We start from the raw sequence: 56,947 nt of genomic DNA on the forward strand, positions 1-56,947 counted from the left end.
CCAAAGTACGCCTGCGCGCGAGGTCGAATGCTACTTTTTCAGTAGCATCACGTGCCCGCTGGCCGGGCGTTTCAAGCGGTCTTGTCTCGAAAACTTGCACGGCGGACAGTGTAAGCGGGCACTGTCCGCGGGCCAACGCGGGAGGAACCCTCAGACCTTCGAGAAATCGGGCTTGCGCTTCTCCATGAAGGCGCCGAAAGCCTCCTTGGCAGCGGGTTCGCGCAGCATGCGGCCGAAGCTCGCGCCCTCTTCGCCCATGCGCTCGAGCACGGCGGGCAGTTGCGCCTTTTTCAGCAGGCGCTTGGTCTCGACCAGCGCGGTCAGCGGCTTGGCCGCGAGCTTGCGGGCCTGCGTCTGCGCGATCCCGTTGGCTTCGGTTGGCGGCACCACGCGGTTGACCAGGCCCACTTCGAGCGCGGCCTCGGCCATGAAAGGTTCGCCCAGCAGCAGCGCCTCGGCCGCGCGGTGGTAGCCCAGCATCTGCGGCACCAGGAGGCTCGACGCCGCTTCGGGGCACAGGCCCAGGTTCACGAAGGGCATCGAGAAGGCCGCGTTGTCGCCCGCATAGACAAGGTCGCAATGGAACAGCATCGTGGTGCCGATGCCCACGGCCGGGCCGCAGACGGCCGCAACGATGGGCTTGGGGAAGGTCGCGATGCCGCGCAGGAACCGGAACACCGGCGAGTCCTGGGTGGCGGGCGGCGCGTTGAGGAAATCGCCGATGTCGTTGCCGGCGCTGAAGATCGTCGGGTCGCCCTGGATCAGCACGCAGCGCACGGCCGCTTCGCTCTCGGCCGTGGCCAGCGCATCGGCCAGCGCGGCGTACATGCTGCCGGTGATCGAGTTCTTCTTGTCGACGCGGTTGAAGGTGATGGTCATCACACCGGCTTCGGTGTGGACGAGGATGTCGCTCATGGGAATGGTCCTTGGATAAAAAGCGTGCCCGCGCTCAGGCGGCCACCAGTGCTTCGCGCACGAAATCGAGACGGTCCTGGCCCCAGAACATCTGGTCGCCGACGAACATGGTGGGCGCGCCGAACACGCCGCGCTCCACCGCTTCCTGCGTGACGGCCTTGAGGCGGTCCTTCGTCTCCTGCGCGCCGGCCAGCGCGAGCAAGGCGCCGGCGTCGAAGCCCGCATTCTGCAAGACGGCGCCGACCGTCGCCGGGTCGTTCAGGTTCTGCGGCTCGACCCACATCGCGTGGTAGATCGCATCGACGTACGCGCCGAAGCGTTCGGGCTCCTTCACCTGCATGCCGGTGGCGCCGCGCATCAGCAGCAGCGTGTTGATCGGGAAGTGCGGGTTGTGCACGAACGGCACGCCGTAGCGTTTGGCGAAGCGCTTCAGGTCGACGTTCATGTACGGGCCCTTGGGCTTGATCTCCGCGGGCGAATGGTTGCCGGTGGCCTGGAACACGCCGCCCAGCAGCATGGGTTTCCACACCAGCTCGGCGCCCGTATCGGCGCATACGTGCGGCAACTGCGTTGCGGCCAGGTAGGCGGCGGGGCTGCCGAAATCGAAATAGAACTCGACGGTCTTTGTCATGGGTGTCTCCACATCTTCGAATTCTTCAGAATTTTTCGGACCACGGGCGCAGGTCGAGCTCGTGCGTCCATGCGTCGCGCGGCTGCGCATGCAGCATCCAGTAGCTGTCGGCGATGTGGTCCGGATTCAGGATGCCGTCGCTCTCTTTCAGCGCATAGCGCTCGGGGAAGTTGCTGCGGATGAATTCGGTGTCGATCGCCCCGTCGACCACCACGTGCGCGACATGAATGCCTTGCGGCCCCAGCTCGCGTGCCATCGATTGGGCCAGCGCGCGCAGCGCCATCTTCGCGCCCGAGAACGCACCGAAGTTCGCGGCGCCGCGCAGCGAGGCCGTGGCACCGGTGAAGATGATCGTGCCGCGATGCCCGCCCTTGGGCACCTCGCGCGCCACCATGCGCCTGGCCACTTCGCGCCCGTTCAGGAAGCCCGAGAAGCAGGCCATCTCCCACACCTTGAAGTATTTGCGCGCGGTCTCCGTGAGGATGCTCTCGGGCACGTTGGCGCCGATGTTGAACACCATCACCTCGATCGGGCCGACCGTCGATTCGATCTCTTCGATGAGCGCAACCACTTCTTCTTCCTTGCGTGCATCGCAAGCGAACGCATGGGCGCGGCCGCCATCGGCCTCGATCTGCGCGACCAGCGGTTGCAGCTTGTCCAGGCTGCGTCGCGTGACGCAGGCGGCGTAGCCTTCGCGCGCGAAACGGCGGGCGATGGCGCCGCCGGTGGCATCGCCTGCGCCGACGATGAGAGCAGCTTTCTGCAGAGCGGCCATTTCTATTCCTTGTAGTAAACGATCTGGTTGGAGGTGGCGAGGAGCACGCCCTTCTCGCTCCACAGATGCGCCGTCTGGTCGAAGAAGCCGTTGAAGAACTGCTGCCCCGCCGCGCGGCCCAGCAGGTAGCCGGTGCCGACCTCGGCCAGTTGCTCCGGTCCGGCGTGGAAGTAGGTGGTGATCGACACCGTGCCCGCCGGCACATGCTTCGCGCGGCGTAGCCAGACGCGCGGATAGAACATGTCGCTCATCGCGGCAAGCGAGGGAAAGTCCAGTGGCCGCGGCTGGGCGTCGCGCAGCCAGATGCGGGTCTCGCTGTGCTGCAGGTTGCCGTCCCACTTCGCGGGGATGCCGCCGCTGAACGGGCGCATCTCGTACTGGTCGACCCAGGCCACGCCGGATGGGCCGATGCTCATGCGCTCGACCGTCCCGGGCGCAGGCGCCTCGGGCATCGGCATGTCGCTCTCGCCCCAGGTGTCGCGGCGCGCGGCCGTCACCACGGTGGCGGTGGTGGTCATGTTCGGTGCGCCGCTCGCGCCGGCCTGGGTGATCTGCACGGTCCAGTGCTGCGTCGACCGGTTGGTGCGCACGGCCGTGGCCTGGATGTCGAACGCGCCCGCCTCGAGCGCCGCCGCGTAGTTGACGGTCAGCGCGATCGGCGTGCCGAGCAGGTCGGGATGCCGCAGCACCGCCTGCAGCACGAGGGCCGCGGTGGTGCCGCCGAAGGGACCGACCATGTTCCAGTAGTCGGGGCTGGTCATGCCCGTGAAGTGGCCCACGCGGATGTCGCTGTGGTGCAGGGCCAGGGCTTTGTCGAAGGGGTGTTGCGTGCTGCTCATGGTGCTTGCAGTGTGCCTCCGGAGGATGGCGTCACGCAGTCGTGTGCGGGACGTTGGCGTGCTGCACTGCAGTAGGTGCGGTAAGTGCAGCGAGCCGGTGCAGCTTGTCGACCATGCTCGGCCAGAGGCTCTGGCTGAACTGCTCGCGAAAGAAGCCGAAGTGGCCGATGCGCCGCGCCTGCACATCGGCCGGCGCGATGCGCTCGACCGCGCTCGGCGCGCCCGCGTAGAAGCTCAGCAGGCTCTCGGTACCCGCGAGCGTCATGAGTTCATCGTCGGTGATCGACAGCGCAAGCACCGGGAATCGCACGCGGCCGTAGCTCTGCAGGGCGGTCTCGCCCTCGGCGCCGACGCTGTAGCGCGGGTTCAGGCACCAGCGCCGCCATTGCAGGATCACGCCACGCGGCAGGTCGCCCACCTTCTTCAACTTGCGTCCGGGGAAGTAGCCGCAGAGCCGCGTGACCAGCGGCACGAGCACGAACCAGAAATACAGGATGCTGCGCCGCAGCTTCGGCGCGTTCTCGCGCCAGTAGCCGCTGCCGGCCGCGATGCTCACGAGGCCCGCGACCTGCTCGGGTCGCTGCAGGAAGCCCGGCAGCTGCGCGCCGAGGCTGTGGCCCAGCAGGTAGAGCGGTTCATCCGGCAGCGCGGCCTTGGCGGTGTCGATCACCGCTTCGTAGTCGCGTGCCCAGTCGAACAGGTCGGCCTTGAAGCCGCGCAGCGGCGCACCGCCGCGCGAGTCGCCCGAACCGCGGTAGTCGAAGGTCCAGACGCGCAGGCCCTGCTGTGCGAGCCATTGCGCGAAGGGTTCGTAGAACGACTGGCGCACGCCCATGGCGCCGCCGATCACGATGCTGGCGCGCGGCGCACCGGCGGGCTCGTAGCGGCGCACCGCCACCGCCATACCGCCATCGACCGCAAGCTGCTGCGTCTGCATGAAGTTGTCTCCTTCGTTGCGCCGACACGCGTTGCGGTGTCTTGCGCGTTGCCGATCAGACGCGTTCGAAGATCCCGGCAGCGCCCTGCCCCATGCCCACGCACATCGTGACCATGCCGTACTTCAGGTTCTCGCGGCGCAGCGCATGCACCACGGTCGCCGCGCGGATCGCGCCGGTCGCGCCGAGCGGATGGCCCAGCGCGATCGCGCCGCCCATCGGGTTGACCTTCGACGGATCGAGCCCCAGCGTGTTGATCACCGCGAGCGATTGCGCGGCGAAGGCTTCGTTGAGCTCGAACCAGTCGATGTCCTCGTGCTTCAGGCCCGCATAGCGCAGCGCCGCCGGGATCGCCTCGATCGGGCCGATGCCCATGATGTGCGGCGGCACGCCCTTGCTCGCGAAGCTCACGAAGCGCGCGAGCGGCGTGAGGCCGTATTGCTTGACGGCCTTCTCGCTCGCCAGGATCAGCGCGCCCGCGCCGTCCGAGGTCTGCGAGCTGTTGCCGGCCGTCACGGTGCCGCGCGCGGCGAACACGGTGCGCAGCTTGGCCAGACCTTCGATGCTGGTGTCGGGGCGCGCGCCTTCGTCGAGGTTCACCGTGCGGGTCTTGGCGATCGACTCGCCGGTGGCGAGGTCCGGCGTGCGGTCGGTCACTTCGATGGGCGTGATCTCGTCGGCGAACTTGCCGGCCTTCTGCGCGGCCAATGCCTTCTGGTGCGAGGCGAGCGCAAACTCGTCCTGCGCCTCGCGGCTCACCTTCCACTGCTGCGCGACCTTCTCGGCCGTGAGGCCCATGCCGTAGGCAATGCCGACATCTCCTTCGCGCTCGAAGATCGAAGGCGACAGCGACGGCGAATTGCCCATCATCGGCACCATGCTCATGCTCTCCACGCCGGCCGCGATCATCACGTCGGCCTCGCCGACGCGGATGCGGTCGGCGGCCATCTGCACGGCAGAAAGACCCGAGGCGCAGAAGCGGTTGACGGTGATGCCGCCGATGCTGGTCGGAAGACCCGCCAGCACCGCGCCGATACGTGCGACGTTCAGGCCCTGTTGCGATTCGGGAATCGCGCAGCCGCAGATGATGTCTTCGATGGCCTTGGGGTCCAGGCCGGGCACCGCGGCGAGCGCCGCCTTCAGCGTGGTCGCGAGCAGGTCGTCGGGGCGGTAGTTGCGAAAGTAGCCGCGGTGCGACTTGCCGATGGGGGTGCGGGTGGCGGAGACGATGTAGGCGTCTTGTACTTGCTTGCTCATGAAATCTGTCCTTAGTTGCGCACGGGCTTGCCGGTGCTGAGCATCCCCATGATCCGCTCCTGCGTCTTGGGGTGCACGATGAGCGAGCAGAACGCCTTGCGCTCCAGCGTCATCAGGTATTCCTCGGTCACGAGCGAGCCGGCGTCCACGTCGCCGCCGGTCACCACGTTCGCGATCAGGCTGGCGATGTGGAAGTCGTGCGCGCTGATGAAGCCGCCGTCGCGCATGTTCACCAGTTGCCCCTTGATCGTCGCGGCGCCGCTGCGGCCCGCCACGCGGAAGGTGCGGCGCAGCGGTGCGCGGTAGCTGGCGTCGGCCATCGCCCTGGCCTGCTGCAGCGCGACGTAGAGCAGCTCGTCCTTGTTCGGCACGATGACGTCGCTGTCGAGCAGGTAGCCCAGCTTCTTCGAATCGAGCGCGCCGGTGCCGACCTTGGCCATCGCCGCGGCGGTGAAGCCTTCGGTGAGGAACGGCAACAGGTCGGTGCCCGTCGAGGCCGATGCATTCTCTGCGGCGCGACGCGCGATGTAGGTCAGGCCGCCCGCGCCAGGGATCAGCCCCACGCCGACTTCGACCAGGCCGATGTAGCTTTCCATCGCCACAACGCGCTTGGACGAATACACAGCCAGTTCGCAGCCGCCACCCAGCGCCAGGCCGCGCACGGCCGACACGACCGGAACGCTCGCATAGCGGATCTTGAGCATCACGTTCTGCAGCTCTTCTTCCGCACCTTCGACCGCGCCGATGCCTGCGACCACGAAGGCCGGCAGCATCGCCTGCAGGTCGGCGCCGACCGAGAACATCTCGTCGGGCGACCAGATCACCAGGCCCTTGTATTCGGCCTCGGCCAGATCGACCGCAGCGCCCAGTGCTTCGGCCACGTCGGGGCTGATGGCGTGCATCTTCGAGTGGATGCTCGCGATCAGCACTTCGCCGTCCAGCGTCCAGACGCGCACATCGCCTTCGTCGCTGATCGTCGTGCCGGCGGTGTTGGCATCGGCCGCGTTCGCGCCGAGCACGCTTTCGGGGAACAGCTGGCGGTCGTGCACCGGGAGCTTGCGCTGCGGCACGAACTGGCCCTGCGATGCGCTCCACGAGCCTTCGGGCGTGTGCACGCCGCCGGCCTTGGCCACTGCGCCTTCGAACACCCACCTCGGCAGCGGCACCGTGCTCAGTGCCTTGCCGGCGTCGATGTCTTCCTGCACCCACTTGGCGACCTGCGCCCAGCCAGCTTCCTGCCAGAGCTCGAACGGGCCCTGCTTCATGCCGAAGCCCCAGCGCATCGCGAAGTCGATGTCGCGTGCGCTCTCGGCGATGTCGGCCAGGTGCACGGCGGCGTAGTGGAAACCGTCGCGCAGGATCGCCCAGAGGAACTGCCCCTGCGGTCCTTCGCTTTCACGCAAGAGCTTCAGGCGCTCGCCCGCGGGCTTCTTGAGCATGCGGCCGTACACCTCGTCGGCCTTTGCGCCGGCGGGCACGTACTCGCCGCTCTTCAGGTCGAAGCGCAGGATGTCGCGGCCGACCTTCTTGAAGAAACCGGCCTTGGTCTTCTGGCCCAGGTTGCCCAGCTCCAGCAGCTTGGCGAGCACCGGCGGCGTCGAGAAGTTGGCGTAGAACGGATCGCTCTCGGCGTTCAGGTTGTCCTGCAGCGTCTTCACGACGTGGGCCATCGTGTCCAGGCCCACCACGTCGGCGGTGCGGAAGGTGCCCGAGCTCGCGCGGCCCAGCTTCTTGCCGGTGAGGTCGTCCACCACGTCGGGCGTCAAGCCGAACTTCTCGACTTCCTTCAGCGTGGCCAGCATGCCGGCGATGCCGACGCGGTTGGCGATGAAGTTGGGCGTGTCGTGCGCGCGCACCACGCCCTTGCCGAGCGTGCTGGTGACGAAGGCCTCCAGGTCGTCGAGCACCTGGGGTTGCGTGGTGGGCGTGTTGATCAGCTCCACCAGGAACATGTAGCGCGGCGGGTTGAAGAAGTGAATGCCGCAGAAGCGCGGCTTCAGCGCTTCGGGCAATGCCTCGCTCAGCTTGGTGATCGACAGGCCTGAGGTGTTCGACGCCAGGATCGAATGCCTGGCCACGTGCGGCGCGATCTTCTTGTACAGATCGAGCTTCCAGTCCATGCGCTCGGCAATCGCTTCGATGATGAGGTCGCACTCGCCCAGCTTGGCGAGGTCGTCGTCGTAGTTGGCCTGCTCGATCAGCACCGCATCGGCCACGTCGCCGAGCGGCGCGGGCTTGAGCTTCTTGAGGTTGTCGATGGCGCGCGAGACGATGCCGTTCTTCGCTGCACCTTGAGCGACAGCGCCGCTCGCGTCCTTGGCGGCCAGGTCGAACAGCACGACGGGCACGCGCACGTTGACGAGGTGGGCGGCAATCTGCGCGCCCATCACGCCGGCGCCGAGCACGGCGACCTTCTTCACTTGAAATCGGGGATTTGTCATTGAGTTACTCGTTGTCTAACAGCCGACCGTTCGGGCTGAGCTTGTCGAAGCCTTTCACGCTCTGCCCGGCCCTTCGACAAGCTCAGGGCGAACGGGTCGGGGCTCAAGGCGAACGGGTTGTGGTTACTGCACACGGTTCCAGGTTTGAGTGCGCCAGAAGGGGCCCAGGTAGCCGCGCACTTCGAGCTTCTTGCCGCCGTCGATCGGCGTGAAGCTCGCACGGTATTCCTTGCCGTTCTCGGGGTCCAGGATCTTGCCGCCGTCCCAGACGTCCTTGCCCTCGGCCTTCTTGCCGCCGCGGATGATCTCCAGGCCCGTGATGGGCTTGCCCTTGCGGTCGTCGCTGCACTCGTCGCAGGTCGCGTCGGGCTTGGTGTCTTTCTTCAGCGACTTCTCGATGCGGCCGCTCAGCGCGCCGTTGGTCTCGGCGATGCGGATCTCGGCCTTGACCTCGCCGGTCTTGTCGTCGGCGTTGCGCCACAGCCCCACCGGGGTGCTCTGGGCCATGGCCGTGAAAGAAGTGGCGGCAAGGACGATGGCTGCAAGCGTCGATTTCATGAGCGGCTCCCGGTGTGAACGATGAAGAAAGACAGTGGGCTTTTTTCAAGCCAGCGCTGCGTCGGTGTCCATCAGCACCTTGCTGCCGGCGCGCGCGGTGCGCATCAGCGTCGCGGTCTCGGGGAACAGCTTGGCGAAGTAGAAGCGCGCGGTCTGCAGCTTGGCGACATAGAACGGGTCGGTGTTGCCCGCCGCGATTTCGCGCAGCGCGACCTGCGCCATGCGGGCGAAGAGGTAGCCGAACACGAAGTGGCCGGCCACGCGCAGGTAGTCCACTGCGGCGGCGCCCACTTCGTCGGGGTTCTGGAAGCCCTTGAAGCCGATCTCGGTCGTGAACTTGGTGAGCTGGTCGCCCAGCATCGCGATCGGGTTGATGAATTCGGCCATCTTCTCGTTCACGCCTTCTTCTTCCACCAGCTTGGCCACGAGCTTGCCGAACTTCTTGAGCGAGGCGCCGTTGTTGCCCAGGATCTTGCGGCCCAGCAGGTCCAGCGACTGGATCGTGTTGGTGCCTTCATAGATCATGTTGATGCGGTTGTCGCGCACGAACTGCTCCATGCCCCATTCCTTGATGAAGCCATGGCCGCCGAACACCTGCATGCACGCGTTGGTCGCGATGTGGCCGTTGTCGGTGATGAAGGCCTTGACGATGGGCGTGAGCAGCGCGACCAGTTCGCCCGAGTCCTTGCGCACCTTTTCATCAGGGTGGTTGTGTTCCTTGTCCAGCAGCAGCGTGCAGAAGATCTGCAGCGCGCGGCCGCCTTCTGCATACGCCTTGGCCGTGAGCAGCATCTTGCGCACGTCGGGGTGCACGATGATCGGGTCGGCTTCCTTGTCCTTGGCCTTCACGCCCGAGAGCGAGCGCATCTGGATGCGGTCCTTGGCGTAGGCCAGCGCATTCTGATAAGCCACTTCAGTGAGGCCCAGCGACTGGTTGCCCACGCCCAGGCGCGCGGCATTCATCATCACGAACATCGCGGCCAGCCCCTTGTTGGGCTCGCCCACCAGCGTGCCGGTGGCGCCTTCGATCACGATCTGCGCGGTGGCGTTGCCGTGGATGCCCATCTTGTGCTCCAGGCCCGCGCAGAAGATCGGGTTGCGCTCGCCCAGCGATCCGTCGGCCTTCACCTTGAACTTCGGCACCACGAACAGGCTGATGCCCTTGCTGCCCTTGGGCGCGTCCGGCAGGCGGGCCAGCACCAGGTGAATGATGTTGTCCGTCATGTCGTGCTCGCCGGCCGAGATGAAGATCTTGCTGCCGGTGATGCGGTAGGTGCCGTCGGCCTGGGGCTCGGCCTTGGTGCGCAAGAGGCCCAGGTCGGTGCCGCAGTGCGGCTCGGTCAGGCACATGGTGCCGGTCCACTCGCCGCTGGTGAGCTTGGGCAGGTAGGTCTTCTGCTGTTCCTCGGTGCCGTGGGCCTTGAGTGCTTCGTAGGCGCCGTGCGAGAGGCCCGGGTACATGGTCCAGGCCTGGTTGGCGCTGTTGAGCATTTCGAACAGGCACTGGTTCACCACGAACGGCAGGCCCTGGCCGCCGAAGGCCGGGTCGCACGAGAGCGCGGGCCAGCCGCCTTCCACGTACTTGGCGTAGGCGTCCTTGAAGCCCGTGGGCGTCTTGACTTCGTGCGTGGCCTTGTCGAGCACGCAGCCTTCTTCGTCGCCGCTGATGTTCAGCGGAAAGGTCACTTCGGCGGCGAACTTGCCGGCCTCCTCGATCACCGCGTTGATGGTGTCGGCATCGGTTTCGGCATGGGCCGGGAGCGCCTTGAGTTCGTCTGCGACGTGGAGCACTTCGTGCAGCACGAACTGCATGTCGCGCACGGGCGGGTTGTAGGTAGGCATCCGGGACTCTCCTGGTCGAAGCTAGATAGATGAAAAGAAAAAGGGAGGAAATCGAAAAAACGAAAACGGTGCCGCGCGCTCAGCGCACGGGCTTCAGGCGCCGGCCGGCGGGCGCCGGTGCGGCAGCGGCCGGGTCCACCGGCGCATCGGGCGTGGCGCTGCGCGCCAGGATGTTGTTGAAGCCGACGGTCGCGCGGCCGATGGAGCCGGGTACCTGCAGGAAGCGGGCTTCGTAGTGCAGCGCAAGGATGAGGCCGTGGATCTCGAACGCGACCTGGCGTTCGTCGGCATCCGCGCGCAGATGGCCTTCGGTCTGCGACTGCACGATGGCACGCAGCACCGCCGCCTGCCAGATGCTGACCGACTCGACCAGCGCATCGCGCACGGGGCCGGGGCGGTCGTCGAATTCGGAAGCGCCGCTGATGTAGATGCAGCCCGAGTCGATCTCGGTCGAGGTGCGCTTCATCCAGTTGGCGAACATGGCGCGAAGGCGCGGGAGACCGCGCGGCGCCGAGAGCGCAGGAAAGAACACTTCCTGCTCGAAACGTGCGTGATACTCGCGCACCACCGAGATCTGCAGTTCCTCGCGCGAACCGAAGTGGGCGAAGACGCCCGACTTGCTCATCTTGGTGATCTCGGCCACGGCGCCGATCGACAGGCCTTCCAGGCCGATCTGCGCGGCCAGCGCCAGCGCGGCGTCGACGATCACGGCCTTGGTCTGCTGGCCTTTCTGGGCGGCGCGGGCCGGCTTGGCGGGAACGGCGTTGACAGACATCGTGGAAGCTCCGAATAAAACGAACGGTCGTTCTATTTTGCGGGAGCTTTGCACTTTTGGCCGCCAATGCCCTTCAGATTACAAAGGTTAATTGGTGCGGAGCGGGGCCGCCAGGGGCCCCTCCCCGATCAGAAGTCCTGCGACACGGGCCGCACGACCACTTCGTTGATGTCCACGTTCGCCGGTTGCTCGACCGCGTAGACCACGGCGCGGGCTATCGAATCGGCGGGAATCTGGTTGGCGTCGTAGAACGCCTTCACGCCCGCCGCCGCATCGGCGTCGGTGCTGCCGAACTTCAGTTCCGACTCGACCGCCCCCGGCGACACGACAGTCACGCGAATGCCGCTGTTGCCCATTTCCACGCGCAGCCCTTCGGAGATGGCGCGCACCGCATGCTTGGTGGCGCTGTAGACCGTGCCGATCGGCGTGAACACCTTGATCCCCGCGATGGACGCGACGTTCAGGATGTGCCCGCTGCCCTGCGCCTGCATGCGCGGCAGCACCGCGGCAATGCCATAGAGCACGCCCTTGATGTTGACGTCGATGGTGCGGTCCCACTCCTCGACCTTCAGCTTCTCGATGGGCGACAGCGGCATCACGCCCGCGTTGTTGACCAGCACGTCGATGCGGCCGAAGGCTTCGACGGTGGCAGCTGCGAGCTTGTCGAGGTCCGCGCGCTTCGAAACGTCCGTGGCCACCGCGATGGCTTCGCCTCCGGCTTCGCGGATCTCGGCGACCACCGTGTCGAGCCGGTCGGTGCGGCGTGCCGCGAGCACGACCTTGGCGCCGCGTGCGGCCAGGTGGCGCGCCATGGATTCGCCGATGCCGCTGCTCGCGCCGGTGACGATGGCGACCTTGCCCTTGATGTTGTCTTGAACGGATGTCATGGAGAAATTCCTTTCGGGGTGTGTTGAAGAAGTGCATGCAGTGTGGAAAATCCGGGCGTTCCAGTAAATGAAACTCTGGCGACTTCAGAATTCCGCATCCAGGAACAAAGGAACACTCCATGTCCAACCGCCTCGAAGCCCTGCGCGTGTTCTTCACCGCCGCCGATGCCGCCAACTTCCGTGAAGCGGCCGTGCGCCTGTCGGTCTCGCCGCAGGTCGTGACGCGCGCCGTGCGCGAGCTCGAAGAAGAACTGGGCGAGCCGCTGTTTCACCGCAGCACGCGCGGCGTGCAACTCACCGATTTCGGCCGCCAGCTCGCGCAGCGCGCGCGCACTGCGGTCGGCGGCGTCGATGCGCTGTTCCACCGCACCGACCGGCGCGCGCTGTCGCAGCACGCTGGCACGGTGCGCGTCACCGCGCCCAACGTGTACGGCCGGCGGCTGATTCCCGAGGCGCTGGCGCCGATGCTGGCCGAACATCCAGGCCTGGTGCTCGACCTGCGGCTGTCGGAAGAACATGCCGACGTGGTCGACGAGCAGATCGACATCGGCGTGCGCGCGGGCCCGATCCGCGACGCGCGCTTTGTCGCGCGCACGGTCGGCCGGATGCAACTGCGCGTGGTGGCGGCGCCGGCGCTCGTCGCGCGCACCGGCATCCCGAAGAACCTCGAGGCGCTGCCCGGCTTCCCGCTCACCGCACTGATCGACCGCAGCGCGGGCCGCCCCTGGTCCTGGTTTTTCAGCAAGGGGCGGCAGATGCCGATCGTCGCGCCGGCCTTCGTCACCGACGACGTCGATGCCGAATGCGCCGCGGTGCGCGCGGGCCTGGGCTTCGGCCAGCTCGCGGGGCCGCTGGCCGAGCCGCTGATCGCGTCGGGCGAACTGGTGGAGATGCTCGAGGGCGAGGCGCCCGAGCCCTGGCCGATCCACGTCTACCGCTCGCAGCGCGCGCCGGTCCCGGCGCGGGTGCGGCTGGTCTACGACGAGCTGGTGCGCGTGCTGCGCTGAGGCGCGCCGTCAGTCGTACTTCTGCCCGGTGCGCATCAGCTCGGGCGTGCCGATCACTTCGTTGAGCGCATCGAAGTCCAGCATCTGCGGTCGCCACGGCTGCGTGGTGCGGTGCTGGTGCAGGCTCGCGTAGTAGCCCTGCAGCGTGTGCGCCACCGCACGCGCCGTGCCGCCCGGAAAGATCGCGATGCGAAAGCCGTGCTTCTGCAGCGCATCGGCATCCTGGATCGGCGTCTTGCCGCCTTCGACCATGTTGGCCAGCAGCGGCACGCGGTCGCCGAAGCGCTGGCAGGCCGCGTCCATCTGCTCGGGCGAGCGCAGCGCCTCGATGAAGAGCGCGTCCACGCCGCAGGCCAGGTACGCCTCGGCGCGGTCGAGCGCGGCTTCGAGCCCTTCGACCGCCACCGCATCGGTGCGCGCGAGGATCAGCGTGTCGCTCGATGCGCGCGCGTCCAGCGCAGCCTTGAGCTTGCCGACCATCTCGCGCTGGGGCACCACGGCCTTGCCGTCCAGGTGGCCGCAGCGCTTGGGAAAGGTCTGGTCCTCGATCTGCACCATCGCCGCCCCCGCGCGCTCGAAGCCGCGCACGGTGCGCTGCGTGTTGAGCGCGTTGCCGAAGCCGGTGTCGGCATCGACGATCACCGGCAGGCTCACGCGCTCGGTGATGCGCGCGAGCGTGTCGGCAACCTCGGTGAAAGTGGTGAGGCCGACGTCGGAGCGGCCCAGGCGCGTGTAGGCGATCGATGCGCCCGAGAGGTACAGCGCCTCGAAGCCGGCCTGCTCGGCCACCAGCGCGCTGAGCGCGTCGTACACCCCCGGGGCGAGCACGATGTCGTTGCGCGCGAGCCGGGTCTTGAAGGAGGGATTCGTCATGCGGACGCTTTCGTCGAATGGATCAATGCAGCGGCGGTGCGCGCCGCGATGTAGCCGCCGGCCACTGCGCTCAGCAGGCCGTTGCCGGAGAGATAGCCCCACACGGCATCGCCCGACACGCCGCCCGCCGCGCCACCGGCGGCGAGCAGGTTGGCGAAGGGCGTGCCGTCTTCTCGCAGCACGCGCATGTCGGGCGCAGTGTCGAGGCCGCCTTGGGTGTGGAACAGCGCGCCCGTCACTTTCACTGCGAAGTACGGCGCTTCGAGCGCGCGTGCGAACACGCGCCCATCGGACGGCGGCGTGCTGGCGCGCATCGCGTCGAGCGTGCCTTGCAGCACGGCGGGCTCGCAGCCGATGCAGTCCGCCAGCGCATCCACCGAGTCGCAGCGGCGCAAGGCGCCGGCTGCTTCGGCATCGCAGAAGTCGGGAAAGCCGCGTGCCAATGCGAGCAGCGGCGTGTCGAACACGTTCCACGCGATGCCGCCCGGCTGCGCGAGCACATGCACCGCGGCCTCCGAGTAGCCCTGCGTCTCGTCATGAAAACGCCGGCCCTCGCAGTTGATCTGCACGCCGCCTTCCATCATCACGGCCCACGACATCAGCGCCCCTTGCGGCGTCACCCACGAGCCGTGGCCCTGGTAACCGCCCAGGTCGCGCAGGCGTGCACCCAGCGATTCACCCCAGAGGATCGCGCTGCCGTCGTTGCCGGTGTGACCGCCGAAGGTGGCCTCGGCCATTTCGGGCAGCAGCATGCGGACCATTTCCGCGCTGCCGCCGAAGCCGTTGCAGGCGAGCAGCAGTGCGTCGCAGGCCAGCGTCTCCCGGGTGCCATCGGGCCGTGAATAGTCGACGCCGATCACGCGGTCTTCAGCATCGAGCACCAGCGTGTCGACCAATGCCTGCGTCAGCACGGGAATGCCCGCGGCCTCGACGGCTGCCTGCAAGGCGGCCATCAGCGACGCACCGGTCTTCTGCGGCAGCGAATGCATGCGATGCACGCTGTGCCCCGGATAGAGAAAGCCGTCGAGCAGCACCCACTGCAGCCCATGCCGTTCCTGCAGCGCATCGAGCGCCGGGCCGATGGACGCCGCGTAGGCCTCGACCAGCGCAGGCGCCGCACGGCCGTGGGCCTTGGCCTGGATGTCGGCGGCGAAGCGTTCGGCGCTGTCGTCACGCACGCCATGCTCTCGCTGCGCGCGAGTGCCGGGCGCAGGGATGAAGCCGGACGACAGTGCGGTCGATCCGCTCGGCAGCGCGTCGCGCTCCAGCACCACGGAGGCCACGCCCGCATCCGCCAACATCAAGGCAGCCGTGAGCCCGCAGGCGCCGCCGCCGACGATGGCCACCGGCACATGCACTTCGGCCTCGACCTGCCCGGCGCGACGGATGTGACGCGAAGGCTTTGTTGTCATGCCAGCGATGCCGTGAAGGCCGCGCAGTCCGTCACCTCGGCCACGTTGCGCATGTCGGCCAGCGAGGTCTGGTGGCGCTCTTCGCCGAAGGCCGCGCAGCCGTCGGCGAGCACCAGCGTGCGGTAGTCGCGCATGTGCGCATCGCGCACCGTGCTCGCCACGCCGCCGTTGGTGACGATGCCGCAGACCGCCACCGTGTCGATGCCCGCGCGGCGCAGCACCCAGTCGAGCTGCGTGTTGAAGAAGGCCGAGTACGCGACCTTGCTGACCGTCACGTCGACGAGGCCCGTCAACGCATCGACGTTCGCCTGCCCCCAGCTGCCGGGCGCGAAGTCGCCCTTCTTCAGGTACGGACGCAGCGCCTTGAGATGCGGCGACACCATCGGCTCGCCGGCGGCATCGGGCCACAGCGTGAACTGGCTCGCGACCACGAGGCCGCCCGCGGCCTTGAGCGCGCGCGCCACTTCGGCCACGCGCGCGGGCAGCAACAGCGCCGGCGGGTTGGTGTCGCCGCCGCGCGCATAGGCGCCGTTGGCATCGAGAAAGTCGTTCTGCAGGTCGATGACGACCAGTGCCGTCTTCGCCGCAACGGGTTTCGTCGTTGCGCTCATGACAGCCTCACCAGCAGGTTGCCGTGCGCATCGACCTCGGCGTGGAAGCCGGGTTCGAGCCACACGGTGGTATCGGCCTGCTCCAGGATCGCAGGGCCTTCGATGCGCGCGGCCACCGGCAGTTCGAGCCGCGCATAGCGCACGGCCTCGTGCCACTGGCCGTGGTGGAACACGCGCTGCGTGCCCAGCGGCGCGGTGCTGCCCTCGCCTTCGGGCGCGAGCACCTTCAGGTCGAACTTGGGCCGCACGCCGATGCGTGCGTAGCGCAGGTTCATCACGCGGACGGGGATGCCGTCGAGCACGCGGCCGAAAGCTGCCGTGTAGCTGGCTTCGAACGCGGCGCGGATCGATACCGCCGTGATCGGGGTCTTGCCCGCATCGGCGAGCACCACGGGCAGCGTGTGGGTCTGGCCCGCGTAGAGCATGTCGAGCGCGATGACCTCGCGCACTTCGTCGAAGCGCACGCCCGATGAATCCAGGCGCTGCTGGCAGCTCGCGGCCAGCTCGTCGATGCGGCGCTGCACGTCGCCCACGTCGAGTTCGGTCAGCGGCTTGTTCAGGGTCTGCACCGCGTCGTGCCGCATGTCGGCGATCACGCAGCCCAGGGCCGAGGTCACGCCGGGGTAGCGCGGCACGATGCCCGTCGCCACGCCCACCTCGCGCATCATCGCGCACACATGCAGCGCGCCGCCACCGCCGAAAGGCATGTAGGCGAAGCGGCGCGGATCGTGCCCGCGCTCGATCGACACGAGGCGAATCGCACCCGCCATGCGCGCATTCGCGACCGTGAGGATGGCTTCCGCCGCCGCATGCACGTCCAGGCCCAGCGGGCGCGCGACGTGTTCCTCGATGGCCTGGCGCGACTTCTCCGCATCCAGCGCCGCGAGCAAGCCGCCACCCAGCGGACGGTCCGCCGCGATGCGCCCCAGCAGCACGTTCGCATCCGTCACGGTCGGCCGCATGTTGCCGCGCCCGTAGCAGGCCGGGCCGGGCACGCTGCCGGCCGACTCGGGGCCCACCTGCAGCATGCCGCTCGCGTCCACCGACGCGATGGAGCCGCCGCCCGCACCGATGGTCTCGATCTGGATCATCGGCGAGCGGATCACCATGCCGAACTCGATGGCGGTCTGCGCGGCCAGCGCGGCCTCGCCGTTCGCCACCAGCGACACGTCGAACGACGTGCCGCCCATGTCGCCGGTGATCGCATTCGGAAAACCCGCCGCGCGCGCGATGGCCGCGCAGGCGATCACGCCGGCCGCCGGGCCCGAGAGCGCGGTGCGCACCGGCAGGTCGCTCGCGGTCTGGCGCGACATCACGCCGCCGTTGCTCTGCACCACCAGCAGTTCGCCGGCAAAGCCCTGGCCGCGCAGGTCGGATTCGAGCCGTGCGAGGTAGCTGCCCACCACGGGCTGCAGCGCCGCATTGAGCGTGGCGGTCGAGCAGCGCTCGAACTCGCGGATCTCGGGCAGCACTTCACTGGCCGAAGTGACGTGCGGGTTGGGCCACAGCGCGCGCACCGCCGCGACGGCCAGGCGCTCGTTCTCGGGGTTCGCGTAGGTGTTGATGAAGAAGACGCACACGGCCTCGCAGCCGGCTTCGAGCAGCGAGCGTGCTTCGGCGCGCACCTGCTCCAGGTCGACCGCCGTGTGCAGCGTGCCGTCGGCCAGCACGCGCTCGTCCACCTCGCGGCGCAGGTCGCGCGGCACCACGGGCGTGAAGCTGCCGCGCAGGCCCCAGGTCTCGGGCCGGTCGCGGCGGCGCATCTCCAGCACGTCGCGGAAACCGCGCGTGGTGATGATGCCGGTGCGCGCCACCTTGCGTTCGAGCAGCGCGTTGGTGCCGACCGTGGTGCCGTGCACGATGGTGGCGATGGCCGCGGCCGAATCGGCCACGCGCGCCACGCCGTTCATGAAGCCGCGTGCTTCCTCGCCGCGCGTGGAGGGCACCTTGACGATGCGCGCCGTGCCGTTGGCTTCGTCGAGCACGAAGAGGTCGGTGAAGGTGCCGCCGACATCGACGCCGACGACAAGGGATTTACCAGTGGAAGTCATTCGGAGGCTTTCTTGTCGCTGCTGTCGGTCGTCACATAGCCCATCGCGCCGTCGGCTTCGCGCTGCGGCGCAGGCCGCTCGGCCGCATGGCCCCAGCCACCGCCGCCGGGCGTTTCGAGCCGCACGCGTTCGCCGCGCGCAAGCTGGATGCCGCGCATCTTCGACACCATGGGCGGCGTGTGCCACGTGCCGTCGTTCTCGTAGCTGAACCTGTTGACCGCGCCTTCGCCGCCGCCCGCGATGCCCTTGGGCGGCGAGGTGCCGCGCTCGCCGAACACGAACACCTCGGCATCCTTTTCGAGCAGCTCGATTTCGTAGACGGCGCCCAGGCCACCGCGATGCTGGCCGTCGCCGCCCGAGTCGGCGCGCAGCGACCACTCGGTGAAGCGCACCGGGTACGCGGCTTCCAGAATTTCCAGCGGCGGAATCGTCGCGGTCGAGATCGGCGCGTTGCCGTGCGAGAGCCCGTCGCCGCCCGAGTGGCCGCCATGCCCGCCGCCGAAGAAGCTGAACATCACCCAGCGCTGGCCTTCGCGGCCCTTGTCGCTGCGATGGCCCGCGATCGACAGTGCGTTGATGGTGCCGTAGGCCTGCGCCACGGCACGCGTCGGGTCGGCCTGCGCGGCCGCGCTGAAGATCACGTCGATCATGCGCAGGATCGTTTCGGTGTAGCCACCGACCGGGCGCGGGCGCTCGCAGCTGATCACCAGCTTGTCGGGGATGTCGAAGTCCACCGCATCGAGCACGCCGGCATTGGCGGGCACGTCGGGGAACAGGTGCTTGAGCGCGACGTAGCAGGCGGCCACCGCGGTGGCGCGCGAGATGTTCACCGGCCCCGCGCATTGCGGCGAGGTGCGCGAGAAGTCGAGCAGCAGCCGGTCGCCGGCTACCGTCATGTCCAGCGCGATGGTGAGCGGCTCGTTGACGATGCCGTCGTTGTCGAGCACGTCCTCGAAGCTGTAGCGGCCGTCGGGCAGCGAAGCGATGTGCGAGCGCATGAGGCGAAGCGCGCGGCTGCGCAACTCGCCCAGTGCGTTCAGCACCAGGTCGTCGCCATATTCGTCGAGCAGGCCGTTCAGCCGCTTCTCGCCGAGCTCCAGCGCCGCGAGCTGGCCGTTCAGGTCGCCCCAGAGGCTGTCGGGCAGGCGGGTGTTGGCCTGCAGGATGGCGAGCACGTCGGCATCGAGCACACCGTCGCGCACGATGCGCACCGGCGGAATCTGCACCGCCTCCTGCCAGCACTCGGTGGCAGCGGGGTTGTAGTTGCCGGGCACCGCGCCGCCCACGTCGTGCCAGTGCGCGGCCGAGGCCATGTAGCAATACAGCTTGCCGTTGCGAAAGAACGGCTTCACCAGCTTGAAGTCGTTGGCGTGTGTGCCGCCGTCGTAGGCGTCGTTGCTGATCCAGATGTCGCCGTCCTTCATGCCGCCGCGCGGCTCCGCCGCCTTCGCGGTGGCACGCACGGCGAAGGCCATGGCGCCGACGAACACCGGCAGGCCCGACTTGCCTTGCACCAGCGTGTCGCCGCTCACCGCGTCGTAGAGGCCGTGGCAGGCGTCGTGCGCCTCGGCAATGATGGGATTGAACGCGCTGCGGTAGAGCGTGGCGTCCATCTCGTCGGCCACCTGTTCGAGGCGGCCGCGCAGCACGGCGAGCGTGACGGGGTCCAGGGTGTTGTTCATGTTCAGTCCACCTTTGCGCCGCTGGTCTTGACGACCTTGGCCCATTTGTCGATTTCCTTCTTCACGTGCGCGGCGAATTCCGCTTGCGTGGAGCCCACCGGCTCGGCGCCGAGTGCCGCCAGCTTCTCGCGCACATCGGGCAACTTCAGGATGCGCTGCACCTCTGCCGAGAGCTTGTCCACCACAGGCTGCGGCGTGCCCTTGGGTGCGAACAGGCCCGACCAGGCATCGGCATAGAAACCCGGATAGGTTTCCGAGATGGTCGGCAGGTCGGGCAGCGACGGCGAGCGGCGCAGGCTGGTGAGCGCAATCGCGCGCAGCTTGCCGGCCTTGACGTGCGGCAATGCGGAAGGCAGCCCGTCGACCATCATCTGGACCTGGCCCCCGAGCAGGTCGGACACGGCCGGCGCACTGCCCTTGTAGGGCACGTGCGTGATGTCCACGCCGGCTTCGGACTTGAGCATTTCCATGCCCAGGTGCGCGGCCGTGCCGTTGCCGAGCGATGCGTAGTTGAGCTTGCCGGGCTCCTTCTTCGCGAGCGCCATGAGCTCGGCCAGGTTCTTCGCCGGCACCGACGGATGCACCACCAGCACGTTGGGCACCACGGCCACCTGGCTGATGGCGACGAAGTCGGCCACCGGGTCGTAGGGCATCCTGCTGTAGAGCGAGGTGTTGATGGCATGCGAGCCGGTCACGCCCATCACCAGCGTGTAGCCGTCGGCCGTCGACTTGGCCACCAGGTCGGAGCCCACGTTGCCACCGGCGCCCGCGCGGTTGTCGACGAGGACGGGTTGGCCCCAGTGCTCGCTCATCTTCACCGCGACGAGGCGTGCCGCCGCATCGGTGGCGCCGCCTGGCGGGAACGGCACGACGAGGCGGATCGCCTTGTTCGGGAAGTCGCTCGCCTGGGCGGCCGCGGCGAGCGGCAGGCAGACGAGGAGCGTGCTCGCGAGATAGCGCAGGAGTTTCATGAGGGAGTGGGCTGTGAGGGTGAGGAGTGGGTCAGGCTGCGAGCGCTTGCCACAGCGTGCGAAGGCCGGTGTCGGCGGGCGCATCGAGCACGGCGTCGCAGAAGTGCGCGGCCTTCGGGCCCGCGACGCTGTGCGCGGCGTAGTGCGTGAACTTGGCGGCGAGCGCCGCGCGGTCGAGCGGACTGGCCGCATCGCCGGCGATGGTGCCCACCGCTTTCTCGATCGTGCCGCCGGCTCCGGTCACGGTGAGCGTGGCGCCGCGTTGCCTGCGTGCCGTCAGGTCCGCATCGGTCTCGAGCACGACCAGCGCTTCGAGTCGTCGCAGTTCGGCGTCGTCGAAGCGCGGTGCGGCGTAGACCGAGGGGTCGACATCGCCGAAGCGCAGCATCGCCGCGATGCCGAACGACAGGCTGAACTGCGCCTGGATCGGCGTGCGTGGCGCGCGGTTGCCGCAGTAGACGATGGCCTCGTCGTACACCTTGAGCACGATGGCTTCGATGCCGGCGGTGTCACCGCGCAACTGCTCGCGAATCTCGCGCGCGGCGGTCGCGCCGTAGTGCACATGGCGCACAGCCGCGAAGGGCTTGAGGTAGGCGTCCTGCAGCAGCAGCGTTGCCGCATCGGGCAACGGCTGCGCGGTCGCGGCCGAATGGGTTTGCGCGTAGTGGGCCAGCGCGCCTTCGGGGGCGTCGATGCCGGCCGCGCTCGCGAAGGCCGCCTGCAGCCCCAGCGATGCGCTGTGGCCGAGGTAGGTGTTGCGCGCGGTGCGACCCTCGCGCACCGGCAGATAGAGGCTGGTTGCGAGCTGGCACGCGGCAATGTCGATGGCCTGCACGATGCCCGCCGGCGAAAGCCCGAGCAGGCGCGCCACACCCGCCGCCACGCCCAGCGCGGGCCAGTTCGCATCGACATGCATGCCGGGCTGGATGCGCAGCCACGCGCCGCAGCGCGCGCCGACCTCGTAGCCGAGCACGAAGGCATCGACGAACTCGCCGAGGGTGGCGCCGCGGCGCAGCGCCAGCGGCAGCAGCGCCGCCACCAACGGCACGCCGGGGCGGCCGTGCGCTAGCGCGTGGCCTTCGCAGGCCTCGTCCCAGGTCGCGGCCATGGCCAGCACCTGCGCGGCGGCCTGCACGCCCATTGCGGTGCCGCCGGGCAAAGAGAAGTCACCGGGCTCGCAGGCACCGAGCGCCGCTTCGAGCCGCCGCACTTCGTCCGCATGCCGGCCCGCGAGCGCGCAGCCGACCGTATCGATCAGCAGTCGCCGCGCCTGCAAAGCAGCGTCGGCAGACGCAGGCTGTGCCGCGTGCAGCGCGACCGTGGCCTGCAGCACCACGCGTTGTGCGTCGGCTTCAAGCTGCATCGGCTTCTTTCTTCGCGGCCATGCGCTGGCGCAAGAGACACAGCAGCCCGCCCGCATCGACCATGTCCATGAGGAATCCCGGCACGGGCTCGCACGCAAGCGTGCGCCCTTCGGCGTTGCGCACGGCGGGCGTGCGGATGTCGAGCGCGATGCGCTCGCCATCGCCCAGCGATTCGGCTTCGGCGCAGGTCAGCAGCAGCAGGCCGACGTTGAAGGCGTTGCGGAAATAGAGCCCGCTGTACGAAGGCGCGATCACCGCCGCCACGCCCAGCTGCACCAGCACGGCCGCGGCCTGCTCGCGCGAGGAGCCGATGCCGAAGTTCGGGCCGGCCACGATCACATCGCCAGCGCGCACTTCGCGTGCGAACTCGGGGCGCACGGCTTCCAGGCAGTGCTTCGCAATGATGTCGATGCCGTGCTTCATCGCATGACCGGGCGCGAGTGCGTCGGTGTCGATGTCGGCGCCCAGGCGCCACACCCGGTGCAGGCGGTGCAATGCTTCGGCGGTCATGCGAGCACCTCGCGCGGATCGGTCACGCAGCCGCGCAATGCCGCTGCGGCCACCGTGTAGGGCGAGCCCAGGTACACCTGCGCGGTCGGCGAGCCCATGCGGCCCTTGAAGTTGCGCGCCGTGGTCGAGATGACGGTGATGTCGTCGCCCATCGGGTCGCCATAGCCGGAGCAGGCGCCGCAGGCGGTGGGGAAGAGCTCGGCGCCTGCGTCCAGCAGCACCTGCAGCACGCCCTCTTCGCGCGCGGCTTCCTGGTCGCGGATGCTGGCGGGCGCCACGATCAGGCGGATGCCGCTCGCGACCTTGTGGCCGCGCAGCACCTGCGCTGCGGCGCGCAGGTCGTCGAGCTTGGCGCCGGTACAGGCGCCGATGTAGGCCACGTCCACGTGCGTGCCCACGTAGCGGCTCACGCCGTGCGCGTTGGCCGGGCTGTGCGGCGCGGCAACGTAAGGCTCCAGCGTGGACGCATCGAAGCGGTGGTCCGTGAGCGCCGCCTCGTCGTCGGTGAACCATGGCGCCATGTCGACAACCGGTGCGCCGGCGCCGGACAGGAACTCGGCCGTGGTCGCATCGGGCGCGATCAGCCCGGCCTGCGCGCCGAGCTCTGCGCTCATGTTGGAAAGCGTCATGCGCTCCTGCATCGACAGCGCGGTGACGGCGGGCCCGGCGAACTCGACCGCCTGGTAGCGCCCGCCGTTCATGCCGAAGCGGCCGATCATGTGCAGCATCATGTCCTTCGCGGTCACGCCCGCGGGCAGCGCGCCGTCCCACCACATGCGGATGGTTTCGGGCACGCGCAGCCAGATCTCGCCGGTGACCATCACGCCCAGCATCTCGGTGCTGCCGATCCCGAACATGTACGCGCCGAACGCGCCGCCCGTGGGCGAGTGCGAGTCGCCGCCCACGCACAGCATGCCGGGGCGGATGTGGCCGTGCTGCGGCACCACCACGTGGCAGATGCCCTGGCTGTCGTAGACGTGCGGCAGCTTCTGGTCGCGCGCCCAGTCGCGCGCGATGCGCACGATGCGGCGCGAATCGTCGTCGCGCTCGGGCACGTAGTGGTCCATGACGAGCACCACGCGCGAGCGGTCCCAGATCTGCGCGCCGAGTTCCTCGAGCATGGGCTGCAGCCGGCGCGGGCCGGAAGAGTCGTGGAACATCGCCATGTCCACGCAGCAGGTCACGATCTCGCCCACCGACACCCGCTCGCGTCCGCTGGCGCGCGCGATGAGCTTTTGCGCCAGCGTCTGGGCCGGCGCGCGGGTTGGAGCCATCGATGTCATTCCGGCTTGGCTCCCGAGAACTTGACGACCTTGGCCCAGCGCGTGATCTCGCTCTGCACGAAGGCCGAGAACTGTTCGGACGAATTGCCGACCGGGATCGCGCCCTCGGTGTCCAGGCGCTGGCGCATGTCGGGCTGCTGCAGCGCATGGCGCGCCGCATCGCCGATCTGCTTCACTCGGTCCGCCGGCATGTGGGCCGGGCCGAAGAGGCCGAACCAAGCACTCGACTCGTAGCCCGGCAGCGCCTCGGCAATGGCCGGCACGTTCGGAAAAGCGGGCAGCCGCTTGGCCGTGGTCACGCCCAGCGCCTTGAGCTTGCCGGCCTGGATGTGCGCCTTGACGTTGCCCACGGCCGCGAACATCAGCTGCACCTGGCCGGCGAGCACGTCCTGCACGGCGGGCGAGGTGCCCTTGTAGGGGATGTTCACGATGTCCACGCCCGACTGCATCTTGAAGGCCTCGCCGGCCATGTGCAGCGAGGAGCCCACGGCGCCGATCGCGAAATTCAGTTGCCCCGGCTTCGCCTTGGCGAGCGCGATGAGTTCGCGCACGTCCTTCGCGGGCAGCGACGGATGCGCCACGAGGATCGACGGCGAGGTCGCCACGCAGGTGAGCGCGGTGAAGTCCTTCACCGGATCGAAGGGCAGCGTCGGGTAGAGCGTGGCGTTGATCGCATGGCTGGTGAAGCTCATCAAGAGCGTGTTGCCGTCGGGCGCCGCCTTGGCCACCGCATCGGCGGCGATGTTGCCGCCCGCGCCGGGCCGGTTCTCGACGATCACCGTGCGGCCGAGCGCCGGGCCCATGCTCACCGCGAGCGAGCGCGCCAGCGTGTCGGTCGAGCCGCCCGCGGGGGCGCCGACGAGGATGCGCACCGGCGCATTGCCGATCTGCGCGAAGGCGCCGCCGGCCCATGCCGCGGCCAGCGACGAGAGGAGGATGTCGCGTCTTTTCATGTGTCTTGTCTCCGGGGGATCGGGGGGGAAATCGGGGGTAGTTCGGAGGGCTCAGAGCCCCAGGTAGGCGCGCCGCAGTTCGTCGCTGCCGAGCAGCTCGCCGGGCAGTCCCGAGAAGCGCACGCTGCCGTTCTCCAGCACGTAGGCGCGGTCGGCGATTTCGAGCGACTGGCCGACGTTCTGCTCGACCAGCATCACCGCGAGGCCACCGTCGCGCAGGTCGCGGATCAGCGAGAACATCTCCTCGACCAGCAGCGGCGAGAGGCCGAGCGAGGGTTCGTCCAGGATCAGCAGCACCGGCTCGGCCATGAGGCCGCGCGCGATGGCCAGCATCTGCTGTTCGCCGCCGCTCATGGTGCCGGCGTGCTGGTCCATGCGCTCGCGCAGGCGCGGGAAGATGTGGAACGACTTCTCCAGGTTGGCAGCGCGCCGTTCCCGTGCGCGAGTGAAGGAGCCGAGCTCCAGGTTCTCGCGCACGCTCAGGTTGGGAAACACCTTGCGGCCTTCGGGCACCTGGATGAGGCCGGCCTTGACGACATCGCGGTAGTGCGCGCCGCTCAGGTCCTTGCCATCGAAGCGCACGGTGCCGCCCCAGGCCGGGCAGAGGCCGCAGACCATCTTGTTGAGCGTGGACTTGCCCGCCCCGTTGCTGCCGAGCAGCGCGACCATTTCGCCCGCGTTCACCTGCAGGTCGACGCCGCGCAGCACCTCGACGCGGCCGTAGCCGCCGCGCAGGCCTTGAATCTCCAGCAACGCGCTCATGCCGTGGCTCCCGATGCGGCCTTGCGCAGCCGCGCCGCGGTGCCATGGCCCAGGTAGGCTTCGACGACCTTGTCGTCGGAGGTCACTTGCGCGGGGGTGCCCTCTGCGATGAGCTGACCCTGCGCCAGCACCCACACATGCTCGGCCAGGTGCATCACGGCCTGCATGACGTGCTCGATCATCAGCACGGTCACGCCGCTGTCGGCGATGCCGCGCACCACCGGCATCATCTCGGCGATCTCCTGCGGATTGAGGCCCGCGAGCACTTCGTCGAGCAGCAAGAGGCGCGGCTTTGTCGCGAGCGCGCGGGTCAGTTCGAGGCGCTTGCGGCCGGCCACGGTGAGGTCCGACGCGGGCTTGTCCAGCTGCGGTGCGAGGCCGACGCGCAGCGCGACGGCTTCGGCGTTCTGCAGCGCCTCGGCGCGGCCGCGCACATGCAGGTGCGCGCCGACGGCGATGTTCTCGCGCACGGTCTGCGCGGCGAAGGGCTTCACGATCTGGAAGGTGCGGGTCATGCCGAGCGCGGCATTGCGGTGCGGTTCACGGCCGGTGATGTCCTCGCCCGCGAAGCGCACGGTGCCGGTGTCGGGCTTCAAGAAGCCGGACATCAGCGCGAACAGCGTGGTCTTGCCCGCGCCGTTCGGGCCGATCAGCGCGCTGAGGCTGCCCTCGCGCACCGAGAGGCTCACGTTCTGCACGGCCTTCAAGCCGCCGAACGAGCGCGAGAGGCCGTCGATGGCCAGCAGGGCCTCAGTCATTGCGGCCTCCCTTCGCGTTCCACAGCTGCCGCACCGACAGCCCGATGCCCGCGATGCCGCGCGGCACGAAGATGACGATGAGCACCAGCACCGTGCCGTAGATCACCATGTTGATGCCGGGCAGTTCGCCGAAGAGGTTGCGCGTGAAATCCGACAGCAGGTGCAGCACGACCGCGCCGAGCACCGGGCCCCACATCGTGCCCATGCCGCCGACGATGGCCGCCACCAGCGCCTCGATCGACACGGCCGAGCCGTAGGCGATGCCGGCGTCGATGTACTGGAACACCTGCACGTAGAAGGCGCCGGCCGCGCCCATGAAGGCGGCCGACAGGCCGATGGCCGCGAGCTTGACGCGGAACGGGTTGACGCCGACGGCGCGCGCCGCGTCTTCGTTGTCGCGCACGGCCTGCAGGTAGGCGCCGAAGCGGCCGTTGCGCAGCCACCAGGTCACCAGCAGCGCCGCGACGACCATCGCGAGCACCACCCAGAGGTAGCCGGCGCGCGTCGCGAACTGCATGTTGGCGACCGATTCGCGCAGCGGCACCATGAGCCCGACGCCGCCGCCGGTGAAGTCGACCGAGAGCACCAGGATGCGGAACACCTCGGCAAAGGCCAGCGTGACGAGCGCGAAGTACGAGCCCTTGAGGCCGTAGCGGAAGGTGAGCGCGCCCATGAAGAGCCCGACCAGCGCCGCGCCGATCACCGCGAGCGGCAGCGCGACCCAGGCGTTGATGCCTCCCTGCAGCTGCGCGATCGCCTGGATGTAGGCGCCGGTGCCGAAGAACAGCGCATGCCCGAACGAGAACTGCCCGCCGAAGCCGCCCAGGATGTTCCAGGCCTGCGCGATGAGCGTGGCGTAGAGCGCCATCATCACGAAGTTCAGCGTGACGCCCGACTTGGTGAAGAACGGCACGCAGCCGACCAGCACGGCGAAGAGCGCGATGCCCGCGAGTTGCCTGCGTCCCGCGTTCATGCCTTGGCTCCGAACATGCCCTGGGGCCTGAAGAGCACCACGCCGATGAAGATCGCGAAGATGCCGATCTGGCCCAGCGATTCGCCGAGGTACAGGCCGCCCAGCGACTCGACCACGCCGACGAGAAAGCCGCCGATCAGCGCACCGACGAAGCTGCCCATGCCGCCGAGCACGACGATGGTGAAGGCCACGAGCACGAAGCCGCCGCCGACCTGCGGATTGACGTAGTAGGCGGGCAGCAGAAAGCACGCGGCCGCGCCCAGGCAGGCCAGGCCGATGCCGAAGCTCATGGCGTAGACGTGGTCGACGTCGATGCCCATGAGCTTGGCGCCCTCTTTTTCCTTGGCGACCGCGCGGATGGCGCGGCCGAGGTCGGTGCGGCCCATGATCCAGAACAGGATGGCCGAGACGGCGAGCGCGCCGACAAAGGCCACGAGCTTGGGCACCGCGATCATCGCGGGGCCGATGGCGACGGTGCTCAGCGAATAGGCGGTGTCGATGTTGCGCGTGTCGGACTTGAAGAACAGCAGCGCGAGGTTCTCCATGACGATGGCGATGCCCAGGGTGGCGAGCAGGATGTTCTCGTCCTTGCCGTGGCCCGCGCGGTTGATGACCACGCGCTGCAGCACGTAGCCCAGCGCGAACATGCCGAGCACGACAATGGGCAATGCCAGGTACGGGTCGATGCCCAGGCGCTCCTTGAGGAAGTACACCGCGTACAGCGCCAGCATCAAGCTCGCGCCGTGCGCGAAGTTGATGATGTGCAGCACGCCGTAGATCAGCGTGAGCCCCAGCGCGATGAGCGCATACACCGCGCCCGTCGTCAGCCCGTTCAGAACCGACGGGAAAAGAATGCCGAAATCGAACATCCCGCCTTCCGATCAGGCCGCGCGCAGCGGGAACACCGGATCGACCTCGCGATAGTCGCGCGGGATGATGACCTTGATGTCGTTCTTCACCACCTGCGTCATGAGCGGCTGCGCGCCCTCGTTCTGGCCGTTGACGAACTTGGTGGGGCCATACGGCATGAAGTGGTTGGAGAAGGTGCTCTTCTCCAGCGCATCGATGATGGCGGCGCGCTCCGCGGACTTGGCGCGCTCCAGCGCATCGGCCAGCAGCCACATCGAGGCATAGGTCATGAAGACCTCGTAGCTGAAGAACTGGCCCTTGGCCTCCACGCGCTTGCGCAGGTCCTGCGCGCGCTTGTCCTTGGGGTTGAACCAGTGGTTGCAGTCGATGATGCCGTTGGCCGCGTCCGGAAATTCCTTCACGAACTTGTAGCTCGATGCGGCGCCGCCGAGCACCGAGAAGATCGCCTTGGGCACCACCTTCTGCTGCTGCATGGTGCGCACGAGCAGCGCGTACTCGTTGTAGTAGTTCGCCGGGATCACGATGTCGGGGTTGATCGACTTCATGCGCAGCACGATGTTGTTGAAGTCGCGCGTGGGGTTGGCGTGCTTCACCACTTCCTTCACCTCGAAGCCGTAGCCCGGCAGTTCGCGCGAGAGCAGTTGCGCGGTGCCGGCGCCGAAGAGCGATTCCTCGTGAATGATCATCACGGTCTTGGCGGGGTTGCCCGCGGCCTTGTTGAGCACCAGCAGGTTGGCCATGGCCACCTCGGTGGACTTCTTGTAGCCGGGGCCGAAGCGGAAGGTGTTCTTCAGGCCGCGCTCGACGATCTGGTCGGCCACGCCCACGTCGACCACGTGCGGCAGGTTGTACTTGGCCGCCGCCTGCGTGGTCGCGAGACAGATGGCCGAGGCGTAGGCGCCCACGATGGCGGAGACGCCGGCCTCGTTCATCTTCTCGACCTCGGCCGAGCCGGCCTGCGGCTGCGATTGCGCATCGCCCAGCAGGGCCTCGAGCTTCGCGCCGCCGAGCGACTTGATGCCGCCCGCGGCATTGATGTCCTCGATGGCCATGAGCGCACCGAGGCGACATTGCTGCCCCGAATAAGCCAGCGCACCGGTGACCGGATGCAGCACGCCGACCTTGACGGTCTTGGGCTGCGCGCCGGCCACGAGCGGGAAGGCGACGGCGGTCGCCAGGGCGGCGGACTGCGACACGAAACTGCGGCGGTTCTGCATGGTGGGCTTTCCTTTTCTTCTCTTCAGTTGAACTGGGCTGACACGTCGTTGCTGACCCACACCTTGGCGTCGATGCTGCCCACGCGGGAGAGCTGCATTTCGTAGGTGTAGCGGTCGGGTCGGTAAAGGCCGTGCAGCCACTGCACGGGCCGCTCGTCTTCGTCGTAGATGAGGCGGCGCACCGCAAGCAGCGCGGAGCCGACGGAGACATGGAGGTGCTGGGCGAGCACGTTGTCGGCCAGGCGCGCGGAGATGGTCTGGTGCGCCCGGCCCACCTTGACGCCCGACTCCTCGAGCAGCACGAGGATGGGTTTCTTAGACAGCTCGCGGCGGCCGAAGCGGCGTGCGATCGTGTCGGGCACGTAGGTGGTGATGTGCGAGAGCGGGCCCTCTTTGGTGGAGCGCACGCGCACCGCCTTCTGCACCGGGTCGCCCAGCTGCAGCTGCAACGCCTCGGCCACCTGGGTCGACGCCGTGATGGTCGCGACCTCGATCACCTTCACCGAAGTGTGCAGGCCCATGGTGACCAGGTTCTCGAGCAGGCCGCGCAGGTTGGCGCGCTCCACGCTCTTTCCGCCCGGCGACTCGCCGGCCGCCACTTGCGGCAGCGCGCGCGTGCGGCGGCCGGGGTTGCGCGCGATCAGGCCTTCGGACGAGAGCTGTTCGAGCGCACGCCGCACCGTGACGCGCGCCACGCCGAACTGCGCCATGAGCGCGAGTTCGCCGGGCAGGCCCTCTGCGAAACGCCCTTCGTGCAACTGCTCACGCAGGACCAGGTAGATCTGGTGGTATTTCGGCAAAGGCATTTGCGACATGCCTTTGATGTTTTTGCAGTTTCAATGTTCTGTCAATGGGACATTTAAAACCGAAGACCGCGCTGCCAGGCGCCGGGGGTGAAGCCGAACTGGCGCGTGAAGATGCGCGTCATGTGGCTCTGGTCGGAGAAGCCGCTCGCGGCTGCGGCCTCCGCGAGGGCGGCGCCGTGGCGGATCAAATGGCGCGCGCGTTCGCTGCGCTGCAGCACGAGCCACGCATGCGGCGGCACGCCGTAGGCTTTCTCGAAACGGCGCAGCACCTGGTAGGTGCTGAGGCCAGTCATCGCCGCGAGTTCGGCGAGCGTGGGCGGGGCGAGCAGCTCGTCGGCGAGGCGTTCGCGCACCTGCTTCACATCGGCAGTGGCTTCGCGCGATGGCGCGGCGGTGGAATGGTTGTCGCGCAGCAGGCCGCAGACTTCGGCCAGCGATTCTTCGCAGGCGAGCGTTTCGACACGGCGAGCATCGGGTGTATCGCGTGTGAGGACGCGCCAATCGTCGAGTCGGCTGAACAGGCGGCGCAGCGTGTCGCCCAGCCGCGCGTCCTGGATGACGGGGCGCGTCAACGCCACATCGGTGGCGGCATCGCCATTCATGGCGGCCATCACTCCGGGATCGAAATACACCATGCGCCAGCGGCGCGAAGGCCCGCCGAGCGGCATGCCGTCATGCACTTCACCGGGGTTGGTGGCGATCAGGTCGCCGGCATAGGCGTCGACCTTGCCGCGCCCGCTGGCCGAGCGCTGCGCGCCGTGCTCCAGGAGGCCAAGTCCATAGGTGGAGTGCCAGTGCCGGCCGTAGTGGCGGGCACTGTCGATCGCGGTGCCGTGCACGCCCTCCCAGGGCGTGCCGAACACCTGCGATCGATGGTCCGGCGGCGCTTTCATCTCCGGATGATCTCAAAACCAGTGCCCTTCACGAGAAACACCGCGGAACCGGCTTTGCCGGGCCGCAGGTGTTGCCCCCGGTAGGGGGTTGGCGAAGCGACACGAAGTGCGCGAAGCCTGGGGGCGAGTCAAGCCAATCAGAGCTTGAAGGGAATCACTTCCTGGCGTTGTTCGCCCAAGCCTTCGATGCCCAGCGTCATCACGTCGCCCTTCTTCAGGAACAGCGGCGGCTTCATGCCCATGCCGACGCCGGGGGGCGTGCCGGTGGTGATCACGTCGCCGGGCATCAGCGTCATGAACTGGCTCACGTAGCTCACGATCTTGGCGACCGTGAAGATCATGGTCTTGGTGCTGCCGGTCTGCACGCGCTGGCCGTTCAGGTCGAGCCACATCGAGAGCTTCTGCGGGTTCTCGATTTCGTCGCGCGTCACCAGCCACGGGCCGAGCGGGCCGAAGGTGTCGCAGCCCTTGCCCTTGTCCCAGGTGCCGCCGCGTTCGATCTGGAATTCGCGTTCGCTCACGTCGTTGATGGTGCAGTAGCCGGCCACGTAGTCGAGCGCGCTCTTTTGCGAGACATAGCGCGCCTGGGTGCCGATGACCACGCCGAGCTCGACTTCCCAGTCGGTCTTGACCGAGCCCTTGGGCAGCATCACCGGGTCGTTCGGGCCCTGGATGCAGCTGTTGGCCTTCATGAAGACCACGGGCTCCTTGGGCACCGGCAGGCCCGACTCGGCCGCGTGGTCCGCGTAGTTCAGGCCGATGGCGATGAACTTGCCGACGTTGGCCACGGGGCTGCCCAGGCGCGGCTTGCCCTTCACGAGCGGCAGCTTGTCCAGCTTGGTCTTGCGCAGCTTGGCGATGGCGGCATCGCCGAGCTGGTCGGGACCGATGTCCTTGACGACGGCGCTCAGGTCGCGCAGCTTGCCGTCTGCGTCGATGAGACCGGGTTTTTCCTTACCGGGGTTGCCATAACGGACGAGTTTCATGCTTTCCTTTCAGTGCATTGAATGATCAATAAGTGGAGCGTCCACCGGAGAGGTCGAAGACCGCGCCGGTGGAGAACGAACAATCTTCGGTGCAGAGCCAGCCGACCATCGCGGCCACCTCGTCCACCGTGCCGAATCGGCCCATGGGGATTTTCGACAGCATGAACGCGATGTGCTCGGGCGTCATCTGGTCGAAGATCGCGGTCTTCACCGCCGCGGGCGTCACGCAGTTCACGCGGATGCCGGTGTCGGCCAGTTCCTTGCCCAGCGACTTGGTGATGCCGATGACGGCCGCCTTGCTCGCACTGTAGGCGCTGGCGTTGGGGTTGCCCTCCTTGCCGGCCACCGAGGCGATGTTGACGATGCGCCCGTAGCCCTGTTTGCGCATCTGCCCCACCACTTCGCGGCAGCACAGGAACACGCCGTTGATGTTGACCTCCATCACCTGGCGCCAGTCGTCCACCGGGTAGTCCCACAGCTTGACGTTGGGGCCGGTGATGCCGGCGCTGTTGACCAGCGCGTCGATGCGCGGCGAATGCGCCAGCGTGGCGGCCACGGCCTTGGCGACCGAAGGCTGCTGCGACACGTCGACCTTCAGCGCGAACGCCTTGTCGCCGAGCGATTGCGCGGCCTGGTTCGCGGCCGCCTCGTCGCGGTCCCACAGCGTGACGCTGCCGCCCGACGCAATCAACCGCTGCGCGATGCCGAAGCCCAGGCCCGTGGCACCGCCGGTGACGACCGCGTGCCGGCCGGTGAAGTCGAGCTGGTTCATATCGTGATGCCGCCGTCGACGGTGAAGAACTGGCCGGTGGCGAAGATCGACTCGTCGCTCGCGAGGAACACGACCACGGGCGCGATTTCTTCCGCCTGCGCGAGCCGGCCCATCGGCTGGCGCGCGATGAAGGCCTTGCGGGCTTCCTCGGGGTCGGCGTTGGCGTTGATGCGGTCGCCCAGCGAAGGCGTATCGACCGTGCCCGGGCACACCGCATTGCAGCGGATGCCCTTGGTCACGTAGTCGGCCGCCACGCTCTTGGTGAGGCCGAGCACTGCCGCCTTGGTGGTGCCGTAGACGAAGCGGTTGGGCAGGCCTTTCATGCTGGAGCACACGCTGGCCATGTTGATGATGCTGCCGCGCCCCGCCTTCAGCATGCCGGGCAGCACGGCCTGGATGGTCCACATCTGCGCGCGCACGTTGAGCGCGAAGGCGAAGGCCAGGTCGTCGTCGCTCGCCTGCTCGATGGCGCCGTTGTGCACCACGCCCGCGCAGTTGAAGAGCACGTCGAGCGTGGGCAGCTTCGCGAACAGCGCGCCGATGGCGGCCTTGTCGAGCACGTCCAGCTTCACGGCCGTCACGTTCGCGACGCCGGCGTAGCGTTCGAGCAGCTTTTCGTTGACGTCGGTGGCCCAGACCTGGGCGCCCTCGGCGGCGAGCGCCAGCACGCTCGCGTGGCCGATGCCCTGGCCGGCTGCGGTGACGAGCGCGGTCTTTCCCTTCAATCTCATGGTGTCTCCTGTGGCGGGTGCGTCGCCAGCGATTCGGGTTTGGCCCGATGGGGGATCCGGGCAACGCATCGTATTCTGAATTGGCCTTACCACTTGTCCAATTCTGGACAACCCTTAAACCCTGTTCGTTCATCCGCCTCGTGCCCCTCCAGACCGTCGAACCCCAGCGCCTCTATCGCCAGATCGCCGACCAGCTGCGTGCGCTGATCGCCAAGGGCGAATTCGCCGTGGGCGCGCGCCTGTCCGCCGAGCGAGACCTCGCCAAGCAGCTGGGCGTGAGCCGCCCCTCGGTGCGCGAGGCGCTGATCGCGCTGGAGGTCGAGGGCTGGGTCGAGGTGCGCACGGGCTCCGGCGTGTACGTGCTGGACCGCTCGCACCGGGCCGCCGCGCCGGTCGCGCCCACCGAATGGGGACCGCTGGAGCTGATCCGCGCGCGCCGCGTGATCGAGGGCGAGACGGCCGCCATTGCCGCCACCGCGGGCAAGCGCAAGGATGTCGACGCGATGACGCGCGCCATCGAGGTCATGCGCGAGATGGCCGATCGCAAGGTGATGCCGCTCGAAGGCGACCGCGCGTTCCACCTGGCCATCGTGAGTGCCAGCGGCAACGTCGTGCTGGTCGAGACGGTGCAGAACTTCTGGGACTCGCGCAAGGGCCCGATCTTCACGCGCCTGGGCGGCTACTTCGAGAACGTTTCTTCCTGGCGCTCGGCCATCGCCGAGCACGAGGCCATCCGCGATGCGGTGGCCGCCCGCGACGCCGAGGGCGCGCGTGCCGCGATGCACGCGCACATGGACAAGTCGCACCAGCGATTCAGCGCGAGCTGGCGACGCGCGAAGCCTTCCTGATTTCTCGCCAGCATCCCTGCCATTACTACAACGGAGACAAGCCACATGATCAGCAACAGCAGCAAGAACAGCAAACGCACCGCCCTCAAGGCTCTGGCCGCCTGCGCCCTCGCGGCCGGCGTCGTGGGCATCCCGGGCATCGCCTCGGCGCAGACCAAGCTCAAGTGGGCGCACGTCTACGAGACCTCGGAGCCCTTCCACAAGTACTCGGTGTGGGCGGCCGAAGAAATCAAGAAGCGCACCAACGGCAAGTACGACATCCAGGTGTTCCCCGCCTCCACGCTCGGCAAGGAGGCCGACATCAACCAGGGCCTGACGCTGGGCACGGTCGACATCATCCTGTCGGGCGCGAGCTTCGCGGGGCGCACCTACACGCCGCTGGCGATCTCGTACTTTCCCTTCATCTTCCGCGACGCCGAGCACCAGCTGAAGTACGCCAAGAGCGACGTGTTCAACGAGCTCGCCAAGGGCTACGACGACAAGAGCGGCAACCACATCACCGCGCTCAGCTACTACGGTGCGCGCCACGTCACTTCCAGCGCCGCGCGGCCGGTGTCCAAGCCCGAGGACATGAAGGGCCTGAAGATCCGCGTGCCCGACGCACCGGCCTACCTCGCATTCCCGAAGGCGCTGGGCGCCAACCCCACGCCCATCGCCTTCGCCGAGGTGTACCTGGCCCTGCAGAACAACACGGTCGATGCGCAGGAGAACCCGCTGCCCACCATCGAGGCCAAGAAATTCTTCGAGGTGCAGAAGAACATTTCGCTCACTGGCCACATCGTCGATTCGCTGCTCACGATCTGCTCGGGCCAGCTGTGGGCCAAGCTCTCGGCGGATGAAAAGAAGATCTTCACCGACGTGATGCAGGAGGCGGCCGAGAAGACCGGCCGCGAGATCATCGCCTCCGAGGCGCGCCTCGTGGAGGAGTTCAAGAAGAAGGGCAACAACGTGATCACGGTCGACAAGAACGCGTTCCGCGAAGCGGTGCTGAAAGCGACCAAGCCCACCGACCAGGGCTACCGCCAGCAGGACTACGACCGCATCCTCGCCATCAAGTGAGCTGGCCCCCAGGCGGCGCGCACTGCGTGCCGCTTGGCCAACTCCCTTGCAGGGGGCGATACCCGAGGCCCGGCAAAGCCGGTTCCCCGGTATCCCCATGAAAGACCCATCGCACCATCTGGAGCCGTATGACTGAGCAAAAGATCATCGACGACGAAGGCCACTTCCACGCGGAGGACGAGGCGGTCGACCTGTCGGACACCATCGCCGAGGGCTGGATCTCGCTGGCCATCTTCTGGCTCCTAGGCCTCACGGTCTTCTACCAGTTCGTCACGCGCTACGTGATGAACGACTCGGCCGCCTGGACCGAGGAGGTGGCGCGCTACATGCTGATCGGCGTGGTCTTCATCGGCGCGGCGGTGGGGGTGGCGAAGAACAACCAGATCCAGGTCGACTTCTTCTACCGCCACATGCCGCGCGCCATGGGCCGCGTGCTCTCGATGGTGGTCGACGTGCTGCGCACGGCCTTCTTCGTGGCGGCCGTGGTGATGACCATCCAGATGATGATGAAGATCGGCAACCAGACGCGCATGACCATCGTGGACCTGCCGATGAACGTGGTGTATGCGCTTTGCGTGTTCGGCTTCGCCGCCATGGCGTGGCGCTCGCTGCAGGTGCTGCGCCTCCACTGGAAGCGCGGCTACAGCGTGCTGGAGCGCCCCGAGTCGACGCTCTCCGACCGCTGACCGCGGACCGCAACGCCAAGAAAAAGACCCATGCTGAAAATCATCTTCCTGTTCTTCATGTCCGGCGGCATCCCCGTGGCCATCGCCATGGCCGGCGCCTCGCTGGTCTACATCCTGGTGAGCGACAGCACGCTGCCGCCCTTCGTGGTGATCCACCGGATGGTGAGCGGCATCGACAGCTTTCCGCTGCTCGCGGTGCCCTTCTTCATCCTGGCCGGCAACCTGATGAACAACGCCGGCATCACCACCCGCATCTACAACTTCGCGCTCGCGCTGGTGGGCTGGCTCAAGGGTGGCCTCGGCCACGTGAACGTGCTGGGCTCGGTGATCTTCGCGGGCATGAGCGGCACCGCCATCGCGGACGCCGCGGGCCTGGGGACCATCGAGATCAAGGCGATGAAGGAGCACGGCTACTCGACCGAGTTCGCCGTGGGCGTGACGGCCGCATCGGCCACGCTGGGCCCGATCATTCCGCCGAGCCTGCCCTTCGTGATCTACGGGATGATGGCCAACGTGTCGGTCGGCGCGCTGTTCCTGGCGGGGATCCTGCCCGGCGCGCTGATGGCCATCCTGATGATGCTCACGGTGGCCTACTACGCGCACAAGAACAAGTGGGGCGCGGACGTGAAGTTCTCGCGCACGCGTCTCTTCAAGGCGCTGATGGAGCTGGCCGTGGTGATCGGCTGGCCGATGCTGATGTGGCTGCTGGTGGTCAAGCTGGGCACGCCGCCGCAGCTCACGGCGTTCGCGGGGCTGGCCTCGCTCTTCGTGCTGGACAAGATCTTCAGCTTCGAGGCGCTGCTGCCCATCATGACGCCGGTGCTGCTGATCGGCGGCATGACGACCGGGCTCTTCACGCCCACCGAGGGCGCCATCGCTGCCTGCGTGTGGGCCATGATCCTGGGCTTCGCGTGGTACCGCACGCTCTCGTGGAAGATGTTCATCAAGGTCTGCCTGGACACCATCGAGACCACCAGCACGGTGCTCTTCATCGTGGCCGCCGCATCGATCTTCGGCTGGATGCTGACGGCCACGGGCGTGACCACCGACATCGCCGCGTGGGTGCTGGGCTTCACCAAGGAAGCCTGGGTGTTCCTGCTGCTGGCCAACTTGCTGATGCTCTTCGTGGGTTGCTTCCTGGAGCCGACCGCGGCCATCACGATCCTCGTGCCGATCCTGCTGCCGATTGCCACGCAGCTGGGCGTGGACCCGATCCACTTCGGCCTGGTGATGGTGCTCAACCTCATGATCGGCCTCTTGCACCCGCCCATGGGCATGGTGCTGTTCGTGCTGGCGCGCGTGGCGGGCCTGAGCTTCGAGCGCACGACGATGGCAATTCTTCCGTGGCTCGTCCCGCTCTTGCTGAGCCTGGGCGTGATCACCTACATGCCCAAGCTCGTGCTGTGGGTGCCCAGGATGTTCTATTGACCATGACCCCCTATATCCGACTCCATCCCGCCGACGACGTCGTCATCGCGCGCGCGCAACTGCTGGGCGGCACGCTCGTCGAGAACGTGGCCGTGCGCGGCCTGATCCCGCCGGGGCACAAGGTCGCGATGCGCGCTATCGCGCAGGGCGAGCCGGTGCGGCGCTACAACCAGATCATCGGTTTCGCGAGCAAGCCCATCGCGCCCGGCGAGCATGTGCACACGCAGAACCTGGACATGGGCCCGGACAAGGGCGACTTCGCACGCGACTACGCCTTCGGCGCCGACGTGAAGCCCGCGCCCGCGAAACGCGAGGCCACGTTCATGGGCATCAAGCGCGCCGACGGCCGCGTGGCCACGCGCAACTACATCGGCGTGCTGACCAGCGTGAACTGTTCGGCCACGGCCGCGCGCGCCATTGCCGATCATTTCTCGCGCCGGACCAACCCTTCCGCGCTCGCAGCATTCCCCAACGTGGACGGCATCGTCGCGCTGACGCATGGCACAGGCTGCGGCATGGACACCGAGGGCATGGGCATGCAAGTGCTGTCGCGCACGCTCACGGGCTACGCCACGCACCCCAACTTCGCGGGCGTGCTGGTCGTCGGGCTGGGCTGCGAGGCCAACCAGATCAACGCCTGGCTCGCGACCGGCCACCTGGCCGAAGGCGAGAACTTCCGCACCTTCAACATCCAGGACACGGGCGGCACGCGCAAGACGGTCGAGAAAGGCCTGGCGCTCATCAACGAGATGCTGCCGCGCGCCAACGCGGTGAAGCGAGAGCCGTGCAGCGCGGCGCACATCACCATCGGGCTGCAGTGCGGCGGCTCGGACGGCTACTCGGGCATCAGCGCCAACCCGGCGCTCGGCGCGGCGGTGGATCTGCTGGTGGCGCACGGCGGCACGGCCATCCTCAGCGAAACGCCAGAGGTCTACGGTGCCGAACACCTGCTCACGCGCCGCGCGGTGAAGCGCGAGGTGGGCCAGAAGCTGGTGGACCGCATCAAGTGGTGGGAGCACTACACCGAGATCAACGAGGGCGAGATGAACAACAACCCGTCGCCCGGCAACAAGGCGGGCGGGCTCACCACCATCCTGGAGAAATCGCTGGGCGCGGTCGCCAAGGGCGGCACCAGCAACCTGGAGGCGGTGTACGAATACGCGGAACCGGTGTCGGCGCACGGCTTCGTCTACATGGACACGCCCGGCTACGACCCGGTGAGCGCCACGGGCCAGGTGGCCGGCGGCGCGAACCTGATCTGCTTCACCACCGGGCGCGGCTCGGCGTATGGCTGCGCGCCCTCCCCTTCGCTCAAGCTCGCGACCAACTCGGCGCTGTGGCAGCGGCAGGAAGAAGACATGGACATCAACTGCGGCGAGATCGTCGACGGCACGGCCTCGATCCAGGAGATGGGGCAGCGCATCTTCGAGCTGGTGCTGGCCACAGCGTCCGGCGCGCAGTCCAAGAGCGAGCAGCACGGCTATGGGCAGAACGAATTCGTGCCCTGGCAGGTCGGCGCCGTGATGTAACCCGACACCGCCCCGATGCCGCGCGCTGGCCAGCGCGGCACGCATCACGGGCATCCGCAGGAGACAACTGGATCCGGGACAGCGGCTTCAGGCATCAAGGACATCCGACATGAAGAAGATCCGACTCTCGTCCACCGCATTGGCCGCCGCGCTCGTCCTGGGCGCCGGCGCACTGCACCTTCCCGCGAGCGCGGCCGACACCAAGGCCAAGAAGATCGCGCTGTCGAACAACTTCGCGGGCAACTCGTGGCGACAGGCCATGCTCAAGAGCTGGGACAAGGTCACCAAGGACGCGGTCGCCAAGGGCGTGGTGGCGCAGGCGCCCAGCTTCACCACCTCGGAGAACCAGGCCACCGAGCAGGCCGCGCAGATCCAGAACATGATCCTGCAGGGCTTCGATGCCATCGTGATCAACGCGGCCTCGCCCACGGCGCTCAACGGCGCGGTGAAGCAGGCCTGCGATGCGGGCATCGTGGTGGTGTCGTTCGACGGCATCGTGAACGAGCCCTGTGCATACCGCATCGCGGTGGACTTCAAGCAGTTGGGCGCGATGCAGATCGACTACTTCGCCAGCCGCGGCATCAAGGGCAACCTGCTCGAAGTGCGCGGCATCGCGGGCGTGTTCGTCGACGACGAGATCCACCAGGGCATCACCGCGGCGGTGGCCAAGCGGCCCGAATACAAGATCGTCGGTTCGGTGCACGGCAACTGGACGCAGACCGTGGCGCAAAAGGAAGTGTCGGCCATCCTCTCGACGCTGCCGCAGGTGACGGCCGTCGCCACGCAAGGCGGCGACGGCTACGGCGTGGCGCAGGCCTTCAAGGCGGCGGGCCGTCCGACGCCCGTGATCTTCATGGGCAACCGGCAGGACGAGCTCGCGTGGTGGAAGGAACAGCGCGACGCCAACAAATACCAGACCATGTCGGCCAGCATCGCGCCGGGCGCCTCGACCTTCGCGTTCTGGGTGGCGCAGCAGATCCTCTCGGGCGCCAAGGTGCCCAAGGAGATGAAGCTGCCGATCAGCGTGGTGACGCAGGAGACGCTGGACGACGCGGTGAAGAAGACCGAGGTCGGCAGCGTGGTGAACGTGGAGTATTCGCAGAAAGAAGTGATCGACTTCCTCGCCAAGGCCAAGTAAGCGGCGATGCAAGTCTCATCGCAAGCTCTGGCGGGCGAAGTGCTGGTCGAGGCCCGCGGCGCGGCGCGCGCCTTCGGGGCCGTGAAGGCGCTGCGCGGCGTCGACCTGCAACTGCGCCGCGGCGAATGCGTGGGCCTGGTCGGGCACAACGGCGCGGGCAAGTCGACGCTGGTCAACGTGCTGTGCGGCGCGCTCGCGCCCGACAGCGGCGAGCTGCGCTTTGCCGGCCGGCCTGCGGACGCATCTGCGTGGAGCCTGCGCGAGGCGCGGCGCTGGGGGCTGCGCTGCGTGTTCCAGGAGCTGTCGTTGTGCGACAACCTCACGCTCGCGGAGAACATGCGCATCGCGCAGCCGCAGTCGGCCGAGTGGGCATGGCGCAAGCGCGCGGGCGCGCAGTTGATGGCCACGCTGGACCGCATCTTTCCGGGCCACGGCCTGCGAGCGGACGACGTGGTGGGCGAGCTGCCGATCGGCAAGCGCCAGATCGTCGAGGTGGCGCGCGCGTTCACACCGGGCGCGCAGCCGCTGGAACTGATGATCCTCGACGAGCCGACCTCCTCGCTCGACGGGCAGGCCGCCGCGCAACTGCTGGCCTACATCCGCAGCTTCGTGGCCGAGGGCAAGACCTGCGTGCTGATCACGCACAAGCTGCGCGAAATTTTCGCGGTGACCGACCGGCTGGTCGTGATGCGCGACGGGCAGGTGGTGCAGGCCACGCCGACCGCGGAGACCGATCGCGAACGGCTGGTCATGGCGATGGGGCAGGCGATCGTCAACGACGCGCCGAAGGCCGACGCCGCAGCGGCCCGCCCGCGCGGGACCGAGGGCGGCGCGCAGGCTGTCGTGCAGGTACAGGCCTCCACGCAACGCGGCATCGCCATGCAAGCCAAGCGCGGCGAAGTGATCGGCCTAGCGGGCCTGGCCGGGCACGGGCAGACCGCGATGCTGCTCGCGCTGCAGGAAGCCTCGCAGCACAAGGGAACGGATGCGATGCGGGTCGATGGCGGCACCGCCTTCGTGGCCGGCGACCGGCAGACCGACGGCGTGTTCGCCCTCTGGTCCATCGCGCGCAACATGACGGTGGGCTGGCTCGCGCAACTGCGCGCGCGCAGCCCGCTGATCGATTTGAAGCGGGAACGACAACAGGCCCAGCAATGGCGCGAGCGCCTGGGCCTGGTCACGCCCGACATGGACCTGCCCATCGGCTCGCTCTCGGGCGGCAACCAGCAGAAGGTGCTGTTCGCGCGGGCGCTGGGCTCGACGGCGCCGGTGATCCTCATGGACGACCCGATGCGCGGCGTCGATGTCGGCACCAAGCGCGACGTGTACGCGCTCATCCGCGAAGAGGCGCGCGGCGGCCGCACCTTCGTCTGGTACACGACCGAGTTCGACGAGTTGCACCACTGCGACCGCGTCTATGTGTTCAGCAACGGGCGCGTGGTCGGCGAACTGGCCGGCGACGACATCAGCGAGGAGCGCGTGGTGGCACTTTCATTCGAGGAGGCCGTGGCATGAGCGCCGCGCCGGGCCGTCCCAAGCAAGCTCGCTCCCGCTTGGCGGGAAGGCACGCAGCGCCAAGGGTGCACCAGTGACCGGCGCCGTTCTGTCGAACAACCGCAGTCCCGCGCGCCGCGTGGCGATGCTGCATGCGCTGCTGCCGGCCGTGGCGCTCGCGCTGCTGCTCGCGGCGGTGTTCCTGAAGCAGCCGCGCGCGATGTCCTACTTCGGCATCAACCTGCTGCTGAACCTGGCGATTCCGGTGATGTTCGCGACGCTCGCGCAGATGATGATCCTGGCGGTGAGCGACCTGGACCTGTCCATCGGCCCCTTCGTGTCGCTGGTCGCGTGCATCGGCGCCACGCTGATGCCGGAGCAGCCCGCGCTGGCAGTGCTGGCGCTGGTCGCGGCGGTGGGCGTCTACGCGCTCGCGGGCGCGGTGATCCAGGCGCGGCAACTGCCGTCCATCGTGGTCACGCTCGGGCTCTCGTTCGTGTGGCTGGGCTGCGCGGTGCTGTTGCTGCCCACGCCGGGCGGCACCGCGCCCGAGTGGCTGCGCGCCGCGATGAGCTGGCGCACGCCGCTCCTGCCGATGCCGATCTGGATGGCCATCGCCACGGCCATCGTGGGCCACCTGCTGATCACGCGCAGCGCCTTCGGCACGCTGGTGCGCGGGCTGGGCGGCAACCCCGGCGCCATTGCGCGCGCGGGCTGGAACATGGTGCGCGTGCGCGCCGGCGTGTATGCGATTGCCGGCGTGTTCGGCGTCTGCTCGGGGCTGATGCTGGTGGGCCAGGCCACCTCGGCCGACGCCAACATCGCCTCGCGCTACACGCTGGTGGCCATTGCGGCGGCGATCCTCGGCGGCGCGGAGTTCGCGGGCGGCAAGGTGGCGCCGGTGGGCGCGGTCATCGGCGCGCTCACGGTGACGCTGGCGGCCTCGTTCCTCACCTTCCTCAACATCGCGCCGGACTGGCAGGTGGGCATGCAGGGGCTGATCCTGGTGGCCGTGCTCGGCCTGCGCGCGGCCATCGACCTGCTGGGAGGCAAGCGATGAGCGCGGCGAACGAAGGCATCGCGCCACCGGTTGCGGCGCCGCGATGGAAGCGCCTGACCGGCAACCGCCCGTGGCTGGGCTCGTGCGTGGCCGCGGTGCTGGCCTGGGCCGCCACGGTGTGGAGCGGGCACGGGCAGGGCTCGGGCGACCTGCTGACCGCGGCACTTGCGTTCTCGGCCTTCACGGTGCTGGTGTCGCTCGGGCAGATGCTGGTGATCAGCGTCGGGCCGGGCAATGCAGACCTCTCGATTCCATCGACGATCGCGCTCTCGGGCGCGGCCGCGATGATCGTGATGGACGGCAGCAACGCGATGCTGGTGCCCGGCCTGCTGGCGGCAACCGCGGTGGGCGTCGGCGTGGGCCTGTTCAACTTCGGGCTGATCCGGCTGCTGCGCATTCCGCCGATCATCGCCACGCTGGCGGCCTCGCTGATCGTGATGTCGGTGGCCATCAACGTGGGGCGCGGGCTCAAGGTCAAGCCTCCTGCGCTGTTCTCGGACCTGATGGCACAGCGCCTGCTCGGCGTTCCGCTGGTGGCGATCGTGGCGCTGGTGGTCACGGTGGCGATCGCCGTGATGCTGGAGCGCACGGTGCTCGGGCGCTCGATTGCAGCGGTGGGCCAGAACCGCCGCGCCGCGCAGCTTGCGGGCCTCAGGGTGGAGCGCACGCGGCTCCTGGCCTACGTGATCTGCGCCGGGCTCGCAGGCCTCACGGGCGCGCTGATCGCCGGCTTCTCGGGCGGCAATTCGCTGGACCAGGGGCAGGAATATTTGCTCATGACCATCGCCGTCGTCGTGATCGGCGGCACGGCCGTGGCAGGCGGGCGGCCCAGCGTGCCCGGCATCTGGGGCGCGGCCATGTTCATGTTCCTGCTGGTGGCGCTGCTCAACGCCGTCGGCGCCGGGCCGGGGCTGCGCATGCTGCTGACCGGCGTCATCATCATCGCGGTCATCGTGCTGGCGAGCGCTCGCCCCGCGCGCTGAAGCAACCCTCACGCAAGGAAAGACACGACACCCATGGCTACCACCCTCCAAGACCTCCCCTTCGGCTTCCTGGACGGCACCGGCTTCGAACGGCTGGATGCGCGCTTCAACACCTGCATCCCCGGCCCCGAACGCGTCGAGCGGCTGTGGACCGGCGCGCGCTGGTGCGAAGGCCCGGTGTGGTTCGGCGCGCACCGCACGCTCCTGTGGTCGGACATTCCGAACAACCGCATGCTGCGCTACGACGAAGTGAACGGCACGGTCGGCATCTTCCGCGAACCGTCGAACAACACGAACGGCCACACGGTCGACCGCGAAGGCCGGCTGGTGAGCTGCGAGCATCTGACGCGGCGCGTGACGCGCACCGAACACGACGGATCGATCACCGTGCTGGCCTCGCACTGGCAAGGCAAGCGATTGAATTCACCCAACGACGTGGTGGTGCATTCGGACGGCGGCGTGTGGTTCACCGACCCGAGCTACGGCATCCTCTCGGACTACGAGGGCCTGCGCGCCGAGAGCGAAATCGGCGCCTGTTACGTCTACCGCATCGACCCCGCGAGCGGCGAGGTCGAGCGCATGGCCGACGACTTCGTGAAGCCCAACGGCCTTGCGTTCTCGCCCGACGAATCGCTGCTGTACATCGCCGATACCGGCGCGAGCCATCTGAAGGACGGACCGCGCCACATGCGCCGCTTCAAGGTGGGCGCCGACGGCCGCAGCCTGAGCGGTGGCGAGGTGTTCGCCGAATGCACCAGCGGCATGTTCGACGGTTTTCGCCTCGATACCGAGGGCCGCATCTGGACCAGCGCGCTCGACGGCGTGCACGCCTACCACCCCGACGGCGCGCTGCTCGGGAAAATCCTGTTGCCCGAGCGCGTGGCCAATGTCTGCTTCGGCGGGCCCAAGCGCAACCGCCTTTTCATCTGCGCGACGACGTCGCTCTACGCCATCACACTGAACGCCAAGGGAGCCTGATCCATGTCCAGAACACTGCCGGCCGAAGGCCTGCAAACCACCGTCGCCCGCATCCTCGAAGCCGCGGGCAGCACGCCCGCCGAAGCGCAGCAGGTGGCCGCCAACCTCGTACTGGCCAACCTGAGCGGGCACGACTCGCACGGCGTGGGCATGCTGCCGCGCTATGTCGATGCGGTGGCCGAGGGCGGGCTGAAGCCCAACGCGGCCGTGAAGGTCAACCTCGACATCGGCACGCTGATGGGCCTGGACGGCCAGCGCGGGTATGGGCAGATCGTCGGCGTGCAGGCGATGGAGCTTGGCATCGCGCGGGCGAAGCAGCACGGCAGTTGCATCTTCACGCTCTCGCATGCGCATCACCTGGGCCGCATCGGGCATTTCGCCGAGATGGCGACGGCCCAGGGGCTGGTGGCGATGCATTTCGTCAACGTGCTGTCGCGGCCCGTGGTCGCGCCATGGGGCGGCGGCGACGGGCGCTTCGGCACCAACCCGTGCTGCATCGGCGTGCCGCTCGCGGGCGCGGAGCCGTTCGTGCTCGACTACGCGACCAGCCGCGTGGCGCAAGGGAAGATGCGCGTGGCGCACAACAAGGGCGAGCAGGTGCCCGACGGCTACCTGATCGACGAGAAAGGCGCACCGACCAACGACCCGGGCGTGGTGGTCGTGCCGCAAGGCAACGGCCTTTTCGGCGCGCTCATGACTTTCGGCGAGCACAAGGGCTACGGTATGGCGGTGGCGTGCGAACTGCTCGGTGGCGCGCTCACGGGTGGCGGTACGTGGCACCGGCCGGCGGACACGGCGCGCTCGGTGTTCAACGGGATGCTGACGGTGCTGATCGATCCGGTGAAGCTCGGGACGCAGAAGGCCTTCGACGAGGAGGCACGCGAGTTCATCGATTGGTTGAGGAAGAGCCCGCCGGGGCAAGGATCCGACGCGGTGCAGATCGCGGGCGAGCCGGAGCGCAAGGCGCGTGCGGCGCGGCGGCAGGACGGGATCTGGGTGGATGACGCGACGTGGGGAGAGATCGTCGCGGCAGGTGCCAAGGTGGGCGTGACGGTCAGCGCCTGATCCTTCTTGCTCCTTCACCCTCTGGGGGAAGGTTGGGATCGGGGCAGGCAGAGCGCCCGATGGGTACGCCGCTTGCCCCCACCCACTGCCCTCCCCCGGAAGGGGAGGGAGAAACACACCTGCGGTCAGCTGTTGCTGCTGTCGTGCGCCGGTTTGCCGATCTGCACGCTCACGTCCTCGCCCTTGATCCTGGCCTGCACCGCCTTGATCGCCTTCTCGAGCCGCGCGCCGTAGTCCGCATCGGCCTGGCGGAAGTAGCTCACGGAGCGGTCGATGATGTCCTGCCGCGTGACCGCGCCCAGGCCACCCGCGATGCTCTGGATCAAGCGCTCTTTCGCAGCCTCGTCCATCAACCGATACAGATCGCCGGCCTGCACGAAGTCGGTGTCGGCCTCGTGTTTCTGCCACTGGTGGCTGCCGGTCCAGCCATGGATTTCCAGCGGCGCGTAGACCGGCTCGTTCGTCTGCTTGGGCGCATCGCTGAAGCTGTTGGGCTCGTAGTTCGGACCGCGCCCGCCGTTGCCGTCGCCGCGCATCGCGCCGTCGCGGCCGTAGTTCTGCGCCGTGGTCGCGTGCGGGCGGTTCACCGGCAGTTGCGTGTGGTTGACGCCCAGCCGGTAGCGCTGCGTGTCGCCGTAGCTGAACAGGCGCCCCTGCAGCATCTTGTCGGGCGAGGGGCCGATGCCGGGCACGAAGTTGGCCGGGTTGAAGGCAGCCTGCTCGATCTCGGCGAAGTAGTTGTCGGGGTTGCGGTCGAGCGTGAGGATGCCGATGTCGATCTTCGGATAGTCCTTGTGCGACCAGACCTTGGTGAGGTCGAAGGGGTTGAAGCGGTAGTTCTGCGCCTCGGCCACCGGCATGATCTGCACCTGCACGCGCCAGCTGGGGAACTCGCCGCGCTCGATGGAATGCAGCAGGTCCAGGTGGTGGTGGTTCGGGTTCTCGCCGCCCACGCGCTGCGCCTCTTCGGCGATGAAGGTCTCGATGCCCTGGTGGGTCTTGAAGTGGTACTTGACCCAGAAGGCCTCGCCCTTGGCATTCACCCACTGGTAGGTGTGCGAGCCGAAGCCGTCCATGTGGCGGTAGCTCTTCGGAATGCCGCGATCGCCGAACAGCCAGGTGAACTGGTGCGTCGCTTCGGGCGAATGCGAGAAGAAGTCCCAGGCGTTGTTGGGCTCCTGCACGTGGCTGTAGGGGTCGCGCTTTTGCGAGTGGATGAAGTCGGGAAACTTGAGCGGATCGCGGATGAAGAAGATCGGCGTGTTGTTGCCCACGAGGTCGTAGTTGCCGTCTTCGGTATAGAACTTGAGCGCGAAGCCGCGCGGGTCGCGCACGGTGTCGGCCGAGCCGAGCTCCAGCGCCACGGTCGAGAAACGGGCCAGCACTTCGGTCTTCTTGCCGACCTGGCCGAGGAACCTGGCCTTGGTCCATTTCGACACATCGGCCGTGAGTTCGAAGGTGCCGAAGGCGCCCGATCCACGGGCATGCACCACGCGCTCGGGGATGCGCTCACGGTCGAAGCGGGCCAGTTTCTCGATGAGGTTGTGGTCCTGCATCAGCACGGGACCGTTGACGCCCGCCGTCTGCGACTGCTGGTTGTTTTCGATGGGAGCGCCGCTTTCGGTGGTGAGCTTGCGGGAATCTGTCATGGGTGCTGTCCTCTGATGAAGTTGTCGGGGTTCATCGATTTTGTCAATGAACATGCCGACATGGCATCAGATTCGGCTATCGCATCGATAGACCCGCGGCCGCGGCGGTCGGGCTCGAAGGCCCGGCCCGCTCAGACGATCAGTGCGATCGTGGCTTCGAGATGTTCGGAGGGCGCGCGGCGAAAGCCCGAGCGTGCAAAGCGCTGCAGTTGCCCGACCACGAAGGCCGTGAGCGCCGCGGCGCGCACCTGTGCGTCGACGGTGGGCGTGGCCGAACCTTCGGCGGTGGCTGCGCCGCGCAGCACCTGGCGCAGCGTGGCTTCGATCTTGTCGAAGAACTGGTTCATGCGCTGCTGCAGGCGCTCGTTCTCGTAGACCAGCGCGTCGCCGACCATGACGCGCGTCATGCCCGGGTTGCGTTCGGCGAACTGGACCAGCAGGGTGAGGATCTTGGCGGCCTGCTGGGCGCCGGTGGCGCCCTCGCGCTCGAGGATCTGGTTCACCAAGGTGAACACGCTCTGCTCGATGAAGTCGATCAGGCCCTCGAACATCTGGGCCTTGCTCGCGAAATGGCGATAGAGCGCAGCCTCGCTCACCTCGAGCCGCGCGGCCAGCGCCGCGGTCGTGACCCGCTCGGCACCGGGCTGCTCCAGCATGGCGGCCAGCGCCTGCAGGATCTGCACGCGCCGCTCCCCCGGCTTCGGACGCTTGCGCGTGGCGGTGGCTGGCGTTTCCGCTGGGGTCTCTACGCCGGGAGCAGCTGTCTCTTCGTTCTGCATGGGAGCGCGTGCAAAGATGTAATCAATTGATTCTCGCACAGCACACGCAGTGAGCACGCGCCCTCCTGCTCGAAGGCGCAACCGGTACCACCCAAAGCTCGCACAGAATCCATTCCTTTGACCAAAGCATATAGAGACCCTCATGAGTCGACGCGTCCTGGTTACTGGCGGAGCTGGCTTCATTGGCAGTCACACCTGTGTGGCGCTTGCAGCCGCGGGGTACACGCCGGTGATTTTCGACAATCTTTGCAACAGCGACATCCGGGTGCTCGAGCGATTGCGGCAGATCACTGGCAGTACGCCGCAACTGATAGAAGGCGATGTTCGCGACGAAGCCCTGCTGGCACGCGTGTTTGCCGACGAACCCTTCGCAGCCGTGATTCATTTCGCTGGACTCAAGGCGGTTGGCGACTCAGTGGCCGACCCGCTCACGTACTACGACAACAACGTGCGCGGCAGCGTGGCGCTCGCCTTGGCAATGCAACGCGCCGGAGTTAATACCTTGGTTTTCTCTTCGTCCGCAACGGTGTATGGACAACCTGACCATTCACCGATTCCGGAAGATGCGCCTCTGCGCCCGGCCAATCCCTATGGGCGTTCCAAGCTCATGGTGGAGCAGGCCCTGTCCGATCTGCACCGCGCCCAGCCTGGCTGGCGCATCGCGCTGCTTCGCTATTTCAATCCGGTAGGCGCCCACGAAAGCGGATTGATCGGCGAACACCCGCAAGGCAAGCCCAACAACCTGATGCCCTTCGTTTGCCAGGTGGCCGTGGGGCAACGCGAAAAGTTGCAGATCCACGGAGGCGACTATCCCACGCCGGACGGCACGGGCGTGCGCGACTATGTCCATGTCATGGACCTGGCCGAAGGGCACGTCGCGGCCTTGATGCACGCGCGAACCCGAGCGGGACTTTCCATTCTCAATCTGGGCACCGGACAGGGAGCCTCAGTTCTGGATGTCGTGCGTGCTTTCGAGCGGGTCAGTGGACGTGCATTGCGATTCGACATCGGCCCGCGCCGCCCGGGCGACGTCCCTGCGTACTGGAGCGATCCCTCCCTTGCCAAAGCGACGCTCGGCTGGCGCGCCGGCCGCAGTCTCGAGCAGATGTGCGCCGACAGTTGGCGATGGCAGCAAGGCAACCCCCGCGGCTACGACTGAGATCGGCGGCGCCTCGGACGGGGGGCATGAAAAGTCGAGGAAGGCCTCCCGCGGAGGCGGGCGCTTTATGCCTTTGGACATAAGTCACACTTCTACTCGCACAAAAGGCCTTTCACTCCATTGCGATCCGCGAAGAGGCGGTTCAGGGCCGCTATGCTTTGCGAGCCCCGACGCGGCATCCGTCATGTCAAGAAAAAGACTGACGGGATCGGCGGTCGAAGTCGGGCAACGCATGGGAGTGATAACAATGATTGACCAGTCGAGGCAGGCGGGTTGGGCCGCTGCATGTCGATATTCGCAGATTGCGGATGACACATACGATTCATGGGTGGCCGCGGATGCGCCGCCGCTCGATTCAGATACCCAGGCGCTTCGCCTGGAACTGGCGAACGCGGCATCGCGACACACGGTCACGCTCGCTGTTGCAGACGCTGGGAGTGACGAGGCGCTGAGCGCAACGTTGGCCTCGCTTGCCGGACAGGCCATCCGGAATTTCGACACCTTGGTGGTTTGCCAGCCCGCACGCGAAGCGGCCGTTGCCCGGATTCTGGCAACTCTGACGCCAGGTCTGCCGAACGCGTGGACCATCGCCGCCGTCGACATCCTCCCCTCCTTCGAACTGGAGCAACTCGCACTCGAACGGGCTACGGGCCGCTACTTCGGCGTTGTCTTCGCCGGTGATCGGCTCGCGCCCATGGCTGTGGCGGCGATGCAATCCGCGCTGGTGCGCTGGCCGGATGCCGTGCTCGTGTACTCGGACGAAGATTGGATAGACGAGCACGATCGGCGTCTCAAGCCTCGATTCAAGTCAGCTTGGGACCCCGAGGCTCAACTCGGCTTCGACCTGCTCGGCAGCCTCTGCCTCATCGAACGCACGCATGCGTTGGAAGCAGGAGGCTTTCGGGCGGTGCGCTGCCTCGCGGCCCACTACGACCTGCATTGCAGGGTGGCCCTCCCACTGCCCAGCAATCAGATTCGACACGTCCCTGCTGTCCTTTATCACCGCCGAGTTCCGCCTCTCGTGAGCGCCCAGGAGATGCAAACCGCCATCGCGGCTTATTCCGAGGCAGCCCGCCAGGTAGCGGCTGATGCCGGAGCCGCCCAATCGGGAGGCCCCGTCGATATCGCACCCTCACCTGTGGCCCCGTTCGTCAATCACGTGCGCCGTCCCGTGCCCACACCTGCGCCCAAAATCAGCGTTCTGGTGCCGACGCGGGACCGCGCAGTGCTGCTGCGGAACTGTCTGCGTGGGCTGCTGGAGAAAACGGACTATCCAGACTTCGAAGTGATCGTTCTCGACAACGACAGCGTCGAACCAGCAACCATGGCTCTGTTTTCCGAACTGAAGGGCGATCCGCGTGTACGCGTGCTTCGAGCTCCCGGTGCATTCAACTTTTCGGGAATCAACAATCTTGGTGTGCGCGCAACCACCGGGGAGGTACTGCTCTTTCTCAACAACGACATCGAGGTGCTGCACGGAAGCTGGATGAGGGAGATGGTCGGCGAGGTCATGCGTCCGGATATCGGCTGCGTGGGAGCAAAGCTCCTTTATTCCGACGGCACGATTCAGCATGCTGGCGTGCTCCTCCAGGCTGGGCCGTTGGCGATGCATGTCTGTCGTACAGACGACGCCATGGCGGCAGGAACCGATGGCCGCCTCGCAGGCACGCACGGCTACCTGGCAGTCACCGGGGCGTGCCTTGCAGTGCGCCGTTCGGTGTTCGACGCAGTCGGCGGATTCGATGCCGATCACCTGCCAGTGGCGTACAACGATATCGACCTGTGCTTGAAGGTCAGCGACGCGGGGTATCGCAACATCTGCACGCCGTTCGCGTCGCTGTTGCATCTCGAAAGCGCATCGCGCGGCCTCGACGACTCGCAGGAAAAACAGGCGCGTGCACGCAGCGAAACGAATCACATGCGCCTGAAGTGGGGCGACCGTTTCGATCAAGATCCCTTCCATAACCCGAACCTGCACCTCGAATGGTCAGCGGGCGAACGCCTGGCATCGAACGCCCGTCAACCTTGGCTTCTGGCGCGCTGACAAGCGTTTTCACAGGCAACAGAGCTCGGCGCCGTTCGGCGCAAGAACGATGAGTAAACATATCTCTCCCCCCTCGACGTCCAATCTTGAAAAATCCCTCCAGGCTCTGACGGAGCCCGTACTGGACCCGCTCTTCTGGACACCGCAACTTCTGGGCAAGGCCAGCGCATGGTGGACCCACACACCGTTTGCGTTCTGGATCATTTCGGCTTGCAAGCCCGGCTTGCTGGTGGAGCTTGGCACCCACAACGGCGTGTCGTACGCAGCCTTCTGCGAAGCGGTTGCGCGCCTCAAGTCAGCAACGCGTTGCTACGCGGTGGACACCTGGGTTGGCGACGAGCACGCCGGGAAATTCGATTCGCAGATTTACTACGAGCTTCGCGACTTTCATGACAAGCACTTCAGCGCTTTTTCGGAGTTGCTAAGGTCCACGTTCGACGACGCGCTGCCGTATTTCGCAGACGGATCGATAGATGTATTGCACATCGATGGCTTTCACACCTTTGAGGCCGTCAAGCACGATTTCGACACATGGCTTCCCAAACTTTCGGACAAGGCTGTCGTGCTTTTCCACGACACCAACGTGCGATCGGGCGACTTCGGCGTCTTTCGCTTCTTCGCCGAACAGGTCCAGAAATATCCGTCCTTCGAATTCCTGCATGGACACGGCCTCGGCGTGCTGGCAGTCGGCAAGAACGCGCCGGAAGCTATCCTCGATCTTTGCAATCTCGAAGCAGAGCGCGCTGATTCCGTTCGGAATCGGTTTTCGCATCTTGGGGCGCGGTGGTTCGTCACCACCCGCGAGCAACTGGGCTCGGCCGAGCTGAACCGCCGCATCCATGAAGCCGGCGCGCAGCAAGAACCGGTTCGCGCGGAACTTGCGCAAGCCGTTGCTGCGTGTGCTCAGGAGACCGAAGCTCGCGTCCGGGCCGAGGCCAGGGCGAGGGAACTAGCAGGGGAAGTTGCCCGCACAACCGCCCGGATGCAAACGCTCGACCGAGAGATCGACAACGCAGGCGCCCAGACAGCGCGAGCTGAAGCCTCTGCGCGTGCGACGGCCCTCGCGCACGAGCAGGCAGCCCAGCGAGTGGCCGAACTGCGCGACGTCAGTGCGCGATTGTCGGTCGACCTGGAGAATGTGCGCACCGCCCTGAAAACGGCGCAAGAACACGCCGGGATGCAGCAGCACGACGACGCGACGCTCAGAGAAATCATCAGGATGAAGGAGGGACGGATTGCCGCACTGATGAAGCGCTTCGCAAACCAGCAGAGCGATGCATCCCTGAGCGTCAAGGCAAAGGTACGACGACGCTTGCGCAGATGGGGTGCCCGTTTGGCAGGAAAGCAGACCGACGTCGCGGCCATCGAGACCGTTCGGTACTCGCCCTATTTCGACCGGGACTGGTACTTGAGCACTTATCCCGATGTCGCCTCCTCGGGCATCGATCCCGCACAACACTATGCGCTTCATGGCGCATTCGAGGGACGTGAGCCCGGCCCATGGTTCTCCGGTACCCAGTACCTGCGCAACTACGAGGACGTAGCCGCTTCGAAGATGAACCCCCTTTTGCACTACGTGCACTTCGGTGCTCAGGAGGGCCGCCACGCCGGACTGCGCGAAGTGGAAAAGGCGGTGCCCACACTCGCCTTGCCAGGCCGCCCCTTCTCCATCTTCTATGTATCCGGAGAGCCCGACACGCCCGGCCACTCCTACCGCATCGCCCGCTACCTGGACGCCGCACGGATGAACGGCGTGCCCGCGACCTGGGTTCGGCTGGATCAGATCGAACAGAACTTCGACCTGATCTCGCGGCACGACGTGATGATTCTCTGGCGCACGCCCTGGACACCCGGACTGGAAGGGGCGGTGCGGCGAATGCGCGAGCAGGGCAAGAAGATCGTGTTCGATATCGACGACCTCATGATCGATCCCGATCTGGCCGACACCAAGATCATTGACGGCATCCGCTCGAACGCGCATCCCCAGAACGCCGTACGCGAGTTGTTTGAGAGCGTTCGAAAATCCATGCTCGCCGCCGACGTCTGCTTCACAAGCACCCAGGAACTCGCATATCACATGCGATGGTCCGGCAAGACGACGCATGTCCTGTTCAACGGCTTCGACAATCACACGCTCGAACTGTCTCGCAGTAGCGCAAGTCAATGGCGCGACGCGCGAACGGACAATCTGATTCGCATCGGCTATGCAGGTGGTTCGAAGACCCATCAACGCGACCTCGGTCTTGCCATCGAAGCCATTGCGCGCGTCCTTCGAGACAATGAAATGTGCCGCCTGGTTCTTTTTCAGACCAGCAGCGGAGCTCGATTGGTCGAAGTGGACGAATATCCGGTCATGACGGGGCTCGAGGACCGTATCGAATGGCGCCCTTTCCAGACGCTCGACAGCCTGCCCAGGGAAATGGCACGCTTCGACATCAATCTCGCACCGCTGGAATTCGGCAATCCGTTTTGCGAAGCCAAGAGCGAATTGAAGTTTTTCGAAGCCGCGCTGGTCAAGGTCCCGACCATTGCCTCGCCAACGGGACCGTTCAGGCGGGCGATCGAACACGGGGTGTCGGGATTTCTTGCCGCTACCGCCGACGACTGGTTCCATTACCTCTCCAGCCTCGTATCGGACAAGCTGCTTCGGCAGAGGATCGCCCTGGCGGCCTACCACAGTGCCCTGGCCGGATATGGGCCGCTGCAGCGCGCAAGCCAGTTCGGGCGCGTGCTCGATCAATTGCAAGGCGAAGCGCTGGCTGCACGTGCCTTCGCGCTTGACGCCCACCTTCGCTCAATGCCGAGCGCTCGCCCGGAGCTGCTGCCGCTTGATATCCTGTTCGAGCACCCGGCGAGCACATCTGCCGAGGTCTCGGTGGTCGTTCCGCTGTACAACTACGAGCAGTTCATTGTCGAGACGCTCGACTCGGTGCGGGCCCAATCGTTGGCGGTGCTCGATCTGGTGGTGGTGGACGATTGTTCCACCGACGATTCGCTGGAAACGGCGCTCGCCTGGGCTCGGCAGCATGCACCGCGCTTCAACCGCCTCGTGGTGGCCCGGAACAGATCGAACCACGGCCTCGGGCTTACGCGCAACGCATGCTTCAACCTGGCGGACAGCCCTTATGTGCTTCCCCTGGACGCAGACAACCGGTTGCTGCCGAGATGCTGCGAGGAGCTCCTGCGTGCCATGCGCTCCGAGGAGGTCGCTTTTATTTACCCGACCATCCAGCATTTCGGCGCATCGAGCGAAACGATCGGCGCGTCGCGGTACGAAGCACACCGGTTCGTCGCCGGGAACTACATCGATGCGATGGCGCTTGTCTCGAAAGAAGCCTGGGCCATCGTCGGTGGATACAACCACGTCAGGCATGGATGGGAAGACTACGACTTCTGGTGCAGGCTCGCCGAGCAAGGTCAGCGTGGTCACTGGGAACCTCAAACGCTGGCGGAGTATCGCGTGCACGCCGCGTCGATGCTCAAATCGGAGACCACCGTTCCGGAGAACTACCGGCGCTTGATTGAAACCTTCAAGAAACGTCACCCGTGGGTGTCCTTGATCGATGAACGACTCGCCCGCAAGCCTGCGGCGCTGAGCACTCACCTGAGCACCCAGTCGTCGCCATCTCGGCTTCAGACGCTGCTGCCGCTCCTTCGCTGCCCCAGAACCCACCTCAAGCTGATCCTCGACACGAAGCGGAATGCCTTGGTCAGCGTGGACGGCTGGCTCGCTTGGCCACTCGTCGATGGCCGTGTCGCGCTTTGCGACGGCATGGGCGAGCCCGAAATCAAATCCTCGGAGCATGTGAGCAACGAACTACCTCCAGAGGCACTGGTGCTGGTGAAGGAGAGCCCGGGATGGGTGCTGAATCTGAGCGGCGGAGGCTCGCACGAGAAGTTCGCGAATGTGGTCGAAGTCGAGTACGCCCTCTTTCGGCACACCGACGTCGTAGCAGACGCGCACGTTCTTCCGTTCGACGATGAAGTTTTCGACGCTGTGATCGTCATGAACGCATTCGAACATTACCGCGAACCGCAGAAGGTCGCATCCGAACTCTTCCGCGTCTTGAAGCCGGGAGGCCGCATCCTGATTCGGACGGCCTTCATGCAGCCGCTGCACGAGCGGCCTTGGCACTATTTCAATTGCACCCGGTACGGACTGGCCCAATGGTTCCAACAGTTCGAAACCGAGCGGCTGCATGTGTCGGAGAATTTCAATCCCAACCACTCGATCAGCTGGCTGGCGTCGGAATGCGAACAGGCACTGCGCTCGCACGTCTCGACCCAAGTGGCAGACGACTTTCGTGCAGCGCCCACGGGGAAGCTCGTTGATCTTTGGCGAGACCCTTCGTTGCGGGAAGACCCGCTTTGGCGTGACTTCGAGAGACTGCCCCAGTCAGAGCAGGAGATCGGTGCTGCCGGATTCGAGTTCGCTGGACGCAAGCCCGCATAGACATGGTCGCCAAGCTGAAGAACACCGGAGCGCTCGCCAGCGGGCGCTCCAGCGCGAAAACTCGACTCGATGACAGACGGCCGGCGCGTCAATCCGAAGAGAGTTCGCGCCAACTCTGAATCGATGCTCAGCGGGCCCGGATCATCGTCCCGTAGGCCTGGTCAGTCAGGATCTCTAGCAGCATCGCGTGCGGCACGCGGCCATCGATGATGTGCACCGCGTTGACGCCGCTCTTGGCCGCATCGAGCGCGCCTTCGATCTTGGGCAGCATGCCGCCCGAGATGGTGCCGTCGGCGAACAGGTCGTCGATTTCGCGCGCGCTCAGGTTGGTGAGCAGCTTGCCGTTCTTGTCGAGCACGCCGGGCGTGTTGGTCAGGAGCATGAGCTTCTCGGCCTTGAGCACGGTGGCCAGCTTGCCGGCGACGACGTCGGCGTTGATGTTGTAGCTCTCGTTCTCCTCGCCGAAGCCGATCGGGCTCACGACGGGAATGAACGCATCGTCCTGCAGCGCCTTCACCACGCTCGGGTCGATGGAGACGATGTCGCCGACCTGGCCCACGTCGTGGTGCACGTTGGGGTCGGTGCGGTCGGCCAGCTTGAGCTTCTGCGCGCGGATCAGGCCGCCGTCGCGCCCGGTCAGGCCCACGGCCTTGCCGCCGGCCTGGTTGATCAGGCCCACGATGTCCTGCTGCACCTCGCCGGCCAGCACCCACTCGACGACTTCCATGGTCTCGGCGTCGGTCACACGCATGCCCTGGATGAAACTGCCCTTCTTGCCCAGGCGGTTGAGCGCCGCCTCGATCTGCGGGCCGCCGCCGTGCACCACCACCGGGTTCATGCCGACCAGCTTGAGCAGCACCACGTCTTCGGCGAAGTCGGCCTGCAGGGCCGGGTCGGTCATGGCGTTGCCGCCGTACTTGATGACGATGGTCTTGCCGTGGAACTTGCGGATGTACGGCAGCGCCTGGGCCAGGATCTCGGCCTTGTCGCGCGGGGGGATGTTCAGGACGGGGTCGGTCATGGGCGGTCAGGCTCCAAAGCGAAGGACGAAGGAAATTCTCGCAAAGAAAGATGTCGTCAGGGGCGCAGCCACCTGGGCACCTTGAATCGCACGATCATCAGGTAGGCACCCACGTAGGTCGTGACGAACAGCAGGCAGAACAGCACCAGCACGATGGTGTTGTTCCAGAACAGCACCGCGGGCACCACCGAGAGTGCGGCGAACATCCAGAGGTACGGCGAGGTGCGGTTGTTG

The 56,947-nt window shown here is 67.1% G+C and carries 51 protein-coding genes (2 of these 51 cut by a window edge); 15 read left to right on the top strand and 36 right to left on the bottom strand.

All coding sequences use genetic code 11. The annotated features are described in order from the left end of the window. The 12 genes from BM133_RS28570 to BM133_RS28625 all read right to left on the bottom strand — a co-directional run. Positions 1-4, bottom strand: the beginning of a protein-coding gene (locus BM133_RS28570) for an ABC transporter substrate-binding protein (RefSeq protein WP_177224965.1). Its footprint begins 1,154 nt before the window's first position; the window shows 4 of its 1,158 coding nt (coding positions 1-4); the start codon lies at positions 2-4; the stop codon falls past the left edge of the window. A gap of 146 nt (positions 5-150) precedes the next feature. Further along, entirely contained in the window at positions 151-915 is a 765-nt protein-coding gene (locus tag BM133_RS28575; RefSeq protein ID WP_093441620.1) for an enoyl-CoA hydratase, read from the bottom strand. Positions 916-949: 34 nt separating this feature from the next. Next, a complete protein-coding gene (locus BM133_RS28580) occupies positions 950-1,546 on the bottom strand; it encodes a 2-hydroxychromene-2-carboxylate isomerase (RefSeq protein WP_093441623.1) in 597 nt (198 codons plus the stop codon). Between the two features lie 25 nt (positions 1,547-1,571). After that, positions 1,572-2,321 (bottom strand): SDR family oxidoreductase, encoded by a 750-nt coding sequence (locus tag BM133_RS28585; RefSeq protein WP_093441625.1) that lies wholly within the window; start codon positions 2,319-2,321, stop codon positions 1,572-1,574. Positions 2,322-2,323: 2 nt separating this feature from the next. After that, entirely contained in the window at positions 2,324-3,160 is an 837-nt protein-coding gene (locus BM133_RS28590; RefSeq protein ID WP_093441628.1) for an acyl-CoA thioesterase, read from the bottom strand. A 31-nt stretch (positions 3,161-3,191) separates the two neighbouring features. Then, complete coding sequence (locus BM133_RS28595; RefSeq protein WP_093441631.1) at positions 3,192-4,097, bottom strand: alpha/beta hydrolase family protein; 906 nt, start codon at positions 4,095-4,097, stop codon at positions 3,192-3,194. A gap of 55 nt (positions 4,098-4,152) precedes the next feature. Continuing rightward, positions 4,153-5,352 carry an acetyl-CoA C-acyltransferase gene (locus BM133_RS28600; protein WP_093441633.1) on the bottom strand — a complete coding sequence of 400 codons (1,200 nt, stop codon included), beginning with the start codon at positions 5,350-5,352 and terminating at the stop codon, positions 4,153-4,155. An 11-nt stretch (positions 5,353-5,363) separates the two neighbouring features. Then, positions 5,364-7,793, bottom strand: a complete 2,430-nt coding sequence (locus BM133_RS28605) for a 3-hydroxyacyl-CoA dehydrogenase/enoyl-CoA hydratase family protein (RefSeq protein ID WP_093441636.1) — start codon at positions 7,791-7,793, stop codon at positions 5,364-5,366. 123 nt (positions 7,794-7,916) lie between these two features. After that, positions 7,917-8,351 (bottom strand): DUF2147 domain-containing protein, encoded by a 435-nt coding sequence (locus tag BM133_RS28610; RefSeq protein ID WP_093441638.1) that lies wholly within the window; start codon positions 8,349-8,351, stop codon positions 7,917-7,919. Between the two features lie 45 nt (positions 8,352-8,396). After that, positions 8,397-10,193, bottom strand: a complete 1,797-nt coding sequence (locus tag BM133_RS28615; RefSeq protein WP_093441641.1) for an acyl-CoA dehydrogenase C-terminal domain-containing protein — start codon at positions 10,191-10,193, stop codon at positions 8,397-8,399. A 79-nt stretch (positions 10,194-10,272) separates the two neighbouring features. Next, complete coding sequence (locus BM133_RS28620; protein WP_093441643.1) at positions 10,273-10,968, bottom strand: TetR/AcrR family transcriptional regulator; 696 nt, start codon at positions 10,966-10,968, stop codon at positions 10,273-10,275. A 128-nt stretch (positions 10,969-11,096) separates the two neighbouring features. Then, positions 11,097-11,855, bottom strand: a complete 759-nt coding sequence (locus BM133_RS28625) for an SDR family oxidoreductase (RefSeq protein WP_093441646.1) — start codon at positions 11,853-11,855, stop codon at positions 11,097-11,099. 119 nt (positions 11,856-11,974) lie between these two features. On the opposite strand from BM133_RS28625, the gene BM133_RS28630 reads away from it, so the two are divergent. Then, the gene (locus BM133_RS28630) at positions 11,975-12,862 is read left to right on the top strand and encodes a LysR family transcriptional regulator (RefSeq protein WP_093441649.1); all 888 of its coding nucleotides are present in this window, start codon (positions 11,975-11,977) and stop codon (positions 12,860-12,862) included. 9 nt (positions 12,863-12,871) lie between these two features. Here BM133_RS28630 and BM133_RS28635 read toward each other — a convergent pair whose 3' ends face one another. The 20 genes from BM133_RS28635 to BM133_RS28730 form a co-directional block, all read right to left on the bottom strand. Next, complete coding sequence (locus tag BM133_RS28635; RefSeq protein ID WP_093441651.1) at positions 12,872-13,735, bottom strand: isocitrate lyase/PEP mutase family protein; 864 nt, start codon at positions 13,733-13,735, stop codon at positions 12,872-12,874. Continuing rightward, positions 13,732-15,147 carry an FAD-dependent oxidoreductase gene (locus tag BM133_RS28640; RefSeq protein ID WP_093441655.1) on the bottom strand — a complete coding sequence of 472 codons (1,416 nt, stop codon included), beginning with the start codon at positions 15,145-15,147 and terminating at the stop codon, positions 13,732-13,734. The genes BM133_RS28635 and BM133_RS28640 overlap by 4 nt, the downstream gene beginning before the upstream one ends. Further along, positions 15,144-15,758 (bottom strand): cysteine hydrolase family protein, encoded by a 615-nt coding sequence (locus BM133_RS28645; protein WP_093441658.1) that lies wholly within the window; start codon positions 15,756-15,758, stop codon positions 15,144-15,146. Before BM133_RS28645 ends, BM133_RS28640 begins: the two co-directional genes overlap by 4 nt. Then, a complete protein-coding gene (locus BM133_RS28650; protein WP_093441660.1) occupies positions 15,755-17,809 on the bottom strand; it encodes a hydantoinase/oxoprolinase family protein in 2,055 nt (684 codons plus the stop codon). Before BM133_RS28650 ends, BM133_RS28645 begins: the two co-directional genes overlap by 4 nt. Further along, complete coding sequence (locus tag BM133_RS28655; RefSeq protein ID WP_093441663.1) at positions 17,806-19,491, bottom strand: hydantoinase B/oxoprolinase family protein; 1,686 nt, start codon at positions 19,489-19,491, stop codon at positions 17,806-17,808. Before BM133_RS28655 ends, BM133_RS28650 begins: the two co-directional genes overlap by 4 nt. 2 nt (positions 19,492-19,493) lie before the next feature. Then, positions 19,494-20,462: a Bug family tripartite tricarboxylate transporter substrate binding protein gene (locus BM133_RS28660; RefSeq protein WP_093441665.1), complete on the bottom strand. Its 969-nt coding sequence runs from the start codon at positions 20,460-20,462 to the stop codon at positions 19,494-19,496. Positions 20,463-20,493: 31 nt separating this feature from the next. Further along, the gene (locus tag BM133_RS28665) at positions 20,494-21,825 is read right to left on the bottom strand and encodes an MmgE/PrpD family protein (RefSeq protein WP_093441668.1); all 1,332 of its coding nucleotides are present in this window, start codon (positions 21,823-21,825) and stop codon (positions 20,494-20,496) included. Beyond that, positions 21,815-22,336, bottom strand: coding sequence for a LeuD/DmdB family oxidoreductase small subunit (locus BM133_RS28670; protein ID WP_093441670.1), 522 nt, complete (start codon positions 22,334-22,336; stop codon positions 21,815-21,817). The genes BM133_RS28665 and BM133_RS28670 overlap by 11 nt, the downstream gene beginning before the upstream one ends. Further along, complete coding sequence (locus BM133_RS28675; protein ID WP_093441673.1) at positions 22,333-23,619, bottom strand: 3-isopropylmalate dehydratase large subunit; 1,287 nt, start codon at positions 23,617-23,619, stop codon at positions 22,333-22,335. Before BM133_RS28675 ends, BM133_RS28670 begins: the two co-directional genes overlap by 4 nt. Further along, positions 23,616-24,572 carry a tripartite tricarboxylate transporter substrate binding protein gene (locus BM133_RS28680; RefSeq protein WP_093441675.1) on the bottom strand — a complete coding sequence of 319 codons (957 nt, stop codon included), beginning with the start codon at positions 24,570-24,572 and terminating at the stop codon, positions 23,616-23,618. The genes BM133_RS28675 and BM133_RS28680 overlap by 4 nt, the downstream gene beginning before the upstream one ends. A gap of 51 nt (positions 24,573-24,623) precedes the next feature. Beyond that, positions 24,624-25,334, bottom strand: a complete 711-nt coding sequence (locus BM133_RS28685) for an ABC transporter ATP-binding protein (RefSeq protein WP_093441678.1) — start codon at positions 25,332-25,334, stop codon at positions 24,624-24,626. Then, positions 25,331-26,092, bottom strand: coding sequence for an ABC transporter ATP-binding protein (locus tag BM133_RS28690; RefSeq protein WP_093441680.1), 762 nt, complete (start codon positions 26,090-26,092; stop codon positions 25,331-25,333). Before BM133_RS28690 ends, BM133_RS28685 begins: the two co-directional genes overlap by 4 nt. Next, complete coding sequence (locus BM133_RS28695; RefSeq protein ID WP_093441683.1) at positions 26,085-27,065, bottom strand: branched-chain amino acid ABC transporter permease; 981 nt, start codon at positions 27,063-27,065, stop codon at positions 26,085-26,087. The genes BM133_RS28690 and BM133_RS28695 overlap by 8 nt, the downstream gene beginning before the upstream one ends. After that, positions 27,062-27,934, bottom strand: coding sequence for a branched-chain amino acid ABC transporter permease (locus BM133_RS28700; protein ID WP_093441685.1), 873 nt, complete (start codon positions 27,932-27,934; stop codon positions 27,062-27,064). Before BM133_RS28700 ends, BM133_RS28695 begins: the two co-directional genes overlap by 4 nt. 12 nt (positions 27,935-27,946) lie before the next feature. Then, positions 27,947-29,152 carry an ABC transporter substrate-binding protein gene (locus BM133_RS28705; RefSeq protein ID WP_093441689.1) on the bottom strand — a complete coding sequence of 402 codons (1,206 nt, stop codon included), beginning with the start codon at positions 29,150-29,152 and terminating at the stop codon, positions 27,947-27,949. 23 nt (positions 29,153-29,175) lie between these two features. Then, positions 29,176-29,958, bottom strand: a complete 783-nt coding sequence (locus BM133_RS28710; RefSeq protein WP_093442035.1) for a GntR family transcriptional regulator — start codon at positions 29,956-29,958, stop codon at positions 29,176-29,178. A 53-nt stretch (positions 29,959-30,011) separates the two neighbouring features. After that, the gene (locus BM133_RS28715) at positions 30,012-30,851 is read right to left on the bottom strand and encodes a helix-turn-helix domain-containing protein (RefSeq protein ID WP_093441691.1); all 840 of its coding nucleotides are present in this window, start codon (positions 30,849-30,851) and stop codon (positions 30,012-30,014) included. 137 nt (positions 30,852-30,988) lie between these two features. Continuing rightward, positions 30,989-31,837 carry a fumarylacetoacetate hydrolase family protein gene (locus BM133_RS28720; protein ID WP_093441694.1) on the bottom strand — a complete coding sequence of 283 codons (849 nt, stop codon included), beginning with the start codon at positions 31,835-31,837 and terminating at the stop codon, positions 30,989-30,991. A gap of 25 nt (positions 31,838-31,862) precedes the next feature. Beyond that, positions 31,863-32,609 carry an SDR family NAD(P)-dependent oxidoreductase gene (locus BM133_RS28725; protein ID WP_093441697.1) on the bottom strand — a complete coding sequence of 249 codons (747 nt, stop codon included), beginning with the start codon at positions 32,607-32,609 and terminating at the stop codon, positions 31,863-31,865. Beyond that, positions 32,606-33,340 carry an SDR family oxidoreductase gene (locus tag BM133_RS28730; RefSeq protein ID WP_093441699.1) on the bottom strand — a complete coding sequence of 245 codons (735 nt, stop codon included), beginning with the start codon at positions 33,338-33,340 and terminating at the stop codon, positions 32,606-32,608. Before BM133_RS28730 ends, BM133_RS28725 begins: the two co-directional genes overlap by 4 nt. Positions 33,341-33,480: 140 nt before the next feature. Between BM133_RS28730 and BM133_RS28735 the strand changes: the two genes are divergently transcribed. The 11 genes from BM133_RS28735 (at position 33,481) to BM133_RS28785 (ending at position 45,608) form a co-directional block, all read left to right on the top strand. Continuing rightward, on the top strand, positions 33,481-34,188 hold the full coding sequence (locus tag BM133_RS28735) for a FadR/GntR family transcriptional regulator (protein ID WP_093441701.1): 708 nt from the start codon (positions 33,481-33,483) through the stop codon (positions 34,186-34,188). A gap of 45 nt (positions 34,189-34,233) precedes the next feature. Next, on the top strand, positions 34,234-35,247 hold the full coding sequence (locus BM133_RS28740; RefSeq protein WP_093441703.1) for a sialic acid TRAP transporter substrate-binding protein SiaP: 1,014 nt from the start codon (positions 34,234-34,236) through the stop codon (positions 35,245-35,247). A 128-nt stretch (positions 35,248-35,375) separates the two neighbouring features. Beyond that, a complete protein-coding gene (locus BM133_RS28745) occupies positions 35,376-35,933 on the top strand; it encodes a TRAP transporter small permease (RefSeq protein ID WP_093441706.1) in 558 nt (185 codons plus the stop codon). A 30-nt stretch (positions 35,934-35,963) separates the two neighbouring features. After that, a complete protein-coding gene (locus BM133_RS28750; RefSeq protein ID WP_093441708.1) occupies positions 35,964-37,361 on the top strand; it encodes a TRAP transporter large permease in 1,398 nt (465 codons plus the stop codon). 2 nt (positions 37,362-37,363) lie between these two features. Continuing rightward, positions 37,364-38,890, top strand: a complete 1,527-nt coding sequence (locus tag BM133_RS28755; RefSeq protein ID WP_093441711.1) for a UxaA family hydrolase — start codon at positions 37,364-37,366, stop codon at positions 38,888-38,890. Positions 38,891-38,999: 109 nt separating this feature from the next. After that, on the top strand, positions 39,000-40,028 hold the full coding sequence (locus BM133_RS28760) for an ABC transporter substrate-binding protein (protein ID WP_093441713.1): 1,029 nt from the start codon (positions 39,000-39,002) through the stop codon (positions 40,026-40,028). Positions 40,029-40,034: 6 nt separating this feature from the next. Beyond that, positions 40,035-41,543: a sugar ABC transporter ATP-binding protein gene (locus BM133_RS28765; protein WP_093441716.1), complete on the top strand. Its 1,509-nt coding sequence runs from the start codon at positions 40,035-40,037 to the stop codon at positions 41,541-41,543. Between the two features lie 124 nt (positions 41,544-41,667). Beyond that, positions 41,668-42,582 carry an ABC transporter permease gene (locus BM133_RS28770; RefSeq protein ID WP_177224976.1) on the top strand — a complete coding sequence of 305 codons (915 nt, stop codon included), beginning with the start codon at positions 41,668-41,670 and terminating at the stop codon, positions 42,580-42,582. Continuing rightward, positions 42,579-43,565, top strand: a complete 987-nt coding sequence (locus BM133_RS28775) for an ABC transporter permease (RefSeq protein ID WP_093441718.1) — start codon at positions 42,579-42,581, stop codon at positions 43,563-43,565. The genes BM133_RS28770 and BM133_RS28775 overlap by 4 nt, the downstream gene beginning before the upstream one ends. Positions 43,566-43,598: 33 nt before the next feature. Then, positions 43,599-44,543: an SMP-30/gluconolactonase/LRE family protein gene (locus BM133_RS28780; protein ID WP_093441721.1), complete on the top strand. Its 945-nt coding sequence runs from the start codon at positions 43,599-43,601 to the stop codon at positions 44,541-44,543. 3 nt (positions 44,544-44,546) lie between these two features. Next, positions 44,547-45,608 (top strand): malate/lactate/ureidoglycolate dehydrogenase, encoded by a 1,062-nt coding sequence (locus BM133_RS28785; protein WP_093441723.1) that lies wholly within the window; start codon positions 44,547-44,549, stop codon positions 45,606-45,608. Positions 45,609-45,733: 125 nt separating this feature from the next. On the opposite strand, the gene BM133_RS28790 is transcribed toward BM133_RS28785, so the two are convergent. After that, positions 45,734-47,257, bottom strand: a complete 1,524-nt coding sequence (locus BM133_RS28790) for a catalase (RefSeq protein ID WP_093441726.1) — start codon at positions 47,255-47,257, stop codon at positions 45,734-45,736. A 131-nt stretch (positions 47,258-47,388) separates the two neighbouring features. Then, positions 47,389-48,036, bottom strand: coding sequence for a nucleoid occlusion factor SlmA (gene slmA, locus BM133_RS28795; protein ID WP_093441728.1), 648 nt, complete (start codon positions 48,034-48,036; stop codon positions 47,389-47,391). Between the two features lie 142 nt (positions 48,037-48,178). Here slmA and galE point away from each other — a divergent pair, with 142 nt between their 5' ends. The 3 genes from galE (at position 48,179) to BM133_RS28810 (ending at position 55,692) form a co-directional block, all read left to right on the top strand. Beyond that, positions 48,179-49,195 (top strand): UDP-glucose 4-epimerase GalE, encoded by a 1,017-nt coding sequence (galE, locus tag BM133_RS28800; RefSeq protein ID WP_093441731.1) that lies wholly within the window; start codon positions 48,179-48,181, stop codon positions 49,193-49,195. A 247-nt stretch (positions 49,196-49,442) separates the two neighbouring features. Next, entirely contained in the window at positions 49,443-51,239 is a 1,797-nt protein-coding gene (locus BM133_RS28805; protein ID WP_093442040.1) for a glycosyltransferase family 2 protein, read from the top strand. Between the two features lie 49 nt (positions 51,240-51,288). Beyond that, the gene (locus BM133_RS28810; protein WP_093441733.1) at positions 51,289-55,692 is read left to right on the top strand and encodes a glycosyltransferase; all 4,404 of its coding nucleotides are present in this window, start codon (positions 51,289-51,291) and stop codon (positions 55,690-55,692) included. Positions 55,693-55,819: 127 nt separating this feature from the next. Here the strand turns inward: BM133_RS28810 and argB are convergent, their stop codons facing one another. Together argB and BM133_RS28820 are read right to left on the bottom strand one after the other, a co-directional pair. Further along, on the bottom strand, positions 55,820-56,713 hold the full coding sequence (gene argB / locus BM133_RS28815) for an acetylglutamate kinase (protein WP_093441736.1): 894 nt from the start codon (positions 56,711-56,713) through the stop codon (positions 55,820-55,822). A gap of 56 nt (positions 56,714-56,769) precedes the next feature. Further along, positions 56,770-56,947, bottom strand: partial view of a glycosyltransferase family 4 protein gene (locus BM133_RS28820; RefSeq protein ID WP_093441738.1) — the end only. It continues 920 nt past the right edge of the window; 178 of the gene's 1,098 nt are visible here — the last part of the coding sequence; its start codon lies beyond the right edge, outside the window; it ends in the stop codon at positions 56,770-56,772.

Origin of the sequence: Variovorax sp. 770b2, from assembly GCF_900115685.1 — a bacterium.
Lineage (GTDB): Bacteria > Pseudomonadota > Gammaproteobacteria > Burkholderiales > Burkholderiaceae_C > Variovorax.

Bases quoted from the DNA above. Each gene is read 5' to 3' on its own strand.
- BM133_RS28575 (WP_093441620.1), bottom strand. From the start codon at position 915: ATGAGCGACATCCTCGTCCACACCGAAGCCGGTGTGATGACCATCACC.
- BM133_RS28580 (WP_093441623.1), bottom strand. From the start codon at position 1,546: ATGACAAAGACCGTCGAGTTCTATTTCGATTTCGGCAGCCCCGCCGCC.
- BM133_RS28585 (WP_093441625.1), bottom strand. From the start codon at position 2,321: ATGGCCGCTCTGCAGAAAGCTGCTCTCATCGTCGGCGCAGGCGATGCC.
- BM133_RS28590 (WP_093441628.1), bottom strand. From the start codon at position 3,160: ATGAGCAGCACGCAACACCCCTTCGACAAAGCCCTGGCCCTGCACCAC.
- BM133_RS28595 (WP_093441631.1), bottom strand. From the start codon at position 4,097: ATGCAGACGCAGCAGCTTGCGGTCGATGGCGGTATGGCGGTGGCGGTG.
- BM133_RS28600 (WP_093441633.1), bottom strand. From the start codon at position 5,352: ATGAGCAAGCAAGTACAAGACGCCTACATCGTCTCCGCCACCCGCACC.
- BM133_RS28605 (WP_093441636.1), bottom strand. From the start codon at position 7,793: ATGACAAATCCCCGATTTCAAGTGAAGAAGGTCGCCGTGCTCGGCGCC.
- BM133_RS28610 (WP_093441638.1), bottom strand. From the start codon at position 8,351: ATGAAATCGACGCTTGCAGCCATCGTCCTTGCCGCCACTTCTTTCACG.
- BM133_RS28615 (WP_093441641.1), bottom strand. From the start codon at position 10,193: ATGCCTACCTACAACCCGCCCGTGCGCGACATGCAGTTCGTGCTGCAC.
- BM133_RS28620 (WP_093441643.1), bottom strand. From the start codon at position 10,968: ATGTCTGTCAACGCCGTTCCCGCCAAGCCGGCCCGCGCCGCCCAGAAA.
- BM133_RS28625 (WP_093441646.1), bottom strand. From the start codon at position 11,855: ATGACATCCGTTCAAGACAACATCAAGGGCAAGGTCGCCATCGTCACC.
- BM133_RS28630 (WP_093441649.1), top strand. From the start codon at position 11,975: ATGTCCAACCGCCTCGAAGCCCTGCGCGTGTTCTTCACCGCCGCCGAT.
- BM133_RS28635 (WP_093441651.1), bottom strand. From the start codon at position 13,735: ATGACGAATCCCTCCTTCAAGACCCGGCTCGCGCGCAACGACATCGTG.
- BM133_RS28640 (WP_093441655.1), bottom strand. From the start codon at position 15,147: ATGACAACAAAGCCTTCGCGTCACATCCGTCGCGCCGGGCAGGTCGAG.
- BM133_RS28645 (WP_093441658.1), bottom strand. From the start codon at position 15,758: ATGAGCGCAACGACGAAACCCGTTGCGGCGAAGACGGCACTGGTCGTC.
- BM133_RS28650 (WP_093441660.1), bottom strand. From the start codon at position 17,809: ATGACTTCCACTGGTAAATCCCTTGTCGTCGGCGTCGATGTCGGCGGC.
- BM133_RS28655 (WP_093441663.1), bottom strand. From the start codon at position 19,491: ATGAACAACACCCTGGACCCCGTCACGCTCGCCGTGCTGCGCGGCCGC.
- BM133_RS28660 (WP_093441665.1), bottom strand. From the start codon at position 20,462: ATGAAACTCCTGCGCTATCTCGCGAGCACGCTCCTCGTCTGCCTGCCG.
- BM133_RS28665 (WP_093441668.1), bottom strand. From the start codon at position 21,825: ATGCAGCTTGAAGCCGACGCACAACGCGTGGTGCTGCAGGCCACGGTC.
- BM133_RS28670 (WP_093441670.1), bottom strand. From the start codon at position 22,336: ATGACCGCCGAAGCATTGCACCGCCTGCACCGGGTGTGGCGCCTGGGC.
- BM133_RS28675 (WP_093441673.1), bottom strand. From the start codon at position 23,619: ATGACATCGATGGCTCCAACCCGCGCGCCGGCCCAGACGCTGGCGCAA.
- BM133_RS28680 (WP_093441675.1), bottom strand. From the start codon at position 24,572: ATGAAAAGACGCGACATCCTCCTCTCGTCGCTGGCCGCGGCATGGGCC.
- BM133_RS28685 (WP_093441678.1), bottom strand. From the start codon at position 25,334: ATGAGCGCGTTGCTGGAGATTCAAGGCCTGCGCGGCGGCTACGGCCGC.
- BM133_RS28690 (WP_093441680.1), bottom strand. From the start codon at position 26,092: ATGACTGAGGCCCTGCTGGCCATCGACGGCCTCTCGCGCTCGTTCGGC.
- BM133_RS28695 (WP_093441683.1), bottom strand. From the start codon at position 27,065: ATGAACGCGGGACGCAGGCAACTCGCGGGCATCGCGCTCTTCGCCGTG.
- BM133_RS28700 (WP_093441685.1), bottom strand. From the start codon at position 27,934: ATGTTCGATTTCGGCATTCTTTTCCCGTCGGTTCTGAACGGGCTGACG.
- BM133_RS28705 (WP_093441689.1), bottom strand. From the start codon at position 29,152: ATGCAGAACCGCCGCAGTTTCGTGTCGCAGTCCGCCGCCCTGGCGACC.
- BM133_RS28710 (WP_093442035.1), bottom strand. From the start codon at position 29,958: ATGCCTTTGCCGAAATACCACCAGATCTACCTGGTCCTGCGTGAGCAG.
- BM133_RS28715 (WP_093441691.1), bottom strand. From the start codon at position 30,851: ATGAAAGCGCCGCCGGACCATCGATCGCAGGTGTTCGGCACGCCCTGG.
- BM133_RS28720 (WP_093441694.1), bottom strand. From the start codon at position 31,837: ATGAAACTCGTCCGTTATGGCAACCCCGGTAAGGAAAAACCCGGTCTC.
- BM133_RS28725 (WP_093441697.1), bottom strand. From the start codon at position 32,609: ATGAACCAGCTCGACTTCACCGGCCGGCACGCGGTCGTCACCGGCGGT.
- BM133_RS28730 (WP_093441699.1), bottom strand. From the start codon at position 33,340: ATGAGATTGAAGGGAAAGACCGCGCTCGTCACCGCAGCCGGCCAGGGC.
- BM133_RS28740 (WP_093441703.1), top strand. From the start codon at position 34,234: ATGATCAGCAACAGCAGCAAGAACAGCAAACGCACCGCCCTCAAGGCT.
- BM133_RS28745 (WP_093441706.1), top strand. From the start codon at position 35,376: ATGACTGAGCAAAAGATCATCGACGACGAAGGCCACTTCCACGCGGAG.
- BM133_RS28750 (WP_093441708.1), top strand. From the start codon at position 35,964: ATGCTGAAAATCATCTTCCTGTTCTTCATGTCCGGCGGCATCCCCGTG.
- BM133_RS28755 (WP_093441711.1), top strand. From the start codon at position 37,364: ATGACCCCCTATATCCGACTCCATCCCGCCGACGACGTCGTCATCGCG.
- BM133_RS28760 (WP_093441713.1), top strand. From the start codon at position 39,000: ATGAAGAAGATCCGACTCTCGTCCACCGCATTGGCCGCCGCGCTCGTC.
- BM133_RS28765 (WP_093441716.1), top strand. From the start codon at position 40,035: ATGCAAGTCTCATCGCAAGCTCTGGCGGGCGAAGTGCTGGTCGAGGCC.
- BM133_RS28770 (WP_177224976.1), top strand. From the start codon at position 41,668: ATGCTGCATGCGCTGCTGCCGGCCGTGGCGCTCGCGCTGCTGCTCGCG.
- BM133_RS28775 (WP_093441718.1), top strand. From the start codon at position 42,579: ATGAGCGCGGCGAACGAAGGCATCGCGCCACCGGTTGCGGCGCCGCGA.
- BM133_RS28780 (WP_093441721.1), top strand. From the start codon at position 43,599: ATGGCTACCACCCTCCAAGACCTCCCCTTCGGCTTCCTGGACGGCACC.
- BM133_RS28785 (WP_093441723.1), top strand. From the start codon at position 44,547: ATGTCCAGAACACTGCCGGCCGAAGGCCTGCAAACCACCGTCGCCCGC.
- BM133_RS28790 (WP_093441726.1), bottom strand. From the start codon at position 47,257: ATGACAGATTCCCGCAAGCTCACCACCGAAAGCGGCGCTCCCATCGAA.
- slmA (WP_093441728.1), bottom strand. From the start codon at position 48,036: ATGCAGAACGAAGAGACAGCTGCTCCCGGCGTAGAGACCCCAGCGGAA.
- galE (WP_093441731.1), top strand. From the start codon at position 48,179: ATGAGTCGACGCGTCCTGGTTACTGGCGGAGCTGGCTTCATTGGCAGT.
- BM133_RS28805 (WP_093442040.1), top strand. From the start codon at position 49,443: ATGATTGACCAGTCGAGGCAGGCGGGTTGGGCCGCTGCATGTCGATAT.
- BM133_RS28810 (WP_093441733.1), top strand. From the start codon at position 51,289: ATGAGTAAACATATCTCTCCCCCCTCGACGTCCAATCTTGAAAAATCC.
- argB (WP_093441736.1), bottom strand. From the start codon at position 56,713: ATGACCGACCCCGTCCTGAACATCCCCCCGCGCGACAAGGCCGAGATC.